Below are 57,472 nucleotides of genomic sequence, written 5' to 3' on the forward strand. Positions count from 1 at the left end.
AGTCAATGATCTCCGGGATGTCGCGCCCGCTGGCATGGCCATAGGCGCGAACCGCTGTGCGGCTTGCACCTCCGAGGAGCTGGTAGAGCGGCATCCCCGCGGCTTTCGCCTTGATGTCCCAGAGTGCGACGTCGACCGCCGCAATGGCGGCCATGGTCACCGGCCCCCGCCGCCAGTAGGCACCGCGGTAGAGGAACTGCCAAGTGTCCTCGATCCGGTGCGCGTCACGGCCGATGAGCAGTGGAACCACGTGGTGCTCGAGGTAGGCGGCAGCGGCCAATTCACGCCCGTTGAGCGTCGCATCACCGAGTCCGGTGATGCCCTCCTCGGTGGTGATCTTCAGGGTCACGAAGTTACGGTCCGGGCTTGAGACGATTACTTCGGCACTAGTGATCTTCACGGCATTCTCCTTCAGCGTGGGTGTTTCAACGAATAGTGGTGCCGGCGGTCCGGTCGGCCAACGGGAGTTCATTGCGGGTCGGGAGGTTTTCCCAGTCACCGCTCGCGGCCACCGCGAAAGCCCCCAGGACGGACCCCCGGTGAAGACGCTCCTCCAGAGCTTTCCCATCGAGGAGTGCTGACAGATAACCGGCGGTGAAGGCGTCCCCTGCTCCGACGGTGTCCACGGCGGTTACGGGTATCGCGTCCTGATGGACCACCGCTCCGCCGGACCAGCCGGTCGCTCCCTCGGCGCCGCGCTTGATGATTACGTCGCGCACTCCCCTTCCGTGCAGGGCGTTCACGGCGTGCTCTTCATCGGTGCCGGCTGCGACAAGGGCAAGTTCGTCGTCGGAGGCGATGACGACGTCGGCGAATCCGGCAAGCTGCGTCAGCACGGGTGATGCAGCGGCGGCGTCCCACAGTTTCGAGCGGTAGTTGACATCGAAGGACACCAGAATTCCGCGCTTTCGTGCTTCCGAGGCTGCCCACAGCGTGGCTTCAGCCGCCGCCGGTGACAGGGCGGGCGTGATTCCGGTGAGGTGGAGAATCCGTGGTGCGGCATCAAGTGACGCTTCCAGCTCGCCGATAGCGAGTACAGATCCCGCAGACGATGCCCGGTAGTAGAGCGCCCTCGACACTCCTGCAAAACGGGCTTCGAGCAGCATCAGCCCGGTGGGCCGCCGGGCGTCGATCACCACGGCATCGGTGGCAACGCCTTCGGCACGCAGGGTGCGCAGGGCGAACGCGCCCACTTCGTCATCGCCCAGGCGTCCCGTCCAACGGACGGAGTGACCGAGCCGCGCGAGGCCGATCGCCACATTCGTCTCGGCTCCGCCGAGGGACATCGACATGCTGCCGCCCAGCCGTACCAGACCGGTGGAACGGATGGATCCCATCGTTTCCCCGAAGGTCAGCACCTCAACCGGGGTGAGGCGCGGGGGCATTGCCGTCATTGCTGGAGTCCGGCTGCCGAGAGGAACTGGCGGGCGCGCGAGCGAAGAGCCGCGAGGTCCCCGCCGGAGGCTGCGTCACCGATGAGCGGGGAACCGACGCCGACGCCGAGTGCACCGCGGGAAAGGTAGTCCACGGCGGCCCCCTGGTCGACGCCACCCACCGGCACGAAGGGAACATCCGGGAAGGGATCACGAAGGGCCGAGAGGTATCTCGGTCCGCCGAGGGACGCGGGGAAGAGTTTGATGGCTGCTGCTCCCTGATCCATGGCCGAGTACACCTCGGTCGGGGTGAACGAACCGGCGAGGACGGGCAGATCCAGCCGCACGGCTTCGGCTACCGACGGCGCGAGGGCAGGGGTCACGATGAACTGGGCTCCGGCTGCGGCGACCCTCGCGACGTCGTCCCGGGTAAGGACCGTTCCCGCGCCGATGAAGGCGGCTGCACCCACTTCGGCCTGGATGGCAGTGATGACGCCGGCGGCCTCCACCGTATTGAGCGAGACCTCCAGGTGTGTGAAGCCCTCCTCCACCAGGGCGACGGCGGTACGCACCGCCGCCTGGGCCTCGCTCCCCCGGATGATGGCGAGCAGTTTGGCGTTGCCCAGTCCACCAAGAAATTCCTCGGGTGTCATGCGGGTGTCCTTTCAGGAGGGCGGCGATCGCCGGATCGTGTTCGGGTGCAGTGCGTCACCACTCGGCGTAGGAGCCGTCGTCGTGCCGCCAGATCGGTGACCGCCACGCATGCCCGGCCTTGTCCACCCGGCGGACCGCGGCTTCGTCGATCTCGATACCGAGGCCCGGTGCGGTGAGCCGTTCCACGGAACCGTTGATGAACTTGAGCGGCGTCTTGTCCAGCACGTAGTCAAGGACTTCGGCGCCCTGGTTGTAGTGGATGCCGATGCTCTGCTCCTGGATCAGGAAGTTCGGAGTGGCGAACCCGACCTGCAGGCATGCCGCGAGCGCGAGCGGCCCCAGCGGACAGTGCGGTGCAAGCTGGACGTCATAGATTTCCGCGAGGGAAGCGATTTTCCGCACCTCGGTGATGCCGCCGGCGTGGGAGAGGTCCGGTTGGGCCACGGCGATGCCGGCCTGCAGCACCGGCAGGAACTCCTGCCGGTTGTAGAGGCGCTCACCGGTGGCCACGGGGATGGAGGTCGATCGCGTGAGTCCGCCGATGAGGTGCGAGTTCTCGGGTACGGTCGGTTCCTCGAGGAACAGGGGCCGCAATGGCTCGAGCAACGGCGCTACCCTGCGGGTGTTTGCGAGGGTGAAGCGTCCGTGGAAGTCCACGGCGACGTCGCGGTGCGGGCCGAGGACCTCCCGCGCGGCGGCGACCCGCTCCACTACTTCGTCGATCTCCGCGACGCTCCCCAGCGGACTCATCCGTCCACTGGCGTTCATCTTGACCGCAGTCAGGCCAACCGCCATCTGGGCCTCGACTGCGTCAGCGATCGCGGCGGGCTCATCACCGCCGATCCAGCCGTACATGCGGATGCGGTCGCGGACGTGGCCGCCGAGCAGCTGGTGCACAGGGACGCCGAGCGACTTGCCATGGATGTCCCACAGCGCCTGGTCCAGGCCGGCGACCGCGCTCGCGAGAATGGCGCCACCGCGGTAGAAGGACCCCTTGGTCATGACCTGCCACAGGTCCTCGATGCGCAGCGGGTCGGCACCGATCAGCAGTTCGGACAGCTGCTCGACGGCGGTGCGCACGGTCTCGGACCGACCCTCCACGACCGGCTCTCCCCAGCCCACGATGCCGCTGTCGGTTTCCACCCGCACGAAGAGCCAGCGTGGCGGAACGAGGAAGGTTTCAATCCTGCTGATGCGCATGGACCCTGCTTTCAGTCAATTGGTGCGCGATCCGGTCCACGAGCACCATGGGCGGATGGGCGATGTCTACTGTGATGCCCGCTTCGTCCTCCTGCAGCGCCTCGAGGGCCTCGTACTGCGAGATGAGGAGCGACGGCGGCATGTACTCGTGCTCGCGGGCGGAGATGCGCGCGGCGACGAGATCGATCGGGCCGTAGGGGTGAACAACGACGACGTCGGGCGCGTAGCTCCGCAACAGATCACGGTAAGCGCGTTTCAGCGCCGAGCACGCAACGACGATCCCCGTACCCGCATCACCCCTCAAGGTCTCACCAACGGTCTGGAGCCAGGGCAGCCGGTCCGTGTCCGTCAGGGGAGTTCCGGCGGCCATGAGGTTGATGTTGTTCTCGGAATGCAGGGTGTCGCCGTCCACGAATGGAAGGCCGAGCCGCTCGGCCAGGAGCTCCCCGAGGGTGCTCTTACCAGAGCCCTGCACCCCCATGACCACGATCACGGGGTTCGGCTGATCGGCCATGGTTCAGCCCTTCGTCGCGCCGGCGGTCAGCCCGGAAACGATGTACTTCTGAGTGAACAGGGCGATCACCATGATGGGAATGGTCACTACGACGGAGGCGGCCATGAGGCCTCCCCAGTCAATGCTCGCGTAGGCAACGAAGTTGAATATGGCCACGGGCAGCGTCTTGGTGTCGGCGCCCGACAGCACGAGGGCGAACATGAAGTTGTTCCACGAGAAGATGAACGCCAGGATGCTCGCCGTCGCGATACCGCCCACCGACAACGGCAGCGTGACCTTCAGGAAAGCGCCGATGTGGGTCAGTCCGTCCACGCGCGCAGCCTCCTCGAGTTCGAGGGGCATCGAATCGTAGTAGGACATCATGATGTACACGATCAGCGGGAGCGCCACGAACATGTGGGAAAGAATCAGTACGCCGTACCCGCCCACGAGGGACAGGTTGGAGAACACGTAGTACCACGGCACCAGAAGGCTGACTCCCGGGATGATGCGTGCCATGAGCACTACGAGCGCGGAACGGCGCATCGCGAACCGGCTCATCGAGTACGCCGCGGGTACGCCGATGATGAGCGAGAGCACTGTGGAGGCGAAAGCCACCCAGAAGCTGTTGAGTACGAAGGAGAAGTAGTTGTTGCGGCCGAGCACTGTCTCGTAGTTCGCCGTCGTCGGTGTGAAGATCAGCGTCTTGCTGGCGTCGTAGATATCCACGTTGGTCTTCAGCGACGCAAGCAGCATCCAGGCCAGCGGAGCCAGGAAGGCCGCCACCACTGCCGTCAGCGCGACGACGCGGAACACCTTGTAGGCACGGGAGCGGAGCGGCTTTCTCCGCCGTGGCGTCACCGCGACCGGGGTGTCGGTGCCGGATCCGGGCCGGAGCATTTTCGGAGTAACAACGCTCATTACTGCACGTCCTTCCGGCGGCGGGTCAGAACCCACATGGCGGCGATGATGATCAGGAAGAAGAGGATCAGGACGGTCGAGGACAACCCGTAATCGTTGTAGTCGAAGCTGAGCCCGTACGCATAGATGTTCAGCGTTTCGACCTCGTTGAAGGATCCTCCTCCCCGCCCCTTGGTGGCGTAGAGGAGGTCGAAGGTTTTCAGTGCATCGATACTGCGCAGGAGGATGGCGACGATGATGGTCGGCATCAGCAGCGGAACCGTGATGAAGCGGAAGCGCTGCCAGGCGTTGGCGCCGTCGATCCGCGCAGCCTCATCAGGCTCTTCGGACAACGAGGTAAGGCCTGCGAGCAGGATGATGACCACCATGGGAGTCCACTGCCAGATGTCGATGAAGATGACGGTGGGCAGAGCGGTGTGCTGTCCCGAAAGCCACGGCTGGGCGGGAATTCCCAGAAGGCCGAGCATCTGGTTCGCGAAGCCGATGTTCGGATCGAAAATCAGCCGCCACATCATGCCGACTGCCACCGGGGTTGCCACCAGGGGAAGAAGAATGGCCACGCGGACCCATTTCTCACCCTTGAACGGGCGCCAGAGCAGGAGGGCGATGCACATGCCGAGCACCATCTGCACGAGGAGCGCCACACCCGTGAAGATGAAGGTCCTCGCTACCGCCGGCCAGAAACGTTCGCCGTCCGAGAGAACCTCGAGATAGTTCGCGAAACCGATGAACTCGGATTCGGCGCGCACCGACCCGGAGGAGTCGGTGAGGCTGAGATACATCGTCCAGCCGAGCGGGAAGATGATGAGGATGGCAACGAAGATCATGGCCGGTGCGGCGAAGAGCCACTTCCGGTGAACGTTGGCCCAGTCGGAGTAGGCCTTCCACGCGTTTTGCTGTTGCGGTTTTCTTTTGGGCGGCATGGAGGTGACGGCCATGATCCACATCCTTGGGGGTGGTGTTTCTAGGAATCCGGAGCGACAGGAAACTGTCGGGGAGCGCCGGCCAGCGCCGTCGTGCCCGTTCTGGTGTCAGGGCGACGACGGCGCTGGTGCGTGGCGCGGGTTACTTGCGTTCGTCGTCGAGGAACTGCTGGAACGCCTCGTCCGCGGCATTCGCTGCCGCTTCGACGTCTCCGCCGGTGATGCCGACGACGATGGGATCGCCGACCACTTCGCGGGCTTCGCCGACGTTGATGACGAGCGGGCGGTCATGTCCCACACCGTTTTCCGCGCTGACCTCGATAGCTGCTGCGAGGTCCTCGGGGTAGGTTTCGGTACCGGCGGGATCGGACCAGACCGAGTTCCGGGGACCTGGAACTCCAGCCTGCTGGACCTCCAGAACCATGTCCTTGCTGGTGGCCCATTCGATGAACTTCCAGGCGTTGTCCTGATTAGCGGAGGCTTCGTTGATCCCGAGGCCCCATGAGGGAACGTTGTAGGGCTTTGAACCGGCAGGGCCCGCAGGCATCGGTGCGAAGCCTACGGTTTCGGCAACCTGCGAGTTGGCGGGGTCAGTGGCGTTCTGGTAGAGGCTGTCGGCCTCGGTGTAGAACGCGGCGCCACCCTGGGTGAAGATTGCCATCGCTTCGGGCCAGCTCATGTCGGTGCTGACGTTCGCCGGTCCGTACTGGTTGATCATGCGCCCGTAGTACTCGTAGGCTTCCAATGCTTCGGGCGAGGCGACGGCGGAGTTGCCCTCGTCATCGATGAAGTCACCGCCGAATCCGTAGAGGAAGCTGGAGAACTGCGTTACGGCCGGTGACTTTCCGGTGCGCGCCACGAAGCCTGCGACGTCGGGGTTTGCTTCCTTGATCTGCTTGGCTGCGGCTTCGAGTTCCTCGAGGGTCTCGGGCACCTCGAGTCCTGCCTGCTCGAGAAGGTCGGTGCGGTAGTAGAGCACTTCCCGCTCGGTGATGGTGGGGACGCCCACTACCTTGTCCTCGAAGGTGGTGGAGTCGACGGGACCGTCCTGGAAATCGTCCCATGCCCATTCGGGATTGGAGCTGACCCGCTCGGTGAGGTCAGCGAGGTAGCCGTTCTGGGCGAAGAGCTTGCCCTCCTGCAGCGGCCGGTACATCATGACGTCGATCTCATCGGTGCCCGCATTGAGCTGCACGTTGTACTGGGCGGACAACTGGTCTTCACCCAGCTGGGTGACCTCGACGGTCAGGCCGGTTTCTTCCTCGAATTCGGGGATGGCCGCAATGATCTCCTCGGTCCAGACGTGGTTCGCAAGGGTGACCCGCACTGTCTCGGATGCCGCTTCGTCACCCCCGCCGCCGCTGCTGCACGCCGCCAAGGATCCGCCTGCAAGAATCGCCGTGACCGCTGTTATTCCGGCGGCCCGCAAAGTTTTGCGTTGCACTGTTTCTCCAGCTCTCTTCATTGAGTAGCGTCCGCTGTTGACGGCGCCAGGAGTAGATGCGCGTTTACATCTGCTATAAACGCAATGGTAGTGACTTAAATCATACTTATGCAACCAGGGGTCTTCATTGGTATGCGCTTGATACGCTTCCGACATGCATACGGCCGAACAACGCCACATCTCAACGGCCACGCCCGGCCTGGTCTTTTCCGGGTTGCACGCCTCGATCGTGGACAAGATGGGTCTGGCGGTCAGCGCCGGGGACATGGCCAGCGGATCCATCGTGCGGATCGAAGAGCTCGAGGAGCGCTTCGGGGTGTCCCGCTCCGTCATCCGTGAGGCCCTCCGGGTCCTGGCATCCATGGGGATGGTCGAATCACGCCGCCGCGTAGGCGTTCAGGTGCTGCCCGCCACGGAGTGGAATCTGTACGATCCCCAGGTGATCCGGTGGCGCCTGGCATCACCCGGCCGGGTTTCCCAGTTGAGGTCACTGACCGAGCTGCGCACCGCCGTCGAACCCCAGGCGGCGCGGCTGGCTGCGCTGCGCGCGCCCCTTGCCGATGCCAGCGAGCTGATGGGTCTCGCCGGGAAGCTGTGGGCGGCTGGGCAGAATGGGGATACCGAGTTGTTCCTGAAGCTCGACATCCAGTTCCACCGTCTGGTTCTTTCGAGTTCCGGGAATGAGATGTTCGGCAAGTTGAACTCGCTGGTAGCCGAGGTGCTGACCGGCCGCACGCACTATGGGCTCATGCCTGAGCACCCGCATGAAGAGGCGCTGCAGATGCACGTCGACGTCGCGAGCGCCATCCAGCGTGGAAACCCTGTCGATGCCCAATCGGCCATGCTCGCCATCATGAATCGCGCAATGGATGAGATGAGCACGCTGTGGGATGAGGAAGCACACAAGTAGCTTCATCGGCTCTCCCGGCCGAGGCCATTGACCGGGCGATCGCGTAATACCGCGACCCCGAGGCAACGCCAGTCCAGCTGTACCGCAACCCGCCGATTTCACCCAGTGGCACGCGGCGCCGTAGCGGTGGCCATCCAGCGCACCATTTCGGGAACGCTGGGTTGACCCGACCTCTGGTGGCTCCCGGCGGGTGGCCGTCGGACGCGGCAAGACCGCCTACGTCACCGGAAAAGAGTCCCGGCAAAAGGATCAAGAACGACGCCGGAGACGTAAAATTAGCACTATCATCCAGCGTCATCGGATGGCGCTGACAGGACAAGGAGAACTGCCATGGATACTGATCCGGAGGGACCTCGAATCGTCGTCGGCGTTGACGGTTCCGAGCCCTCCATCCTTGCGCTGCGGCTGGCGGCACGGCTCGCGCCGGCCCTCGAAGCACGAGTGCACGCCATAGCCTGTTGGGATTTTCCGCCCCTCTTCGCCGGCTACCTTCCGCCGGATTTCTACACGTTCGAGGGCAAGGCGACCCAGATCCTCCACGATGCCATCGAGACAGCCTTCGGAACCGAGCAACCGCCAGGGATGACCACCGCCCTGATGCGCGGTCCCGCCCCTGCCACGCTCGTCAAGGAGGGAGCAACAGCCCAGATGCTGATCGTCGGTCGGCGCGGCCACGGCGGTATCCGTGGCATGCACCTCGGCTCCGTCAGTACAGCCTGCGTGGCCCACGCGAACTGCCCTGTTCTCGTAGTGCACGAGGACATGAAGCCCAAGCCTCCACGGCCCAAGAGACAGGCTGAAATGTTCGTCCACTAATTCACCTCGGCGTAACGTCCCCGCAATGACGGCTGGCAATACTGGCTTCATGAGCCGGAAGACCGATCAGCCATCCACTGCGGAGCTCCGCTGCGACTCGTGCGGGCTGCTTCCTGAACCAGGCAGGACTCGGCTCACACTGGCCAACGTGGCCGTGATGCTTCCCATCGAACTGGTGGTTCACGCCCTCGTGGTCAATACGGAACTGCCCTATCTCCTGAAAGTAGCCGTCCTTGCCGTGACGGCTACAGCACTTGTCATCTGGGTTGCCGAGCCATCGGCCATGCGGCTGCTACGCTCCTGGCTCCATGCTCCCGCCCTCCGCCAGCACAACCGACTCACCGCGGCACCCGCGCTCTGGCGGGCAAGGGTGGTGGTGGCCGACCGCCCCGGCGCCCTCGAGCAGATCACTCACCAGCTGACCCGGCTGAGGGTCAACATCCTCACAGTGCACGTGCACCCGGTGGCCGGTGGAAGCCTCGACGAACTGGTGCTCTCCGCGCCGGGAGAACTTACCGAACAGGACCTTCTCGATACACTCACAGCAGCCGGTGGTAGCACGGTAGGAATATGGTCCACCACCCCGCTGTCCCTGGCTGACGGCCAGACGCGTGCACTGAACTTCGCCACGCGCATCGCGCAGAACCCTGAATGGCTTCCCCACGCCATCGCCGAACTGCTCGGAGCCGACGTCGTTCCACCCCACCAGCAAGCTGCTGCACCTGCTGGTCCCGCGGTCCTGAAGGTGCCCACTGCATGGCAGGGCCCCCTGCTGTTCCGCCGCGAAGGTCAGCCGTTCACACCCGCGGAATCTGCAAGGGCACACCGTCTGGCCGAACTCGCCGAGATCCTCGAGCAGGGCCGGCAGGTTTCCGCCTCACCGCAACAGTCCAGCTGACCGGCACCCGCCGGCCGGGCCGTACTCCCTATATTTCCTGTATTCCCTGCACTTCGCGAAAGGCTTTACCATGCGAGTTGGTCTCATCCGAGCACTGTCCACCACCGATCAACGGCTCCTCCACACGCACGGCCGACTGCTGCACACCACCTTCGGCTTCGACGTAACCACGCGCTGCGTCCCGGACCAGCCCTACGGAGTCCACGATGCCGCATCGCTGGAAGCGGCAACTCCCAAGGTGGTGGAATTGGCCTGCGAGCTGGCGGGAGAAGTCGACGCCCTCATCATCAGCTGCGCAGCCGACCCCGGGCTCGATGAGACCCGCGCCGTCGTCGGCATTCCAGTGATCGGGGCGGGGTCGGCGGCTGCGGCGGCGGCCCTCGCTTTTGGTGGTCGCGTTGGTGTGCTCGGTTTGAAGAATCAGGTGCCCAGCCCGATTTCCAGCGCCCTGGGGGAACGGATGGTCCTCATCGACGGGCCCGACGGCGTGGAAACTCCCAACGGCTTCCTCCTGCCCACCGGTATCTTCGACACCCTGGCCGGAGCGCAGATGCTCGCCGAAGCCGGGGCCGGCGTCATTCTCCAGGCCAGCACCGGCCTCAGCAGCATCGGCATGGCAGAAGTCCTTCGGCACAAGCTCGGTCTTCCGGTGATCGACGCAGTGACTGCCGCCGGGTCCATGCTGACGGCTGCGGTATCGATGCGGAGGTCGCAGCTCGCCTAGGGAGCTCGCCGTCAGCCCAGGCCAGGTGCCCGCTTCGCCCAGCCCGTGGCCTGCTCGAACGCATAGGCGACCTGCAGCAGCTCGACGTCCTTCCCGGAGGCCATGGACAGCTGCAGGCCCACGGGCAGGCCGCCCTCGCTGAAGCCTGCCGGAACCGACACCGCCGGCAGCCCGGTTGCCGAGATCAGGCACGCGGAGCGCATCCAGTCGAGGTACGTCTCGAACTCCACACCATTGACCGATGTCGGATACCGCTCCGCCGCGTCGAACGGCAACACCTGGGTGGCCGGGCTCGCAAAGACGTCGTACTTCCCGAAGAACTCGCGCACGCCCGTGTCCAGCCTGGTGCGGGCCAGTGCTGCGTCCACGAGATCCTGCCCGGTCAGCTCCCAGCCCTTCACCACGTTCCACCTGACCTCGGGCTTGATGACGTCACCGTGCTCGATCACCAGATCCCCATAGTTCAATGCGAAGTCGAACGCCCGCGTGGTTCCGAACACCTCGTCGGCGTCGCGCAGGTCCGGGGCAGCTTCCTCGACGATCGCGCCGAGGTCCGCGAACACGGTGAGCTGACTCTCGAGGACACGCAGAACCTCCCGATCCACCGGCACACCGAGACCGAAATCCGCAGACCAGCCGATCCGCAGGCCCGTCAAGTCCCGCTGCAGCGGCGCTCCGAACGAGCCCTGCACCGGATAGCCGTAGGGCACTGCTGCATCGGGCCCGGCGATCGCCGCCATTCCGAGGGCAAGATCCTCGACGTCGCGCGCCATCAGGCCTGCCCGCCCGAGCCACGCCCACGCATTGCGGGCGGGTGCCATCGGCACCACCCCGAGCGACGGCCGGTAGCCCACGACATTGCAGAACGACGCCGGGATACGCAGTGACCCGCCCATGTCACTGCCGTCGCCGAGCGGCTGGATGCGCGCCGCGATCGACGCCGCCACTCCCCCGCTGCTGCCGCCGGCGCTGCGCGAGAGGTCGTACGGGTTGACCGTCGTGCCGAACACTTCGTTGAAGGTGTGCGAACCTGCAGCGAACTCCGGCACGTTCGACTTCCCTGTCGTCACCACTCCGGCTGCCTTGAGCCGGCCGATCAGAAGGTCGTCGAAGGTTGGCACGAAATCCCGAAAAATTACCGATCCCGAGGTGGTCCGCAGGCCCTTCGTGTTGTTCGTGTCCTTATGCGTCATGGGGAGTCCGTGCAGCGGGGGCAGGTCCGCGCCCGACGCCGTCCGCTCGTCCGCCGCGGCTGCAAGCGCGGCAGCTCCCTTCCGGTCCTGTGTCACGACGGCGTTGATCGCACCGTTCACCTCGTCGATCCTCGCGAAGTGGGCCTCGAGAGCCTCCCGAGCGGACACCTCCCGCCGCCGGATGGCACCGGTGAGTGCGGTCGCGGACATGGTGCTGGGATCCGTGTCAGTAGCGCTCCCCGGAAGTGCTTCACTCATGAGGCGGTCCCGACCTTGGACAGCAACGCCGTCATCGCGGCCCGCACTCCGGTGGTCAGTGTCGGCTCGATCTGCGGTGCGAAGAAGGGTGAGTGGTTCCCGGGAGGCGGGGTGTCGCCGTCGAGCTTGTCCTGCGGGTGGCCGCCGAAGAACCAGTACACGCTCGGCACGCCGATGGCCTCGGCCAGGAGCCCGAAATCCTCGCTCCCCATCACCGGCGGTGACTCGATCACGGCTTCCTCACCCAGCACGCCACCCAGCACGGCCATCAGGTCCGCAGTGGAGGAGGGGTCGTTGTAGCACTGAGGGAAACTCGAGATCTCGCTGATGTCCGGCGACGGCGCCCCGGAGGCGTCGGCTTCTGCCGCGATGATCCGCCGCAGCGAGCCGAGGACCCGCTCACGCACCTCCGGATCGAACGTGCGCACGTTCACGGAGAACTCCGCCGACGCCGGGATGATGTTCTCCTTCAAACCGCTGTGGAACGTTCCGATCGTCACGACCGCGGACTTCATCGGATGCACCTCGCGCGCCACGATCGTCTGGATCCGCACCACCATGTGTGCGCCGAGCACGATGGGGTCGATCGACTGCTCGGGCTGCGAGCCGTGCGCCTGCTTCCCATGCACGGTCACCTTCCAGGAATCCGCCATCGCCATGGCGGTGCCCTTGCTGATGTTCACCGTTCCGGCGAGCCCCGGCCACACATGCTGTCCGTAGATGATCGACGGTTTGGGCGCCTTGTCCCACAATCCGTCCTCGACCATCGCCTTCGCCCCGGCCCCGGTCTCCTCTCCCGGCTGGAAGATGAACACGACGGTTCCTGCCCACGCGTCCCGGTTCTCGGTCAGCAGCTGCACCGCAGTGAGAGCCACCGTGATGTGGGTGTCGTGTCCGCAGCCGTGCATCACCGGCACCTCCGTGCCGTCGGCCAGCGCGCCCGTCGTCGTACTCGCGTAATCCAGCCCGGTGTCCTCCTGCATCGGCAACCCGTCCGTGTCGGCGCGGTAGCCGATGATCGGTCCGTCGCCGTTGCGCAGGATCCCGACGACGCCCGTCCCGCCGCACAGGAAGGCGTCCACGCCCAGGTGGGTGAGCTTCTCGAGGATGAACGCGGCAGTGTGGGTCTCCTGCATGGACAGCTCGGGGTGCGCGTGGAGGTGCTTGTAGAGCTCGTGCATCGAGGTCTCGGAGGTGTCGGAGAGGTCAAAGACAGCGGTGTCGATGGTCATGGGTTTCCTTTCGGGAGGGAGATAAGGGGTCTAGTTGACGAGCGTAGTCGGCGCCGCGACTTCCTTGCGGGAGCGCAGGAACCAGGCGAGCGTCGCGGTCAGCAGTACCACGATGCCGGTCGCAGGCTTTGCGAGCGCAGGCACGGCGGGCACCAGGACGAAGAGGACTACGATGGCGACGGCGAAGGCGATCACCGTCACGCGCACCTGCCTCATGGTGGCGATGAGCTGCACGAGCACCGCACCGATGATGCTGGGGAAGATGTAAAGGCGGGCGACGTTGACGACGTCCGCCGGGATGATGCTGACGAGGTAGGTGCCGAGCACCCCGACGAAAAGCAGCATCGAGAAAACGTGCACCATCGCCGCGCCGCAGATGGCCATCAGCGCTGCGAATTCCCCGCGCTTGGTGCCGGCCTTTGCGCCGATGGTCGCCTGTGCCACGAGTGCCGAGGGCAGCAGCTTGTTGGCGATGTTGCCGATCATGAACGCCTGATACATCGCGGCCGGGCCGAGCACCGGGAAGTAGGTGATGGGCTCCACGAACCACAGCACGAAGAAGGCTGCGGCCACGGCGAGGTACGCGGTCCAGATCATGTTCCCGGTGATGCCGAGATCCGTGGAGAGCACGAGGTAGAGGGGTGCGGCGAGGGAGAGCAGGAGGGCCGCGGTCATGGTGATCTGGCCCCAGCGGGTGGTGGTGCGGTCGAACTCGGCGAGGGAGCCGGAGGGAGCCGTGGCAGTGCGTGAAGTCACGATCGTTCCTTTCGATTGGGGGTTGCTGCCTAGGCGGCCGGTGCCATTCCGGAGGTATGGGCAATGTAGGCGACGGCCAGTCCGACCAGGATCGAGATGCCGAGTCCCCACTCCCGCAGCCAGGAAGCCGACGTGGCCTTTGCGAGCACCAGGCAGGCGAACATGGTCGCCGCGGAGACGAGGACGGAGATGATGTGGACGGGTGTCTTCCCGAACTCGGCGATGCCGAGACTCGCGAACGCCCCGATGAGCGCTGCCGCCGGGACGATCATCATGAGCGCCGGATTCACCTTGCGGAGCTTCGAGTCACCCTTCGTGAGGATGGGGGTGAGGATCAGCGTGGCGAGCATCCATCCCGCGCCGGAGAGGCTCATGGCCATGAAGGCGACCACGAAGACCGCCTGCGTGTAGTCCGGCCCGCCGAGCGTGGCGCCCATGGTGCCGGCCGCGAGGGATGCCGATGCCGACTCGGTCGCCGCCGATCCCACCAGACCGATACGCACCAGCACCGCCGGGGTGCCGAACAGGGTCAGGAGCGCGATGCTGACGAGGACGACGGCGAGGGACGGTCCGATCGCCGCCACGGCACCGGCGCGGAAGGAGGTCTTCAGCTCCGCGGCCGAAATGTCGGCGGCCGGTCCTGCTTTCTGCGCCGCCTTCATATAGATGAGGGACTGCACGATGATCGCGCCGAAGACGCCGATGGCCAGGACCCAGAGGACCGGCAGATTGGCGATACCGAGAATGTTCGTCGAGGCTCCCTCGGGCGTGAGTGCTGTTTTCATGGCTGCTCCAGGTAGGGGGGATGGTTCATGATGTCGTCGTCGTTCGCGACGGCTCGGCGCTGTCGAGGGCCTTCAGCGCGGAAACGAGCGCGGTGACGCCGGTGGCGATGTCGCTGGTGTCGCTCCATTCCTCGGGGCAGTGGCTCTTGCCGGCCTTCGAGGGAATGAAGATCATGCCCATGGGCGCCAGCGTTGCCATGTGGACGGCGTCGTGCGTGGCGCCGCTGGGGATGGGCATCCAGGGAATGCCCAGGGTGTCCGCCGCCGAGGCGACGACATCCTGGACACCGGAACTTGCGTGAACTACCTCGTTGTCTGTGGACCAGTCGAAGCCGACGTCCACCCCGTATTCAGCGGCCCTGGCGAGGATCTCACCGGTCAACCGGCCCTTGACTCCGCCGAGCCAAGCGGTGTCGACGCTTCGAACCTCGCTCATCATGCGCACCAGGGACGGCACCACGTTCGGCGACCGCGAATCGGACTCGACGCGGGTGGTGGTGGCCACTCCGTGGTTCGGTGCGCCGCACCCCTCGCGGCGGACCGCGAGGACGGCTTCGGCGGCGGCGATCATGGCGTCCTGCCGGTCCGTCATCGACGTCGTTCCCGCATGGTCCGCACGCCCGGAGAAGGTGGCGATGAAGCGCTCGATGCCGGTAATGGCCGTGACGATTCCGAGCGGCAGTTGCCGTTGCTCAAGGGTGGGCCCCTGTTCGATGTGCAGTTCGAGGAAAGCGTGGAGCGGCTTCTTCGCCCACTGGACGTCGGTCAGCGAGGCGGGATCGAGGCCGAAGTCCGTGTAGGCCTCGCCGAGGCGTACGCCGCGGTAGTCCTGCCGGTCGAGGTCCGCTGCCGTCAGTTCCCCTGCGGCGGCGCGGCTTCCGAGGCAGCTCAGCCCGAAGACGTTGGATTCCTCACCGAGGAAATCGACGACGAGGAGGTCCCGGGAAAGACGCGTGCCCGCTTCCCGCAGCTGGCGAGCGGCCTCGACGGCGCCCACTACGCCCACGATGCCGTCGAACCGTCCACCGCCGTCGACGGTGTCGGTGTGTGATCCGGTGACGAGGGCGGGCGCGTTCGGATTGGTTCCCTCGAGCCGTCCGATGATGTTGCCGGCCGGGTCGATGGAGACCTCGAGGCCTGCCTCCCGCATCCGTGCCGCTGTCCACTGGCGTGATTCGAGGTAGGGCCGGCTGAACACCTCGCGGGTCCAGCCGTTCCGATCCGGGTCCCGGTACGCTGCCAGTTCGGCGATGCCGGAGTCGAGGCGCTCGATGGCGCCGGTGTCGTCACTCAGGGTCGTCATGCATTCCTCGTTGTCTGTGCAATCGTTTGCAGATGCTCGCCGAACAGGGAGAGGCCGGTGGAATATGGTCTATATCACACTAGGATCAGGGCGTTACGTCAAGGTTTCAGGGGAATTAAATTCCCGAGGCCGATCCCTCCCTGCAATCCTTTGCACCGTATCGGGTCGGACGCCCTAGACTGCCTCTACGTCCACTGAAGGAGTCCCGACATCACACAGCAGTCTCCCCCCGCGGCGAACCAGCGGGTCACCCTTGCGACGGTGGCGCGGCATGCGCAGGTGCACGTTTCAACCGCCTCGCGTGCACTGAGCGACGACGCCGCGGGAGTGAGCACGGAAACCGTTCAGCGTGTGCGTGAACTCGCGGCGATGCTCGGTTACCGGCGCGACGTCGGTGCGGCAGGTCTCCGGACGGGAAGCTCGCGGCTCATCGGCGTCCTGGTCCCCCGCCTGACCGACATCGTGCTGGCCACCATCTACGAAAGCATCGACGTCGCAGCCGGCGCCGCCGGGTACAGCACGGTGGTGGCGAACACACTCGACGACACCGACCATCGCCGCTCGCACCTCGACGCAATGCTCTCCAGACGCATTGACGGCGTCATCATCGGTGATTCGCGCATCGGTGACACGGCCGCCTACGAGCTGCAAAAACTCGGCGTCCCCTACGTGCTGGTGATGCGGAAGCTCGAAGGCCATCTCTCCGTCACCACCGACGATTTCCTCGGTGGCCGGCTGGCCGCCGAGCACTTGCTGGGACTGGGGCACCGGAGGGTCGGCGTCATCGCGGGAGATGTGCTGGCCAGCACCGGTATCGAACGGACGCAGGGTTTCCGGCAGGCGTACGAGGCAGCCGGATACCCGATCGACGACCGGTACGTGGTGAGCTCCGGTTTCGACACCCGAGGGGGCCTGGCCGCGGGCGTCCAGTTGCTGAACCTGGCGGAGCCGCCCACCGCCATTTTCGCGGTGAACGATTTCATCGCTCTGGGGGCGATGGGGGCCGTCCGTGACGCCGGCAAGAGGCTTCGGGAGGACGTTGCCCTGGTGGGGTACAACGACATCGACATCGCAGCGACCCTTCCCGTCCCGCTGACCTCGGTGCGGTCGGCACTGGGTGACATGGGCAGACTCAGTGTCGAGGCGCTGCTGCTGCGGATGAAAGGGGAGGCTGCGGATCCCGTCCTGCTCCCGCCGGTGCTGGTGCCGCGGGCGACGACGGTCGGCGTCGTCGGCTGATCGCTTCGCCCGGCGGGTATTCCGCTCAGGCCGGGTTCGGCCGGAAGCGACGGATGCTGTAAACGATGAACGCCGCGGCGAGGAGCCCGGAGAGGATCAGGCTCGAGCCGACACTCCAGCCTCCGGGCAGCCACCAGCGTTCGCCCAGCGGCCACCAGTTCGGCATCGGCGGTTGCAGACCCCAGAGGATTCCGAGCGCGAGAAGAATGGCTGCGCCGCCGAAACTGAGGGCGATGTTCCGTTTCGACTTCACACCCTGCGCGGCCGCGGCGAATGCCTTCGTCTTGACGGGCTGCAGCCACTTCCGAGCCCACTCGTACTGCTGCGCGAGGAGGGTCAGCCCGGCAACGAGCGCCAGGAGTCCCGGGCCAGGAAGGACCAGGGCGGCGATCCCGATCAGGACCAGGGTCCAGCCCAACACGAGTCCGACCACACGGCCGACCCCGTGTGGCTTGGTTCGTCCGCCGAATGTAGCCATGAGAATTTGCCTTCCTGTTCGCATCTCCCCCGATCATCCTGCCCGCTGGCCGTGGCTCCCACAACGGAAATCTTCGACCGCTAAAGCTGAAGGCGGGCACAGAAATTTCGCATCCTCGCAGAGATATTGACCCGCATGGTGAGTATGTGCCCATAATGTAAGTAAGTGACGCGCAACACCTTCACCCTGATCCTCAGCCTGTTCCTCCAGAAAGGGCACCAGTGACCATCCCCGAGAACATTGCACCGCTGGAGGGCATCCGCGTCCTTGAACTGGGCAACTACATTGCGGCGCCGACGGCCGGCCGGCTGCTCGCCGACTTCGGTGCTGAAGTCATCAAGATCGAGCGGCCCCACACGGGGGACGAACTGCGGAACTGGCGGCTACACGCCGGCACCACGTCGATGCTGTACCGGACCATCAACCGGAACAAGAAGTCGATGGTGGTGGACCTGCGCACCGAGGAGGGCCGCCAGATCGTCCTCGAACTGGTGAGACAAAGCGACATCGTGCTCGAGAACTTCCGCCCGGGCACCCTCGAGAAATGGGGACTTGGACCTGCGGAACTGGACGCCGCGAACCCCGGCATCATCGTGACCCGGATTTCTGCATTCGGACAGACCGGCCCTCTGTCCGCGCGCCCCGGTTTCGCCGCCGTCGCCGAGGCCTACGGAGGTTTCCGCGAACTCGTGGGCGACCCTGACCGCCCCCCCGTGCGTGTCGGAGTTTCGATCGGCGATTCCATCGCCGGGCTGTATGCAGCTTTCGGGGCCGTCATGATGCTCTTTGCGCGGGAACGGGACCAAGGCGTGCATCGGTCACCGCTGGATCACCGCATCATCGACGTCGCACTGAACGAGGCCATGCTGTCGGTAATGGAATCACTGGTTCCCGACTACAGTGCCTACGGCGTTCGCCGCGAACGCACCGGCGGTCGAATGGAAGGTATTGCACCTTCCAACGCCTACGTCTGCAGTGACGGTGCGAGTATTGTCGTCGCCGGCAACGGAGACAGCATCTTCCGTCGCTACATGACCGTCATCAACCGGCAGGACCTGGCGGAGGACCCCACTCTTCAGTCCAATGCCGAACGGTGGGCCAGGCGGGACATGCTGGACGAGGCGATCGGGGAATGGGCAGCACAGCACACGGCAACCAAGGCACTGGCACTCCTTGAAGAGGCCGGAGTTCCCTCGGGGCCGATCTACACTGCCTCGGACATCATCGGCGACGACCAGTACCGGGCGCGCAACATGATTCAGCGCTTCGACGTGTCAACCGGTGCGGAGACCCTTCCCGACGTCGCCTTCCCCGGCATCACACCCGTGATCGGATCCGCATCGCTTCCAATCCGGAATTTGGGTCCCGACCTCGGAGCGGACACGCACCGGATTCTGGTGGACCTCCTGGGCCGGACACCGGACGAGGCAACCAACATCATCACCCGCACCGGAATCGAAACAGTAGGAGCACCGAAATGAAACCCGACACGAATACCGACGTGCTGGCAGCGGAACGTGGAACGGTGGTCCTGCGGGATGTCACCCTGCGTGACGGGCTCCAGCTGACAGGCGGCCTGCTGTCCACCGAGCGGAAGGTGCAGGTTGTCCGCGAGCTCCTCGCTGCGGGGGTGACCGCCATCGAGATCGGCTCCATGGCGCGCCCCGACCTCGTGCCCTCCATGGCCAACACGATCGAGCTCATCGAAGCCCTGACTCCCGAAGAACTGGATCACTGCTTCGTCTGGGTGGCGACACCCCGGAATGTCGCCCGCGCAACCGCTGCCGGAGCCCGGCACCTGCAGTACTGCCTCAGTGTCACCGATGCCCACAACCAGGCGAACATCGGGCGCACCACGGAAGCGAGCATGGAGGCACTGCCCGAGGCAGTGCGGCTTGCGCGGGCTGCGGGAGCATCGATCCAGCTCTGCCTTGCCACCTCGTTCACCTGTCCCTTCGAAGGCACGGTCGATCCGGAGCGGGTTCTGCGGCTCGTGCTCGATCCCCGCGCGGAAGGCACCTCCGGGGTGGTCATCTGCGACACCCTCGGGCAGGCATCCCCCGGCGAGGTGCGGGCGCTGGTGGCTCGTGTTCGGGACAGCTCCCGCTTCGCTGAAATAGTCTTCCACGGCCATGACACCTGGGGGATGGGTGTGGCCAACGCTTTGGCCGCAGTGTCTTCCGGCGCAAGCATGATCGACGGAGCGCTGGGCGGACTCGGCGGCTGCCCCTTCGCACCGGGCGCCTCCGGAAACACCGCGACGGAGGACCTGCTGTTCGCCCTGAGACCGGAATGGCTCCGGGAGGACAACTTCGGGGCTCTCGTCCGCCTCGGAGAAGCGGTTACGGAGGAAGTCGGGGAAGCTGGTCGCTCGAAGGCGGCCCAGGGCGCCCGTTCACGGGCCGCCGCTTTCAGCTGGGTCATCCCTGGGACGGAGTAGAAGCTGTGCCGGACGGCGTGCGGCGGCCCACGGCATCATCCGGATGCCTGCCACCAAGCATCCGCGTCACCTGCTCAGCTGCCGCCAGGAGGTCTTCCACCCATCGTTCGCACACCTCGAGTGGCATACGGAGGGTCGGCCCCATGATGGTGACCGCACCCAGAAGGTCTGCCTGGGAATCGAAGACCGGTGCAGAAAGACCGCTCGCTCCCGTTTGCCGCTCTCCGGTGGTGATGGCATAGCCGTCCCGCCGGGTCTGCTCCACGGCCGCGCTGAGGGAGCTGCGATCAGTGATGGTGGTTTCAGTCAATTGATCCAGTGAATCGGAGAGAACGTCACGGAGCAGCTCACCGTTCCAGGCCAGCAGCACTCGTCCTGCCGATCCGGCGTGCAGGGGAAGAAGCCGACCCACTTTCATTTCGCGCCGGAGCATGTGGCGGGTCTCGGCCATCGCAACGCACACCCGGTAATTCATGGATGCCTCGAAGAAGCACACGGTCTCGCCGAGCTTGTCACGGAGATCCTGCAGCACCGGTTTGACGACCTCCAAACGGTCGAGGTTCTGTGTTGCGGGCGCCGCCCAGAAAGCCATCTTCAGTCCGACCCGGTAATGGTCCCCTCCTTTGTCCAGGAAGCCGTTGGCGACGAGATTGCCCACGAGCCGCTGGACCGTAGACGTCGGCAGCCCGGTCGCTTCGCGGATGTCCGTCAATGTCAGCTCGGGTTTGCGCAGCGAGAACGCGTCGAGGATGTCACTGATTTTCTTCAGGACCAGCAGGGGTGCAGCTGCTGGCGTGCCGGACGAGACCATGTTCCCATCCTAGGCAGACCGCTCGGCACTTCCCGACATACCAGTAGTTCGTCGAGCTAGGCCGGGTCGGCTCTCAGCTCGGCCTCGTGGTCTGCCGTCAGCAGTACAGCTAGACGGTGGCCACCAGCGTTTCGCCACCGGGCAGCGGCTGGCAGCGCGGACACCACCAGGTTCGACGGCGGCCCGGGTCCCCGGGAACTTCGGCCCGGACACGGATGGTGGTGCCGCAGCGCAGGCACGGCCTGCCGGCCCGGCCCGCCACCCAGTGCTGTTCACCCTTGCGTCGAATGCCGGTGGTGACCTGGTGCGCTCCCGGTTGGGTCGCCGAAAACCGCAGGCACCGGGCGCCCAATGCCACCAGGGCGGGCACCTCGACGGCGCCGATGGGCGTATCCGGATGGACTCCCCGCAGGAAACACAGCTCGTTCGCCCAGAGGTTGCCGAATCCCGCGACGTTCCGCTGCTCAAGCAGCGCCGCCGCGACCCGGGCGCCGGGGTCCCGCAAGAGCCTTCCGATCGCCTCATCGGCCGACCAGTCCTCCCGCAGCGGATCCGGGCCGAGGTGCCCGACGACTCCGTGCTCCGCCGACGTCGGCACAAGGTTGACGACGGGCAGGTTCAGTCCGTACGCCGTCGGACCCTGGACAGTCTCCAGCAGAACGCGTGCCTCAGGGAGAACAGCGCGAGGCACCCGCTTACCGGGCGCGGTGACGGTCCAGGAGCCCTGCATCCGCAGGTGGGTATGCAGCGTGAGCCCACTGTCGAAGCGCGTCAGCAGGTGCTTGCCGTGGGTTGCGTGCCCGACGACGGTCATGCCGTCGAGGGAGTCGGTGGCATGGGATGGAACCCGGAGGTCACCCCTCTGGAGCCTGCGGCCGTCCAGCGCAGCACGGAGCCGGACGGCGAGACGGTAGACGCTGTCGCCCTCGGGCACGGTATCCCCCTGTACTCACGATCGAAACCGCCTCCGCTGGGACGTGCCACGGAGACGTTACTGCAGGATAACTTCCACCACTGACCGAAGTTCCAAGGAACGGGCATGCGTGACAGGGACCGGGGATGTTTCCCGGATGGTCGATACGGTTGCACCATGACGAGTGGAGGAACCGGTTCGAGAAGTGATCCCTGGTGGGAATCCGCGGTCATCTACCAGGTCTACCCGCGGTCCTTCGCCGACGGCGACGGCGACGGCGTCGGAGACCTCGCGGGGATTCTCGCCCGCCTGCCGTACATCGCATCGCTCGGCGTGGACGGAATCTGGCTGACGCCGTTCCAGCCCTCACCCCAGGTGGACCAGGGTTATGACGTCAGCGATTACTGTGGCGTCGATCCCCTCTTCGGCACCATGGAACAGTTCGACGAGCTGCTGGGCCACGCCCATTCGCTGAGCCTGCACATCCTGCTCGACGTCGTTCCCAACCACTGCTCGTCCGAGCACCCGCTGTTCCAGCAGGCGGTCGCAGCCGCGCCCAACTCACCCGAGCGGGCTCTGTTCCACTTCGAGGACGGGCACGACGACGGCACTCCCCCGAACAACTGGCAGAGCGTTTTCGGTGGACCGGCGTGGAGCCGGGTGAACCCCGGCTCGGCCACCGACCAGCAGTGGTATCTGCACCTGTTCTCCCCCGCGCAGCCCGACTGGAACTGGCGGAACCCCCTCGTGGGCGACTACTTCGAGGACGTGCTGCGGTTCTGGCTCGACAAGGGTGTGGACGGGCTGCGTATCGACGTCGCCCACGCGCTGTTCAAGGCCGACGGCCTGCCCGATGCGCCCACAGCCGGCGCCGTCGTCGACGGATTGCGGTCCAATCCGCAGGTATCGGATCAGGAGGAGGTTCACGCGGTGTACCGGCGATGGCGGACGCTCACGGATGCCTACACCCCGGAACGCGTCCTCGTGGGCGAAGTCAACCTCGATCCCCGTCGCGCCGCACGGTACACGCGTAGCGACGAGATGCACCAGGCGTTCGCCTACGCTTTCCTCCGCCTCGGCTGGGACGCTACCGCCTGGGCGTCCGTCGGAACCGAACTTGAAACGGCGCGGCTGGAACATGGAGCCTCCCCCACCTGGGCACTCGAGAACCACGACATCGTCCGCTCGGCAACGCGCTTCGGTGGAGGTGCCCGCGGAACCGCACGGGCCCGCGCCGGCCTGCTCGCCATCCTCGGACTGCCCGGCGGTGCTTATATCTACCAGGGCCAGGAGCTCGGCCTGACCGAGGTCGACGTGCCGCTCGCAGCACGTGCAGACCCGATGTGGGCGCGCGGCGGAGTGTCCCGCGACGGCGCTCGGGTGCCGCTGCCGTGGACGGCGTCGGCGGAGTCCTCCCATGGCTTCTCACTGACGGCACCGGCATCCGAGCCGTGGCTGCCCCTTCCTGCGTCGTGGGGGTCCTCCGCCGTCGAGCTACACCGGGACAATCCGGACTCGACGCTCCGGCTGGTCGTCGCCGCGCTCGAGGTGCGGCGGCAGTTGGCCACCAAGGGCATTTTCGCCCCCGACGACGGCGGCACGTGGCGCGTGGCGGACGGCAACCTCCTCATCTGCGAGCGCGGGCCGGAGTTCTTCGTCGCCGTCGCCATGGGTGATGCCCCCGTGCAGTTGCCCGCGGGTTCGGTGCTGATCAGCGCTGCTCCCCAGGCCGTGGAGGGATGGCTGGAGCCGGACAATGCGGCATGGGTACTGCGGAGCTGACCATGAGCGTCCACATCGGCACCTCCGGCTGGAGCTACGACCACTGGAACGACGTCGTCTACCCCGCCGGAACGCCGTCGGCTAAACGGCTCGGCTACTACGTGCAGCGCTACGGCACCGTGGAACTCAATGCGAGCTTCTACCGCTGGCCCCGCGACACCACCTTCGCCGGCTGGCGTAGGAGGCTTCCGGATGGATTCCTCCTCTCGGTCAAGGCGCCCCGCGGGCTGACCCACGGAAAGAAGCTGTACCAACCCGACGTCTGGGTGGAGCGCATCATCCGCTGCTGGCACGAGCTCGGCGACAAGCGCGCCATCCTGCTGGTCCAGCTCCCTCCGGGCCTTTCTCGCGACGACGCACGGCTCGACTACTTCCTCCACCTCCTGCCCGACTGGATCCGGGTCGCCGTCGAATTCCGCCATGACAGCTGGGACGACGACGCCGTGTACGCCCTGCTGGAGCGCCACGGTGCGGCGTATTGCGTGATGAGCGGCGCGAACCTGCCATGCGTCCTGCGCTCCACCGCGCCATTCGTCTACCTGCGGATGCACGGCCCCGACTCCGAGTACCTCTACGGCGGCTCCTACTCCGATACGGATCTGCACTGGTGGGCGAACCGGATCCGCGAGTGGCAGGGCGCGGGCAAGGACGTCTACGTGTACTTCAACAACGACGGCGGCGGCAACGCGGTGCGGAACGCCGACTCCCTGAAGGGCATCCTCAGCGCGGGGTAACATGCGCTTCGCTGACCCATCAGCCACTACGCTCAGGAAGGAATGAGTCGCGGACTTCCGGCAGAACAGGCGTCGGCTGCGGCTCATCGGATGGGGAGTGTCTGTGGGTGGAGTTCTCCAGGGCTTCCTCGTCATCGCGTGGGTGATCGGCGTCGGCTACGTTCTCGGCAAGCTCGAGGTTCTCGGCCGGGGCGCCCAGGAAGTATTGTCGCGCCTGGTCTTCTTCGCCGGCACTCCCGCCCTGCTGTTCGTCACCCTCATCTCAGCGGACCTGGCGGACGTCGTCTCACCCACGCTGGCGGTTACCGCCATCTCCACCACACTGGTTGCCCTCCTCTACGCCGCCATCGCCCACTGGGTGCTGAAGCGCAGCACCGGAGATACGGTGATCGGCGCACTGGCGTCGTCATATGTGAATGTCGGCAACCTCGGCATTCCCATCACCGTGTTCGTGTTCGGGAACGCGGCTCTCGTGGCCCCCGTGATGCTGTTCCAGGTGGTGGCGATTGCGCCGATTGCGTACGCGATCCTGGACGTCAACGCCAACATCTCCGAGTCCGTGGGAAAGCGTCTCCTGCGGCCGCTGCGGAATCCCATCACGATCAGCAGCTTCCTGGGCATGGGGGTCTCCTGGGCCGGAATCACCGTGCCCTCGATGCTCCTCGAACCGATCGAACTCGTCGCCGGCGTTGCCGTGCCGAGTGCACTGATCGCGTTCGGGCTTTCCCTTGCGGCGGGATTGCGGACGGTCCAGCCGGTATCCGCCGTCGACCTGGCTCTGGTGACGTTCCTCAAACTCGGAGTTCACCCCGCGCTGGCGTTCCTCTTCGGCCACTTCGTCTTCGGCATGGACGGCATTCCCCTGCTGGCGGTCACGCTCTTCGGGGCGCTGCCGACCGCGCAGAACGTGCTGATCGCCGCGATCCGGTACGACTGCGGGCGGGGCATCGCGCGGCAGTCGGCCCTCGTGACGACGGCGCTGTCGATCCTGCCGATGATCGCGATCGTGGCGCTGGTGGACGTGCCCGGGCTGTAGGACTTTTCATTGGCCCGCAGGGGTTGCGGAAATCCTGACGCAATCCTGCTGGTCCGGACGCTGCGAATACGGGAATTTGCCGCTGGTGAGCCGGTAGATTTCAGACAGCACTGGCGCCATCGGGGGAACTGAATTGAAAGCTCAACACACGTCATGACGGCTGGGGAAGATTTTTCGCCACCCTTGCAGGAGCATTCCGGGCTTCCCCGGGGACCGCTGAGCGAGCGCATGCCTGGTCAAGCCGTCATCGAGGAACTCCTTGCCTCACACCAGCTCGACCCTCCCCGCGGCCGGCTGGGACGGTTGTTCGGCGTTCGCCCGCTCGGCGTGGGAACCACTCCCTGGTACTGGGGCGCCCTCGGCGAGCTGGAGGTCGGTCGGATCCTCGGGTCGCTCGGTCCGGAATGGACCGTGCTGCACGCGGTGCCTGTCGGCAACAGGTTGTCCGACATTGACCATGTCGTGATCGGGCCCTCAGGTATCTTCACGCTCAACACCAAACGGCACGCGGGCCAGTCCGTCTGGACGGCGAAGGGAACCTTCCTCGTGGCCGGCAAACGACAACCGTACATCCGCAACTCCGTCTACGAGGCGGATCGCGCCGCGAAGTTGCTCTCAGCTGCGGTAGGCCGCGATCTGCGGGCCAGCGCCGGCATCGTGATCGTGGGCGCGAAGAGTGTGACGGTGAAGGAAAAACACCAGACGGTTGCGGTCCTGACACCGCGGCAGCTCGTGCGCTGGCTGACGCGTCGTCCTCCGGTTCTCACGCTGCAGCAGGTTGCCATTATTTCCGCAGCCGCCGTGCGGCCCGAAACCTGGAAGCGGAACCCACCGGTACTTCAGCTACCAGGCCTCGTGGCTAGTGAGTTCGAGGCACTCCATCAAGTCATCGACCAGGCGCGACGACGCCGGATCGGCTGGATGTTCGCTATGTTCGCGGCGCTCCTGGGACTGCTTTCCGGGGTGCTCCCGACCCTCTCGGCGGGCATCCTCCTGTTCCTGTCGTCGTAGGTTCCCGACCACCGATTCACCGATCCAGACCCGAAGGACTAACTTCGCTTGCTGTACTTCCCATCCAAAAACACTGCGGCGCACGTGCCCGCCCTGGTTGACGTGACCCGGCTGCGCCAACTGCTGGACAACGATATCTGGGCGTTCAGCAATTGCCGCGTCGATGCTGTCGGATCGCCGGTCGCCGAGGTCGACTGGCTCTTCTACAACGCGGTGAAAGGGACCTTCATCCTGTGCGAATGGAAAAGGTACCCCTCCCCCGTCGCTCAGGTGGCCGACACGGGCGCACCATGGACCCTGAAGAACGGGGCCAGTGTTCCCAATCCCGTCGAGCAGGTGGCCCGGCAGCTCGAGGCGGTCCGCCGCGTCCTCCGGGGATCGATTCGCGATACGTTCTTTCCCGACGTCGACCTGCTGGCACTGAACCCCTTCCAGTGCGTCTACTGCCCGCAGATCGGCGCGACCACACTCCACGAGCGCCTTCGGTTCGGCAAGGTGTTCGGAACCCTCGACGACCTCGCGCTGACGGTTTCCAACCGATGGAGTCCGGCGCCGCTCCTTGTGCCCGACGACGGCCGGCTCCCCCTCGCGGAGATGCTCGCGGAGTTGTTCCGCTGCACGGTGTCCCAGGGCATGAGGAAGAAGCTCGGAGTAGTCGCGCCGTCGACGGAAGTGAGCGCGGACCAGCGAATGAGGGACATCCACCTCGAGATCGCGGCGCTTCACACAGAGTTGGCCGGTCTGCTGCACGCGCCGTCCCGTAGGCAACAGCTCCCAGTCCCACCGATCCTTGCCGAACCGGTGGAAAAGCGTGCTCCTGACGAAGCGAGAAAGCCTAGCGCTGTGGGCGCTGGCGTGCCGAGCACACCAATGACGCAGAAGATGCAGGTCACGGCGGCCAAGGTCACCACCCACCAACGGATGAAGCAGCATGTGGAAAGGTTTCTGCCCGGCCCTGATCCGAAGCAGGTAACCAAGGTGCGAGCACTCAAGTCGGCATGGCTGGCGGCGTTGACCGATGCCGAGCTGCATCAGGGCGAGGGCGTGAACGCCGCACTGTTCGGCTCATTGGTGCGGCCCCATTTCGGCGGTGGCACCTCCTTCAAGAAGCTCCTCGGCACAAGCATGCCCGCCTGGTGCCTTGCCCAGGCCCACGAGGCGGGATTGAAAGCCAGCATGCACCCGCGAATTCCCGGACAGATCAGGCTGGCGACGCCTCCGCGGGAGAGCTGACATCGAAGAGCCTCGTGCCCCTGATTCAGTCCAGAGGCGGGAGGACGCCCCGCTGGGACCGGTACTCGAGCAGCGAGAAACCTGCCTTCACCAGCGAGACATCGGCTACCGATCCCGGAACGCCGCGTGCATCATGCCTTTGAAGTGGGGGAAGCCGGTCGTAACATTGTCGATCAACCCTTGAGTGTGATCTGGCTTACTGCTAGCCTCGTCTCCACTATATGAGGAATAACCCACGATGTGGTTCGGGAGATTAGCAATGACGCATCCTGTACAAGCAGAGCCATCACCGTACGCGGTTGACCTGAGCGGCTGCACCAAGGAGTTCGCCACACCCGGCGGGGGATCCTACTTCGCGGTTCGCGACATCGACCTGAAGGTCGAACCCGGTCGCTTCGTGTCGATCGTCGGGCCGACCGGCTCGGGAAAGTCCACCATCCTCAACATGGCAGCGGGGCTCCTCTCCCCCACCTCGGGCACCGTGAAGAGCTTCGGCACACCGATCGACGGCGTCAACCGGCGTGCTTCCTACATGTTCCAGCAGGACGCACTGCTTCCGTGGAAGTCCGTGATCGACAACGTGAGCCTCGGCCTGACGATGGCCGGGGTGTCGAAAGCGGACGCTTACTCCGAATCCCGCCGCTGGCTCGAGAAGGTCGGCATGAAGAACTTCGCGGACCGTTACCCGCATCAGCTGAGTGGAGGCATGCGGAAGCGCACCGCCGTCGCGCAGGCCTGGATCGTCAACCCGGACATCCTGCTCATGGATGAACCCTTCTCCGCCCTCGACGTCCAGACCCGGCAGATCATGGAGAACGAACTCCTGCAGTTGTGGGGCGAATCCGGGAAGGCGGTCGTGTTCATCACCCACGACCTGGATGAGGCCATTGCGCTCTCGGACGAGGTGATCATCCTCGGAGCAGGGCCCGGCAGCACCGTCGTCGGCAGTTATGAGATCACCATTCCGCGACCCCGCGACCTCCTGGACATCCGCGATGACCCGATGTTCGTGGACCTGCACCGCGAGATCTGGGGCCGGCTGAAGGTCGAGGTCTCCAGAACCTATGCATCGGCCCAGGACGAAGAAAGCGACGTCGCATGACTTTGGCACCAGCCCAGCAGAACGCCGACCCTGCCGCACAACGTCGGGCCACCAAGAAGCGGACCGAAGCGTCGAACCTCTCCATCCGGATGGGGCAACTCGCGATGACAGTGGCCGTGCTCGGATCCTGGGAACTGCTGGCCCGCGTAGGCATTATCGACGAGTTCTTCTTCCCCCTGCCGTCCGACATCCTCCTCACCGTGTGGGAATGGGTGTCGACGGGCTATGTGTTCCCGCACCTCTGGATCACCATGCAGGAGGCCATCCTCGCCTTCTTCACCGGCGCCGCGGTCGGCCTCATCCTCGGGTTCCTGCTCGCGCGCGTCCGAATTCTGGAGCGCCTGTTCGATCCGTTCCTGAAGATCTTCAACGCTCTTCCGCGCGTGGTGCTCGCTCCCATCTTCCTGCTGTGGTTCGGCCTCGGAATCTGGTCGAAGGTCGCTTTCGGGTTCACGCTCGTGTTCTTCATCGTCTTCTTCAACACGCTCGAAGGGGTCAAGAGCGTCGACCGCGTCCTCGTGGACAACGCGAAGATGCTCGGAGCGACCGAAAGGCAACTTCTGCGCCACGTATTCATTCCGAGCGCACTGACCTGGATCTTCTCGAGCCTGCACATCAGCGTGGGCTTCGCGATCACGGGTGCCGTCGTGGGTGAGTACCTCGGCGCGTCCGCCGGCGTCGGGTACGCCATCGCCCAGGCCCAGGGAGTCTTCGACACCGAGGGCGTCTTCGCGGGCATGTTCATCCTCATGATCGTGGTGCTGATCATCGACATCCTCGTCAACCGGGTGGAACGGCACCTCCTTCGGTGGCGCCCCAATCAGTCCGGCTAGATCCACCCGTCGCATCCCGCTCCTCCACCATTTCCACCTGAAAGGGAATTCCATGAACATCATCGACAGCCGGCGACGCCGCCGCACCAGAGGGGTGCAGGCTTCTGCACTGCTTGCCGGGTTGGCCCTGGCCATTACTTCCTGCGGCGCTCCCGAGGCGGCCCCGCCGGGCCAGGAGGGCAGCGGGGGCGGCGGCGGTGGCGAAGGTGAGACTGTCACCATCGGCGTCGGCGGCCAGACCCTCCTGACCTACCTCCCCACCACGCTGGCCAACGAGCTCGGCTACTACGAGGAGGAAGGTCTGGACGTCGACCTCCAGGACCTGCAGGGCGGGTCCAAGGCGCTGACGGCGATGATCGGCGGCAGCACCGACGTCACCAGCGGGTACTACGAGCACACTATCCAGATGCAGGCGAAGAACCAGCCCGTCAAGGCCTTCGTCAACATGAACCTGTCCTCCGGTCTCGCCCTCGTGGTCTCCGAGAAGAACAAGGACACCATCAAGACCGTCGCCGACCTCGAGGGCAAGAACGTGGGCGTCACCTCACCGGGATCCTCCACCGACATGTTCGTCAAGTACCTGCTGTCGCAGAACGGCATGGAGATCGACGCCGCCGCCGTCTCGGCCATCGGGGCCGGTTCGTCCGCCGTCGCCGCCGTCGAGCAGGGCCAGGTCGATGCCGCCGTCATGCTCGAGCCGGACATCACCGTGCTGGGCAAGCGCCTCGGGACGGAACCCACCATCATCGAGGATGTCCGCACGCTGGAAGGGCTGAAGGAGGTCTTCGACGCCGAAGCGTGGCCGTCGTCGAGCCTCTATGCCACTGCCGACTGGCTCGAACAGAATCCGGAAACGGCCGAGAAGCTGGCCACCGCGATCACGAGGACGCTCGACTACATCGCCGAGCACTCCGGCGAGGAAATCGCTGCGGAAATGCCCGAGACCTTCGCGGGCGGGGACCCTGCCCAGTACGCGGCCGTGATCGAGGAACTGAAGAAGACGCTCAGCACGGACGGTGCCTTCACGGAAGTCGGCGCCGAGGCCGTGCTGAAGACGCAGCGGATCGCCAACCCTGAGGTCGGCGAGGCTGACATCGATCTCGCGGAGACGTACACCAACGAGTTCGTCGACTAGGATCCTGCCCCATCGCACTGCGGCCAGTCTTTCCCCGGGACTGGCCGCAGTGCCGTGAACACCAGCAAAACAGCGGAAGAGGCACAGCACAGTGGCCAACCTGACCCATAAACTCCTGGCCGAGCATCTGGCCTCCGGCCGGCTCACCCCGGGCAGCGACATCACCGTCCGCGTGGACCAGGTGCTCATCGAGGATGCCACCGGCACCATGGCGGCGATGCAGTTCGAGATGCTCGGTGTGGAGTCGATCGCCGTGCCGCTCGCTGTGATGTACGTGGACCACAACGTCCTGCAGATCGATGACAAGAACATGCAGGACCACCACTACCTGCGGACCTTCTCGGCCCGCTACGGACTTCGCTACTCCCCCGCGGGCCACGGCATTTCCCATTACATCCATCTTGAACACTTCGCCCGCCCGGGTGGCGTACTCGTCGGCGCGGACTCCCATACCTCCACCGCGGGCGCGCTCGGCATGTTCGCACTGGGGGCCGGTGGGTTGGAGGTAGCCGTGGCCATGGCCGGCTACGGCTTCGACTTCGTCTGCCCGGCCGTCGTCGGGGTCGAGCTCACCGGACGGCTCGGCGGCGTTGCCGAGGCCAAGGACGTGGTGCTGGAGCTGCTGCGCCGCCACGGCGTCCGCGGCGGCCGGGGCAAGGTCTTCGAGTTCTTCGGTGAAGGGGTGGCCTCGCTCGCCATTTCCGCCCGGGCCACCATCTGCAACATGATCGTCGAGACCGGGGCATCGACGGCCGTCTTCCCGTCCGATGAGCAGACCCTTCGCTGGCTGCAGGCTCAGGACCGTGAGGCGGACTACCGCCCGCTTGCCGCCGACAGCGGGGCCGAATACGACGACATCGAGCACCTCGACCTGTCGACCCTGGTACCACTGGTGGCGCTCCCGCACTCGCCCGGCAACGTGCAGCCGGTTGCCGACCTGCCGCGCACCGAGGTGGTGCAGGTGTGCGTGGGGTCCTCCGTCAACAGTTCCTATGAGGATCTGGCCACCGTCGCCGCCATCCTCAAGGGTCACTCGGTGCATCCGGCGGTCCAGCTGACCGTCACGCCGGGGTCGCGGCAGATCCTGCAGACCATCATTGCGTCCGGTGTGTACGAGGACCTGATGCAGGCCGGCGCGCGGATGCTCGAGCCGGTGTGCGGGCCCTGTGTCGGGATCGGCCAGGCCCCCACACAGGGCGCTCCTTCACTGAGGACGTTCAACCGCAATTTCCCGGGCCGCAGCGGAACGGCAGAGGACAGCGTGTACCTGTGCTCGCCGTCGACCGCCGCTGCCAGCGCCCTCGAGGGGGCGATCGTCGATGCCTCCGGCGTTTCTGTCGGACCGCTGCGGCCCGCCGCGCCGCCCCATCCCGGCATCCACGACCTGCACATCGCCGGCGTCCTGCCCGAGGAGAAGCGCCGGGGCATCGAGATCGAACGCGGGCCCAACCTGGTTCCGCCGCCGCTGCCTGACCCGTTGCCTGTCGGACTTGATGCCCGCGTCCTGATCGTCACGGGGGACGACATCTCCACCGGTGACATGGCGCCCGACGGCGCCATCGCCATGTCGGTCTGGTCCAACATCGCTGTCTGTGCAAAGTTCATGTTCCGACGGCTGGATCCGGAGTTCCACGCCCGTGCCACCGAGTGGGGCGGCGGCATTATCGTCGGCGGCGAGAACTACGGGCAGGGCTCCTCCCGCGAACACGCCGCGCTGATCCCCCTCTACCTCGGCATCCGTGTCGTCGCCGCGCGCAGCTACGCCCGGATCCACCGCCGAAACCTCATCGCCGCCGGTATTGTCCCCCTGGTGCTACCGCGCGAGGCTGACTGCTTCGTCGGTCAACGATGGGTGATCCCGGGGCTGCGATCGGCACTGGCTGACGGAGATACCTCAGTGACGGCCGACGTCGACGGCGGGGCTCAGCTGACGCTCGGCCTGGACTTTTCGCCGGGCGAGCGGGAGATCCTCGGTGCCGGCGGTCTTTTGGCGCACGTCCGCACAGGCGGCCGCCCGCTCCTTGGGCACGACGACTTTTCGAATGGTGAGGTCTCCGCCCCGCAGTCTCGACCGGAGCCGTGAAGCCGGCATCGGCCGGAGAGAATCGGCGGTCCAGAACCCGTCCGGGGCAGCGCGCCACCGCGATGGCGGCACTGACCACCGTGGTCGCGGTACTCCCGGTCTTCCTGGTCGGCGGACTTGCCGTGCAGCTCGAAGCGGACCTTGGCATGACGGCGTCGGCCCTCGGTGCGGCGGTGGCCGCGTTCTGGGCGGTTTCCGCACTCCTGTCCGCACCGGCGGGTTATGTTGCGAGCGGGTTGGGAATGCGCAGGGGGATGCCGCTTGCCGTCGGCCTCGGGCTGACGTCGCTCCTCGGAATCGCTGTGCTCACTCCGCACTGGCCGTGGCTGATCCTCTGGCTCAGTATCGCCGGTGCGGCGAACGCGCTGATCCATCCGCTCTCGAACGGCCTGATCGTGGACCAGGTGGGAATCCGGAACCGTGCCTTCGCTTTCGGGCTCAAGCAGGCAGCCATTCCGGCGGCCACCCTGACCGCCGGACTGTCCGTGCCGATCTTCGCCCTCACGGTCGGCTGGCAGTGGACGTTCGCTGCGGCGGCGCTTTTCGCGGCGCTCTTCGTCCCCGTCCTGCTCCGTCTGCTGCCCCGCCGCACGCCGAAGAGTGCGACGCCAACCGTCAAGCCGTCCCGGGCCGCTCTCCCCCGCAGGCTCCGGCCCTTCCTGCTGGCCACCGCGGTGGCCGGTGGGCTTGGATCAGCACAGGCGAATGTCGTCGGAGCTTTCACCGTGGTCTCCGCCGTCGAGGCCGGGTTCGATCCGGCCGTGGCCGGCCTGCTGCTCGGTGCGGCGAGCGTTGCGGGAATCCTTGCGCGGCCGCTCGTGGGTATCGCCGCAGATCGCGGCATCGGCGGCTCGATGGCGACCGTGGCCCTCATGATGGCGGCCGGTTGCGGAGGCCTCATCGGCATGGCAACCGGCCACCCGGTGGCCTATGCCGGAGGGTGCGTGGTGGCCTTCGGCTTCGGTTGGGGATGGAACGGACTGGTGCACTACGTGGTGTCGAAGACCGCGCACCCGTTCACTGCGCAGGCCACCGGGATCACGCAGAGTGGAACCTACATCGGCGGCACGCTGGGCCCGCTGCTGTTCGGCATTATCTTCTCCCGCTTCAACCCGGCGGTCGGCTGGGGTCTGGCTGCAGTCCTGGCGGCGTCGGGTGCCGGGGCGGCGCTGATCGCCTTCCGAATGGAGAAGGCACTGCATGCGGACGACGGCGTATCGCCCTTCGGGGAAGCATCTCCCGCCGCGGTGCCGGACGGGTCTTGAGCCTGTCAACCTGGAGCGCGTCTGCGGGCTCCAGCTAGATCGAGAGCTGGTGAAGGGCAGCGACAAGCTCCGGAATGCTTCCGAGCGGGATTTCTCCGAGTGGCACATTCGGCCGCTTCGACCAACCTGATTCGCGCAGGACCAGCGATGTGCGTTCGAACTCGGGAATTCTGGTCAAAGTTTCAAGGAAAACGTTCATCCGCCCCAGCCCGGCCTCCACGCCGTGCAACGCTGTCGGCACCTTGGTGAGACTCACCTCGAGGGAGGTCGACCGTCCGCCGTAGTGGTAAAGATAAATAGATCCAGCGACCGTTCCATTCACGAAAATGCGAAGACCACCCGCCGGAATCCCCTTGGTCCGCACCGGTGATCCAACGAACGGGATATTCGCCTTTGATGCTTCGGCGATGAGGAGGTCGAATCTACTCAGGTTGGTTGCATCGTTGATGCTGATCCAGTCACGGCACTGTTCAAGGGTCCAGCTTTCACGGGCCCTGGTGTTCGCTGCGACTTTCGCCTCTGCGAGCTCTTGCCCGTAAATCCGCGGCATCAGGATTTCGACATCATTGCTGAAAAGTCTGGTGTACTCGACAGCAATGACTGAGGTTTCGGGCCCCGACATTGCGTTCAGGTACTCGACCATCCGCTTCAGGTCCGCGTTGATCTCGTCGACTGCGAGCACTATCTTGAACCGGCCTGATTGCAGATTCTCGGCAATGACGTCCTGAATCCCTAAGGCACCGGGAAAACTGTCCTTCAGCGCCATGCCCGTCCGCGTCTGCCATTGGCGATCGAAGATGTCGATCTCCATGTGCCACAGGGCCGATGCGTAATCGAACATCTGGCCCACGATCTCCCTGCGTATCTGACGGTTCGACGCGAGCTTGCACTCCACCAGGGTCACGTCACCTTCGGGACCCACGACGACGAGATCCGCAGGACCAGCACCTGATTGGAATTCGCGGCAGGCGATTGCGCCATCGGTGACACTCGGGATGAGTTGGGGGTGCTCAGCGAGAATCTGCTGTAGATCGGCCTCCCGTCCGTAACCCTTTTCGGAGGGCTCGAACCATTTTCCGCCGGGCGATCGAACAAGGAATCCGGTCACAGCAAATCACCACCACTCGTGGCTGCACTCGGCGTTCTGGCATGCCCACTGCGGAACGCCGTACTCGACCCGCCCGGTCCTCGGGTACACCCGCTGCTCCGAAGTGATGTAGCATCCGGCGAAGATCGTTTGAGGTGACTTTTCTTGCGCATCGGAGGTCATCATGCCATAGGCAATCGGCCACGAATTGCTCCCGCAAATGGGGCAGTCGCGGAGTCGCTGGCGCGTCGTCCCTCGCTCTTTGGTGCTCATTCGCCCACCCTATGCCGTCGCTCCGACAACGGACAGGAAACCTCCGCTGAGCGTTTTTTGTCACTTCGCTCGCCGCCAACCCATTGTCGGCACGCGAGCCTCACGTGGAAGGAGTGGAACGGCAGGCCCGGTGAAGGCGCCCCGACGACGTCCGTCGATTGAATCCTTGCGGCGCCGGTGCTGCGACATAGCGGGGGCCGCCTTCCGAGCGAGCCCCGCCGAACATGTCCGTCCTCCTTGCTACATTCGAACCAGCGCCCGGGATCCGCCCAGCGCCAACGTTGCTCCTGGGGGCACGATGTTCCTGCTCGACCCGCTCACGCCCGGAACGCCGAAGGACCTGATCTTCTCCGCGACGGATCTGGTCGCTGCCAGCGAGTGCGAATACCGCACCCTGCGGATCCTCGATGAGAAGCTGGGCCGCTTCCCCAAGGCCACGTTCAACGACGACGAGATGCAGCTGCGTGCGGGCGCGCTCGGCGACATCCATGAGAACAAGGTCCTCGGGGATCTGATCACGCAGTACGGGCCGTGGGATGCGGACCGGGCGACCGGCGTCTACCAGGTGGACCGCGGAACCCTGGACCGCGAAGGTCTGGCCACCAAGCACGAGGAGACCGCCCGGGCCCTCGCCGCGGGCGCCGACGTCGTCTTCCAGGCGACGTTCTTCGATGGTGAGTTCCTCGGTTACGCGGATTTCCTCGTCAAGCAATCGCCCGGCGAGGAAGCAGCCGGGCGGTACGCCGTCTGGGACACCAAACTGGCCCGGCACGCCAAGGTAGGAGCCCTGCTGCAGCTGGCCGCCTACGGCGACCAACTCGTGCAACTTGGATTCGATCCCGCTCCCCACGTCACCCTCGTCCTGGGTAACCTCGAGCGCAGCGTCCATTCCCTGACCGACCTCCTGCCGGTCTACCGCGAGCGACGAGACCGGTTCCGCGCACTGACCGCCGAACACCGCGCCGAGGATGCACCGGTCCAGTGGCAACAGGCGGGGATCACTTCCTGCGGCCGTTGTGACTACTGCGCCGGACAGGTGGTGGACCATCGTGACCTGTTGATGGTCGCGGGAATGACCGGTGCGCAGCGGAAGAAGTTGCTGAAGGATGGCATCACCACGATCGATGCACTCGCCCAGCTGCCCGACGGCAGAGCCAAAGGCCCCCTCGTACGGTTGAGGGACCAGGCCCGGATGCAGACGGACTCCGGGGAAACGGACGGCTCCCGCACGTTCCTCAAGAACGACATCGAGCACACCCTCAGCTACAAGGTGCTCGCTGATCACACGCTGGCGACCATTCCCGGTTCAAGCCCCGGAGACATCTTCTTCGACTTCGAAGGGGACCCTCTCTGGCAGGACCCGGCCACCCGAACCTGGGGGCTCGAATACCTTTTCGGAGTGATCGAAGCACCGGAGCAGGGGTCAGTGCCCGCCTTCCGGCCGTTCTGGGCCCACTCCCGCGCTGCCGAGCGGCAGGTCTTCCTCGAATTCCTGGAGTACGTCGAGAAGCGCCGGGCCGCCCACCCCGACATGCACGTCTATCACTACGCGCCCTACGAGAAGACAGCGCTCCGAAACCTCTCGCTCCGCCACGCCGCCGGTGAGGACATCGTCGACCATTGGCTCCGCACCGGACTCCTCGTGGACCTCTACGCCACGGTGCGGCACTCCCTCCGCGTTTCCGCAGCGTCCTATTCCCTCAAGGAGCTGGAGCCCCTCTACATGGGGGATCATCCCCGCTCCGGGGACGTCACCGACGCCGGCGCCTCCGTCGTCGCCTACGCCAAGTACTGCGCGGCACGGGACGACGGTGACTCCGCAGAGGCCGCGTCCATCCTCGCTTCCATCGCCGACTACAACGAGTACGACTGTCTCTCCACGCTGCGTCTGCGCGACTGGCTCCTGCAGCTGGGCAGCGCCAAGGGAACGACGGCGTCGGGAACCGAGCGCCGACCGCCCGATGAGGGTGGGGATGACGGTCCGGAGGCGAAGGCACCGGATGAACCAACCCCGGAAGAAGTCCGTCTCCGGGAGTTCCTCGCCCAACTCCCCGCGGATCGAGCGCTGACTCCGGAGGAACAGGCGATCGCGATGGTGGCCGCCGCCACCGGCTATCACCGCCGTGAGCGGAAGCAGTTCTGGTGGGAGCACTTCGACCGGCTCGGTTCGGACGGAGACAGCTGGGCCGAGAAACGGGACGTCTTCCTCGTCGAATCCGGAACGGTGGTGAAGGAATGGGCCAAAGCTACGCCCACGGGAAAGTTGGAGTCCCGGGTCGTGACGTTGCGCGGCACCATGGGTGAAGGCTCCGACTTCCGCCCGGGCTCCAGATGGTTCCGCATGTTCAGCGCTCCTGTGCCCGAAGGGATGGAGGATCTGGCCGGTGATCCCCTGTCACGCGGTGGCTGCTTCGAAACGGTCGTCGAGTTGGTCGAAGCCGACCCGGAACTGCCCGGCAGGACCCTGATCACGATCACGGAGAAGTCCACGGGAAGAATCCCGCCCTACGCCCAGTTGCCCTTCGCCCTGACGCCGGACAAGCCGCTCCGCACCGTGAGCATCGAAGCGGCCCTTGCTGAACTCGCGAGCACCGTCGGCGCGAGCGTGCCGTCCCTGCCCTCCCATCCCGGCCTCGACATCCTCTGCAAGTCCAGCCCGCGGTTGGCAACCCTGGACGCGCTCCCCGCCGTCGTGCACGACGACGCCGGTCAGCCCGACTACATCTCGGCCATCACCGAGGCCGTCCTGAATCTCGACCGCTCCTACCTCGCGATCCAGGGGCCACCCGGAACGGGGAAGACCTATGTCGGCTCGCACGTCATCGCCCGGCTCGTCGCCAGAGGGTGGAAGGTCGGGGTGGTGGGGCAGTCACATGCCGTCGTCGAGAATCTCCTCCGAACCGCCATCGCATCAGGTGTTGATCCGCAGTGCGTCGCCAAGAAACTGGCGACGCCGCACGACGTTCCATGGGTTCATACCTCGGACACCGGCATCGGCACCCTGCTCGCGGGCGACGACGGATGCCTCATCGGCGGCACCGCGTGGGTGCTGACCGGCAAGCACGTCCCGCCGGACTCGCTAGATCTCCTGGTGATCGACGAAGCCGGCCAGTACTCGCTCGCCCACACGCTCGCCGTCTCCCGGGCCGCGAAACGCCTCCTGCTGCTGGGCGACCCCCAGCAGTTGCCGCAGGTGACCCAGGGCTCGCACCCCGAGCCGGTGGACGAATCGGCGCTGGGCTGGTTATCTGCCGGCCATGCCACCCTCCCTGCGGAACTGGGTTACTTTCTGGCCGACTCCTGGCGCATGCATCCGGAACTCTGCGATGTCGTGTCCCGCCTGAGCTACGACGGCAAGCTCGAATCCGCGCCCGTAGCTGCTGACCGGCAACTGGCCGGAGTGCCGGCGGGAGTCGACGTCGTCCTCGTCGATCACACCGGGAACGCGGTTGCGTCCGAGGAGGAAGCCGCGGAGGTCGTCGAGCAGGCGCAGAAACACCTTGGATTGACCTGGCACCCCGGCGGAGGCAAGCCCGCCCGTCCCCTCGTCCAGACCGACCTCTTGGTGGTCGCTGCCTACAACGCCCAGGTGCAGAAAATCCGCAACGCGCTCGAGGAGGCTGACCTTTCTGACGTCCGGGTCGGGACGGTGGACAAGTTCCAGGGACAGGAGGCGCCGGTGGTGCTCGTCTCCATGGCCTGCTCGGCGGTGTCGGAAGCGCCACGCGGCATGGACTTTCTTCTGAACCGCAACCGCATCAACGTCGCCATCTCGCGCGGTCAGTGGCGCGCCGTCGTCATTCGTTCGCGGGAACTGACCAACTACATGCCGACCCGCCCCTCGAGCCTGGAGGAGCTGGGCGCGTTCATCGGGCTGGGTACCGTCCAGGCCTGAATCGCCCGTAAACCACCTCACTCCGCAGGAACGCGGCGCCAGCATCGAAGGGGAATCATATGTACTGCATCCCGGAGGAACCGGACTTTGGAGACGGTCACGCGGCGGAACGCGCCGTTTGGGAAAAGCTCCGCGCATGCCTGCCCGACGACGTCATACTGGCCCATTCGGTGCAGGTCCGGAATGGCAGCGCTGAGCACGAGATCGACCTGCTCGTTCTCTGGCCAGGTGTCGGTCTCGCCGCCATTGAAGTGAAGGGCGGGCAGGTGGGGATCGAGCGTGGGCAGTGGTACCAGTCCGATCGGAGCGGCCGGCACAACATCCAGAGTCCGGTTGCCCAGTCGCAGGGTTCGCTGCACGCGTTCAAGTCCTGGATCGGGAACCAGATCGGCACAGCCCTGACCAGTCGCTTCGCCTACCTGGTCTGCCTGCCGTACACAACGGTGCCGGCCGACTGGACGCTCTCCGGCTGTCCGCGTTCCCTCATCCTCGATTCGGGTGATTTGCAGTCGCCCGCCGAGAAGATCCGTTCCGCCATCGAGACCGAGGGCGGCGGTGCATCCTCACTGGCGCCGGCGTATCTGCACCGCATCACCGCCCGGCTCGAGGGCCACCTCGAACCCGCGACGAATCCCGACCTGAACCCGCGCGAGCTCGAAGATGCGCAGAATCACCTGACGGAACGCCAGAAGGTGCTGCTGACCTCGACCCGCGCACTCCCCCGCATCCGGTTCACCGGCGGAGCGGGCAGCGGAAAGACCTGGCTGGCCGTGGAGAAGGCGCGCCAACTGACCAGGCAGGGCCTGCGCGTCGGGCTCTTCTGCTACAACAAGGGCCTCGGCCAGCACCTGCAGAATCAGGTGGGCACCTGGCGTTCCGCCAAACCCGCCTTCACCGGTGAATTCCATGAGTACGTCCGTTCCCTCGGGGTTCCCGACGGCAGCGGACAGACCTACTTCGACGAGGAAATGCCGCGGCTGCTCCAGCAGAAGGCGGCCGGTCTGGAATACGGGCAGAAGTTCGACGCCGTGATCGTGGACGAAGCACAGGACTTCGCCCCGCTGTGGTGGGAGGCGCTGCTCGCCTGCCTGAAGGATCCCTCCGCCGGACAGGTGTATGCCTTCATGGACGACCGGCAGGACGTGTATCGCCGCTGGGGTGGAGCAACCGCTGACCTCGTTCACGGTCCCACGGCTGACCTGGTGCCCATCCATATCGACGACAACCTCCGCAACACCCGTCGAATTGCCGACACCTTCAAGGTCTTCGCCGGTGAACACTTCACGCCGCGCGGTGGAACAGGGCTGCCGGTTCGCCGCGTCGAATGCGCCACCGAGGACGCAGCCGATGTCGCCGGCGACTGCATGGACGCCCTGATCGTGGAGGGGTGGGAGAGCAACCAGATCGCGTTGCTCACTACCCGGCACCGGCATCCGGTGCACCAGGACTACTTCGATCGGGATGCCACCCAGGAATACTGGCGCGACTTCCATGCCAACGAAGCCGAGTTCTACGGTCATGTGCTGGGCTTCAAGGGCCTTGAACGGTCCGTGGTCGTCCTCTGCGTCGACGGGTTCAAGGAGCAGGACCGCGCTGCCGAGCAGCTGTACGTCGGGCTGTCACGCGCACGCTGTCTGCTCGTCGTCGTCGGGGACTCGGCGCTCCTGAGCGATGCGGGCGGCCCGGAGTTCGCGCAGGCTTTCGCGGGAGCCGAACACTGGGAGCCGTCGACTCCGTCCTTACCCTGATTGGCGCCGTCGTGCACTGTCCCTTACCATCGGTTGCGCGCCTAACCGATGGTAAGGGACAGGTTGTTGGCCGCTTATCCTATGGCCACCTCAGCGGGTGAATCCCAAGATTCCTCCCAGCTAGCAGGAGTACCGTTGATACCAGCGCTGGGCAGGATTCCTCCGGAAGGCAAGAACCATGAACAAGAAGTGGCTGCGATGGCTTCCCGCCGGCATTGTTCCGGCGGTCATCCTCACCGCGACGATCGCCGGTCCCACCACCGCGGGCGCCAGCCCGCAGCTTCCGGACAAGACCGCCCAGGAACTGCTGGAACTGGTCGCCGAGAGCTCCGACAGTGCCTATTCCGGCACCCTTGAGCAGTCCTCCGAACTCGGCCTTCCCGAGCTCCAGGGAATGACGTCCCCGCACAGCGGTGGCGGCACCGATGGCACTTCGGCCGCCCTGGAACTGCTCACCGGTTCACATACCGCCCAGGTCCACATCGACGGCACGGACAAGGCCCGCCTCCAGGTGATGGATCAGCTGGCGCAGCGTGACGTCATCGTGAACGACGACGAGGTCTGGCTCTACGACTCGCGGGCCAAGGAAGCGACGCACGCCGTCCTTCCCGAGCATGAGGAATCGCCTGCGCACTCGATCCCCAGCTCAGCACACACCCCCGCAGCCCTCGCCGAGAAGTTCCTCGCCATCATCGACTCCTCCACGGAGGTCACGGTGGGAGACAATGCGCGCGTCGCCGGCCGGGACGCCTACGAGCTGGTCCTAACTCCCAGAGCCGAGGACACCCTCGTCGGAGCCGTGTCGCTGACCGTAGATGCCGAGACCGGTTTGCCCCTCGGCTTCACTATCGCTGCGGAAGGCCAGGAGGTCCCGGCTTTCTCGGTCGAGTTCTCCAGCATCGACTTCAATGAGCCGGCGGACAGCCTGTTCGAGTTCACTCCCCCGCCCGAAGCCACGGTGACCGAAGTGCCCATCGAGGAACACGACGACACATTCGCCGCGCCGCAACACGGTGACGCACCGATGCACAGTGACGCCGGGTACGCGGATCGCAAGCCGATCGTTCTCGGTGAGGGCTGGAGCACGATCGTCGTTCTCCCCGCAGGATCTGCGTCAGGCCTGTTGGACGGAGACATGGATGCGGGCGACGACGCCGGTTCGGTGGACAGCTCACGCGGTGGAGACTCAGCCGAAGCCCAGGCCCTCCTCGAACAGGCGCTGACGCAGGTCGACGGCGGCCGCGTCCTGGAGACAGCCCTGGTGTCCGTGCTGATCACCGACGACGGACGCGTCCTCGCAGGTGCCGTCAGCGCCGACCAGCTGATCGCAGCCGCGCAGCAGTGACCGAGCCGATAGCGACCCAGGCTCGAATCACCCGATCGACGGCGCATGTGGGCCGCCGTCGTCCGCAGTCCGCCAGGTGAGCTTTGCTGCCGGCGAACTCGCGATCGAGACCCGCGGGCTTACCAAGACGTTCGGCCGCCAGCGTGCGGTCGACGACGTCGGCCTGAGGGTCCCGAGTGGCTCGGTCTTCGGCTTTCTAGGGCCGAACGGTTCGGGCAAGACGACGACCATCCGCATGCTGCTCGGGCTCGCCTCGGCATCGAGCGGCGAGATCCAACTGCTCGGCGGTGCGATGCCGACGTCCTCCCGCGACGTCCTCCCCCGCGTCGGCGCCCTCGTCGAAGGGCCCGCCATCTACCCCTTCCTGTCTGGACGCGCGAACCTGCAGCGGTTCGACTCCGCCGACCGCCACACCTCCCCCGCCACCCGCAACCGGCGCGTGGACGCCGCCCTCGACCGCGTGGGACTCAGCCACGCAGCCCGCAAACCCGCCCACGCCTACTCACTCGGCATGAAGCAGCGCCTCGGCATCGCCAACGCACTCCTCACCCCGCGCGACTTGCTCATCCTCGACGAACCGAGCAACGGCCTCGACCCGCAGGGAACGCGCGAGGTGCGCAGCCTGATCCGCTCGCTGGCCGACGGCGGCACCACCGTCTTCGTTTCCAGCCACCTCCTCGCCGAGGTGGAGCAGATGTGCACCGAGATCGCGGTCATGAGCGCCGGACGCCTCGTGGCCCAGGGCACGCTCGACGAGCTGCGTGCCCAGGGCACCGCCCGCGTGCGCGTCCTCACCCCTGATCCCGGCGCCGCCCGCCGCGTCCTTACCGGGCTGGGGCTCACGCCCGAGGACGGCGGACAGGACGACGTCGTCACCGCCGACCTCACCCGTCCCGACCTTCAGGCGGAAACGGTCAACGCGGCGCTCGTCCACGCCGAAGTCCGCGTCCGTGGATTTTCGATCAGCGGTGCCTCCCTTGAGGAACGCTTCGTGGCCCTGACCGGAGAGGGGTTCGACGTTGCCGGCTGAATCGGTGCACCACGCGCCGGCCGAGGCGCCGGCCGCTATGCCTGTCGCGGAACGAGCGGACGACGGCGCCAATGCGGCCCGTCCCTTCGCCGGGTGGGCACTGCTCGCCTCCGAGATCGGAGTACTCTTCCGACGTCGTCGTACCTGGGCGATGCTGGTGGCTCTCGCCGCGATCCCCGTGCTCATCGCTGTGGTCATCCGCCTGTCCTCCGACGGACCGAGCCCTGGCCGCGGGCCCGCCTTCCTCGACAGCATCACGCAGAACGGCTTGTTCGTCTCGCTCACGGCGCTAACGGTGTCCATTCCGCTGTTCCTGCCGCTGACCGTCGGCGTCGTTGCCGGGGACACCATTGCCGGTGAGGCGAATCTCGGCACCCTCCGCTACCTACTGGTGGCGCCCGCCGGACGCATCCGGCTGCTGCTCGTGAAGTACGCGGGCGCGGCACTGTTCTGTCTGGTCGCCGCGCTCGTCATCGTCACCGTGGGTGCACTGATCGGTGCGGCACTGTTCCCGATCGGGCCGGTGACGCTGCTGTCCGGGGACACCATCGGAATCGGCGGCTACTTCGGTAGGCTGCTGCTGCTTGCCGGCTACGTGACGATGTCGCTGATGGGACTCAGCGCGATCGGGCTCTTCATTTCGACGCTTACCACGGTTCCGGTGGGGGCAATGGCGGCGACGGCGGCGCTTGCGGCAGTCTCGCAGATCCTCGGTGCGCTGCCCCAACTGGAGTGGCTGCACCCCTGGCTGTTCACGCACTATTGGCTCGGGTTCGGGGACTTCCTGCGGCAGCCGATCGCGTGGGGTTCGTTCGGGGACAACGCGCTGCTGCAGTTCGGCTACATCGCGGTGTTCGGGTCGCTGGCGTACGGCCGGTTCAGCACGAAGGACATCCTGAGCTGATGCACCGGGCCTACTTCCCGCGGCGGTAGCGATGCGATCCCGCTGTCGACGAGGACCGGACTGCCGGCCACAGGAGATCGAGGGAGTGGAGCGCCTGAGCGCGCGCCATCGCGACAACCGCCTGTGCGCAGACCTCCGCGTCATTGCCGGCGTCGTGGTGCTTGAATGCACCCAGTCCGAGTGCTCTGGCCACGAAGGGCAGCTTGTTCACTTCGAGGTTGAGCAGACGACGCGCGAGATTCAGGGAGCAGTGGAAAGTCAGGTCCGGCACCTGAAGTCCGGATTCTGAGCACGCGCCGCGGAGAACGGAGCGGTCGAAGGAAGCGTTATGGGCAACGAGGACGTCGGTTTCCACGAAGTCGAGGATGCGGCGCAGGCTTGCTTCCCAGTTGGCGGCACCCGTGACGTCGCTCGCCCGGATGCCGTGCACCGCGATGTTCCTGGAATCGAAGTGGCTTACGGCGACGGGCGGCCGAATGAGCCAAGACTGTGTCTCGACCACGCTCCCGCCCTGCACCTTCGCCAGACCGACCGCGCAGGCCGACCCGCGTTTGCTGTTCGCGGTCTCGAAATCGATCGCGGTGAAGTTGAGACCCTGCACTGTTCCCCCTGAGCTGACCGGCGTCGCCCGGCGGAGCAACCCTCCGGAGCTTACCTCCCGAAGGACGCCTTTCTCGGAATGTTCAACTCCCCGTCGGACAACGGCCACGATGCCGTGACCCTGCCCCAGCATCGTGGGAACCGGCCACCGCTGTCGCATGAGGAGCGTTTGTGAAACCGCTGATCCAAGCCATCGCCGTCCTGTTGTCCCCCTATCTGCTTCGGGGTACTACCAAGCCCTCCGTCGTCGACTTCCCGCAGACCATCGATGGCGGAGCCTGGGCCGCCGGACACATCCAGGGCATCGCCGTCGATCCGAGGAAGGAAGTTGTCTACTACTCCTTCACCTCGATGCTCGTGAAGACCGATCTCGACGGCAACGTCCTCGGCACCGTCACCGGGATCACCGGACACCTCGGCGATCTCGCCTTCAACGAGGAGGACGGTCGCGTTTACGGATCGCTCGAATACAAGGCAGCTAATTCTTTCTACATCGCCATTTTCGACGGTGATCGGATCAACGGGATGGACATGAATGCCGAGAAGGACGGCATCGTCACCACTGTCTATCTTGAGGAGGTGGCCCGGGACTTCACGGCCGATACCCCGAACCACAGGTACGGCAGCAGCGGGATCGACGGCGTCTCCTTCGGCCCCGCCTTCGGCAGGCAGAACGGCAGGCAGATGCTGTCCGTCGCTTACGGCATCTACTCCGACACTGAACGCAGCGACAACGACCATCAGGTGATCCTGCAGTACGACGCGACGCGCTGGAGCAGTTACGAGCAGCCACTTACCCAATCCGCGCCCCACACGAGCGGACCGGCCAGCGACGACGGCAAGTACTTCGTCTACACGGGCAACACCACCTACGGCGTGCAGAACCTAAAGTATGACCCGCACACGGGCAACTGGCTCCTCGGCGTCTACAAGGGCAAAAAACAACAATTTCCCAACTACTCGCTGTTCGCCATCGACGGATCAGCCACTCCCCGACGCGGCGTCATCTCGGGCCAGCAGACCACGGAGGAAGGCCTGCTCCTACCACTCCTCCAACAGGGCCTCAAGCACGAGGCGACCGGCATCCGCGGCTGGAACTTCACCGCCGACGTCGGACTCGAGTCCCTCGGCAATGGCTACTTCTACATCGCCACGCAGGGTCGCGTCCTGCAGGAGGGCGGAACGCGGCAGACCGCAGTCCTCGACCTGTTCCGTTGGAGCGGAGCTGCGTCCTCACCCTTCGAACTCGTGAGCCGCTGACGGTTTCTTGCCGATTACGGCACCAACACGATGACGTCCGCTCGTGGGCGGTTTGCCGTCCTTCCTTCTTTCCCGGTGGAGCCGCTACTCAACCGACTCCGTCGCTATGCCTTCCTCCTGGCGACGTAACTACTCACAGCCCCTGCCGTCGCCGTCGCGATCAAGATGTGTTCCATATCCTGGCTGGCCGATGATGACGGGCGCAGCACCGGCGGCCCGGGCCGCTGTGCAGTTTGCGTAGTAGGCAGCAGGGGCAGGTGGAGCCGGCACGGGAGCGACAGGCGCCGGTGCCGGAGCTGGCGCAGGTGCGGGGGCTGGCGCAGGTGCGGGGGCTGGCGCAGGTGCGGGGGCTGGCGCAGGTGCCGGAGCTGGAGCCGGAGCTGGCGCAGGTGCGGGGGCTGGCGCAGGTGCCGGAGCTGGAGCCGGCTCTTCCGTTGGTGCTGCCACGGGCGCACTCTGATTGGTCGGGGCCAGGTAGCCGTCGCAATCAGACAGAACCCGGACCATCGCATCGCGCTCGGCCTGAGTCACCCACAGGGTGTAGGTCGCTTTGACAGAGATTTGCCGGGCGACGTATTCGCAGCGGAAGGACGTGTTCGGCGGGAGCCAGGTGGCGGCGTCGCCGTCGCCCTTCTGTCCGTTGATTGGTCCATCGGTGGACTGCAGGTTGAGTGGGTCGTTCGCGAAGGCAAGCCGCTGGTCGAAAGTAAGTTGCTGTGCACCCTTCTGCCAGGCGTCGGAGAGGGCCACGATGTGGTCGATCTGGACTTCGATGCTGGTCTCTTGCCCCCGAAGGAAGGGGATCGTCGTTCCCGTGTACGGGTCATCCAGCACGCCTGCCTGAACCTTGCAGGGAACGGAGTTCGCATGGACAATCTCCGTGAGATCCCTATTCAGCATGTCGTTCCGGGTATCGCAGCCGTTGTGGTCGACGTCGGCCCAGGCCTGGCCGAACTGGTCGCGGTCGTAACCCGTCTTCGGGGCGCGGCCCTTGATAGGCAGCGTTTCGAGGAGGGCGAGTGCGGTGGTGTCGTAGGCGGGCTGGCTTTGCGGTGCGGCCGGATCGCCCGCAATATCAACGACTTCATCGACGTCGGCGGGAGCGGCATCCGGGGTGGCCGATGGCGTCGCAGTCCTGGTCGGCGAGGCGGAAGGAGACGCGCTCGGCTTCGGTGTTGCAGTGGGCGACGGCGAAGCACTCTTCGAAGGCTCGACGGTTGCCCGCGTCTCCTGTTCGGCCAAAGCAGCCGGCACTGTGTCGTCCGTGGGCGGAGCGATCAAGCCGCCGACAATGAGGGCCACAACGCTGGCCCCGACGGTGACGAGCCCCATCTTCCGGCCGGCGAGCCGTGCCCACGACGGACGGTTCGTCAGCACGGTGTAGAGACCTGTCAGGAGCGCGAACAGCGCCGCCATGACGATCGCGCCGCTGATTCCACTGGTGATCAGACCAATGACGATGAGGAACAATCCGAAGCCGCCCACAATCGGCGTGGAAAGCTTCGCCTTCGGCCGCCCCGTCGAGGACTCGGAGTTTCGGACAGGCGGATATTGCGAAGAATTCATCAAGGCCCCAGCACTAGTGATTGTGACCGAAGCATATAACGCACCGAGTAACACCGCGCACTGCTGCGTTCAAGGCCCGACGTCGTATGTGAACAATCACCCTGCGCCCACACCACCGACCGCGCCGCTACCTCGATAAAACTTCGCTTGGTTCTCCCTGCTGCAGAACTGAGGCCAGGAGCGACGGCTCCACTGATCCCCCCGAGACGACGGCGGCAACAGTGCCGTCGACTGGAACAAGATCATGCATCCAGGCCGCTGCCGCAACGGCCCCGGACGGTTCAGCCACAAGTCGCCCGGACAAGGCCAGATGCCGCATCGCCGCATAGATCTGCTTCTCCGATACGGTGACGATGTCATCGACATACCGCTGGACGTGCTCCCACGGATGCACGCCCAGAGCAGGAGTTCGCAGCCCATCAGCAACCGTGCGGTACGTCAGCTCAGGTTCCCAGGAAACCCGGCGTCCTTCGCTGAGGCTTTGAGCTGCGTCGGCCGCGAGTTCAGGCTCGACGCCGATGACCCGCGTCGTCGGGCTCAAAGCCTTCACCGCCGTCGAGATTCCGGAGATCAGTCCGCCTCCAGAGACGGGAACCAGGACGACGTCGACGCCGGGCAGCTGCTCCAACAGCTCCAGGCCAACCGTTCCCTGTCCGGCAATGATCCGAAGGTCGTCGTACGGGGGTACATGGACGTAGCCGCGGTCGGCGGCCAACTCCGCGGCCCGAATGTCCCGCTGCGCTGCGGGCACGAGTTCCACCTCCGCACCGAGGGCGCGCACGGCGGCGATCTTCGCCGGCGGTGTCACGTCAGGCATCACGATGACGGCGTGCAGGTCCAGCCGGTGTGCCAGCCAGGCGACGGCACGGGCGTGGTTGCCCGAGGACTGCGCGACGACGCCGTTCTCCCGTGCCTGGTCGAGCACCTGGGCGATGGTGTTGTAGGCACCGCGGAGCTTGAAGGCACCGGTGGGCTGCAGCGATTCAGCCTTGCAGTGCAGCACCTCGTCGGGCCGCTGCGGGTGTGGCAGCGCAATGAGCGGTGTGCGCAGAACCAGGTCCTGGATGCGCCCTGCGGCGACGGTGATGTCCTCAAGGGTGACCAGCTGCGGATTGTGTTCTGAAACGCCTCGTCGAGTCTCCATACTGCGATCCTAGAGGGCGTATCCCCAAGAAGTTGCGTCTTCCGGAGCCGCGGCGCCACAGCGCCACGGCAAGCGGCAGAGAACGCCGCCACGACCGACGATCGCTACCGCACCTCGCCCGAGTATGTCGTCGTCGAGTCCGTTCTGGCATCGGCTGTAGTACTAGTAGTGGTGCCTAGCCGCGATGATTACGATTTGTTCGTCTTCGACCGCGTAAACGAGTCGGTGTTCCTCGGTGATGCGTCGTGACCAGTAGCCGGCCAATTGGTGCTTGAGTGCCTCCGGCTTGCCGATTCCTTCGAAAGGTGTCCGGAGGCACTCGTTGATGAGTACATTGATCCGCTTCACCAGGGCTTTGTCGTTCTTGATCCAGTACTGGTAGTCATCCCAGCCGTTGAGCGTGGAGGCAATGTTCATTCCGCCAAAGGCCGCTCAATTGCCGTCCCGGCTCTGTGCTGCGCAATGCTTTCAAGCAAGTGTGCGGCGTTGGCGGGTGTCCGTAGCAGGTATGCCGTTTCCTCGAGAGCTTCGAAATCGGCGAGGGACATCAGCACCGCACTGCCTTTCTTCGAGATTATCTCCACGGGCACATGATCGTTGTTGACCTGCTCGATGAGCGGGAACAGTCGCGCACGTGCCTCGGATGCTGTGATAGCCATGACCAGCCCTCCATAGTTGTACTACATATGGTACTGCTATCAGGCCCACGGCCGAGTTTCTACCCTCATCGATTGACCTACCATCCCAAACCCTCATCTCGTCAGCAATCCTGCTGGCGCCCCGTGCAAAGACGGCCAGACGACTCACCCGAACTCTTGGCCGAAGCCGCGTACAGTGCCGCTGGAACCCGTGGTCCGAACGGAGAACGCCCTAGGAGTGCCAATTAATCGCACTCGTCACCTGGTTTCCCAGCCGCTGGACAGCAGCATCAGTACTGGAGTCCCCACAAGAGAATGACGCCATCTGGGTTCTCACCGAGGAGGCCAGGGTGTCCCACGAAATCCAGCGCACGACATCGTCGACCCTGGACATCAGATCTTCCTTCGAAACCCCGATGCCGCCCGCCCGCTCAAGGACAGCTGGAAGATGCAGCTCTATCGCATCGTGGAGGGACATCTTGCCGAGCCCCTTGACCGACACGGGCGGCTGGACGCCGAGAAGGAACAACAGCGGCGTGCACTCACCAGCATTATTTATGAGCACCACATACTCCTGGGCGAGCTGTTCGGGTTGGAAGGCGCTGGTCTTGATGCGCTTCGCCTCGACGAAAGTGAAGACGTTCGGCGACAGGATGACCGCGTCAGGCTGCACGATGAACTTATTCGCCGCCCCTCCAGCCGGATTCACAGACATATCGCCGGGCAGCAAGGACATTTCGACTGACTCAACGTGCTCGACCAACTTCCCCCGGGCCTCGACAGCGCCCGAGCAGGACTTCACGACATGCGCAAAGAAGTGAACTCGTGGCAGGAGGTCCAGTCCGATCAGCACTTCCGCCGTGAGGACGTTCTCCATTCCTCGGCCACCGCGCCGGTACTTGACTGCTTTCTCCCACGAGATCTCTTCCAGGAGCCGCGCGATCATCGATGGTGGCAGGGCGTCATGTTCCATGACTCGATCCTCCCCCCAACACACCACAAAGTATGACGGCGGGCCCGCCACCCAAAGGTGCCGGGCCCGCCGTCGCGCATCGAACGTCTAGAACGTCCGGATGGGAATCTCCGCAGGATCCATCAGCAGCGACTCGATCTCCTCATCGAGCTTCACCAGGGTGATCGATGCCCCGGCCATGTCCAGCGATGTGCAGTACTCCCCCACATAACTGCGGCCCACGGTGATGCCCTGCTCAGCGAGACGCTTGTGCGCCTGCCCGTACAGCAGGTACAGCTCACTGATCGGGGTCCCACCGAGCCCGTTGACCATGAGCGCCACCCGGTCGCCGTCACCGAACGGCAGGTCCTTCACCACCGGAGCGAGCAGCTCCTCGACAATCTCGTTCGCCGGCATCATCTTCGCCCTGCGCCGCCCCGGCTCACCGTGGATACCGACACCCATCTCGATCTCATCCGCCCCCAGCTCGAACAGCGGGCTCCCCTTCGCCGGAGGTGTGCAGGCGGTGAGCGCCACGCCCATGGTGCGGGTCACCGAGTTCACCTTCTCGCCGATGCGGATGACCTCGTCGAGGTCCGCCCCGCGCTCGGCCGCAGCCGCGACGGCCTTGATGACGAAGAAGTTGCCCGCCACCCCGCGCCGTCCGATGGTGTAGGTGGAGTCCTCCACGGACACGTCGTCGTTGATGAACAGCGTCTTGACCTCGATGCCGTCGGCCGAGGACATCTCCTGCGCCATCTCGAACACCATCTTGTCGCCCGTGTAGTTGTTCACCAGCAACAGCACGCCCTTCGGCGAGGCCATGAGCTTCGTCGTTTCGTACACGTAGTCGAACGGAGGCGCGGCGAAGACGTCGCCCGGGCAGGCGGCATCGAGCATGCCCTTGCCCACGATCATCACGTGCGCCGGCTCGTGCCCGGACCCGGAGCCCTGCACGATGGACACCTTGTTCTGGTCGGGACCATCGGCACGCATGATCAGGTTGTACTCGGGCACGTACTTCAGGGTGTCCGGGTTCGCGAGCGCCAGGCCCTCGAGCATCTCCGGGACGAACTGCTGCGGATCATTGACGAACTTCTTCATGGAGGCTCCACGTCGTTGTGAGTTGGGATGGGTAGGTAAGCGATCAGGGCCAGTCGGCCACGATACGTTCGATGATGATGGCTACCGCCACCGCACCGGCATCCGGCGAACCGATGCTGCGTTCCCCGCTGTAGCTGGCGCGGCCGCGCTTCGCCTCGAGCACTGATGTGCCATCCGCGCACTCGCGGGTCTTCGCGGCGAAGGCTGCACGGCATTCCTCCGGCGAAGCACCGGCTGCGAGCTGCCGTTCGAGCTCATCGGTGGCGGGGATGAGGGCGTCGAGCAGGGTCTTGTCGCCGAGGTCGGCGTTGCCGCGCGCCTTAATGCCGTCGGTTGCTGCTCGCAGCATGGTGACGACGGCGGTCCCATCGATGGTGTCCACGGTCTTCGCGGCGGCCGAGGCTCGAAGGAACGCCGTTCCCCACAGGGGCCCCGACGTCCCGCCGATCCTGCTGGAGATGGCGAGTGCTATCTGCTGGAGGAAGGTGGCGACATCGTCGCGCTTCAGGGAATCCCAATCCGCCAGCACCTTCTCGAAGCCGCGGGCCAGGGAGTAACCGAGGTCGCCGTCGCCCACCACGGCGTCGAGGTCCCCGAACTCTTTCTCCTTCTCCACAGCCGTGGATGCGAGGGAATGCACAACGAATTCGACGTCGGCGAGGTCGGTGGCGGTCATGGCGTCTCCGTATCGGTGGTTGGCGCGGAGCCCGCAGCGCCGGGTCCGGGATGAGTCAGCAGGTCCTGCAGCGTGGCGAGGGTGACGACGCCGGGAACGTCCGTGCCGTGCGGATTTTCGAGGACCTCGGCCTGCTCGCCGTTCGGGTCGCCGAGGGAGCTGACCACGAGGGATGCGCCCGTGAAGTCCTCCTCGCGGGTGAAGCCACTGACAGTCACCACGATGCGAATTCCGGCGGCGACGGCGGCGCGCAGCCCGTTGCCGCTGTCCTCGACGACGATCGCGTCCTCCGGCGACACCCCGAGGTCCTTCAACGCCAGCAGGTAGATGTCCGGGGCAGGCTTCTTGGCGGGCACCACATCACCGGCGAACACGGAGAACTGCGACGCCAACGCGTCCCCGACAGCGTGCGTGAGCACAGCGCGGACGGCCGGTTCTGCGGAGGTCGACGCGACGGCGAGGGTCCAGCCGGCGTCGGAGGCTTCCCGCACAATTCGGGCGATACCAGGCCGGGCCGGCATCACGCCGCTCTCCACCAGCCCCTTGTAGACCTCGGTCTTCCGCTTGTGCCAGGAGAGAATCGCGGCGTCGATCGCGTCGTCATCCTTCAGGCCCAGCTGCAACGCGAGCGCCGGAGTGAGGATACTGCGCATGCGCTCCTTGCCGCCGCCGATCTTCACCTTCACGGCATACTCCTCCACGCTCCACTGCACGGGAACGTCGAAGTCGGCGAAGGTCTGGTTGAACGCGGGCAGATGGCCGTACTGTTCGGTGTCGGCGAGCACGCCGTCGCAGTCGAAGATGAGTGCGGGCATGCTCAGCGGCCGCCCTTGCCGGCGCTGCCGAACTGCGTGCAGAGGTCGGTGACCATGGCGAGGATGTCGCCGCGCGTGTGCTTGAACAGCGACGGCGGATCCCACTTGTTGTTCTGCTCCGCCTGCTTCAGGAACGCCAGGCTGGACTGCATGTAGGTTTCCTTGAGCGCCGTCGAAATGTTGACCTTCGCGCAGCCCCGGGCGATGAGGTCCGCGAACTGCTCGTTGCTCAGGCCGCTACCGCCGTGCAGCGCGATCGGCACGTTGCGGGCCTCGACGATCTGGGTGACGCGTTCGACGTCGAGCACGGGTGCCGCCTTGTAGCTGCCGTGGGCATTGCCGATCGAGGGGGCGAAGACGTCGATGCCGGTCGCGTCGATAAAGGCGAGCGCCGTTTCGAGGCTCTGCTGCTTGGAAACCTCATCGGACCCGTGGTCATCCTCGACGCCGGTGATCGCCTCGATCTCACCCTCCACCTGCGCGCCGTAGCCTCGGGCTTCGGCAACGACGTCGATGGTCTGCCGCTGGTTCTCCTCGACGGGCAGGTTGGAGGCGTCGAACAGTACCGAGTTCCAGCCGGCCTTGAGGCATTCGGTGACCACGGCGCGGTCGGGGCAGTGGTCCAGGTGCAGCGTGACGGGCACCTCGATGCCGCGCGTCATCGACTGCCACATATCGAACAGCACGCGGGACCCGATGCTGCGCACCGTCTTCACCGAGGTCTGCAGGATCACCGGGGAGTTCGCCTCGACGGCTCCAGCAAGCACGGCCTCCATGGTCAGGTCATTGAAGATGTTGATCGCGGGCACGCCGTAGCGCGCCTGGAATGCCGGATCAACAATGTCCTTCAGGGGTACAACACCCACAACAAATCCTCCTGGCTAGGCTCCTCCCCACGGTAGGCGGGCGGCAAGCGGGCCGGTATGGGGGTTACCCCTCCCCTCGGCGTGGGGGTAATCACCACCTCGCCAGCGGCGGGCATCGGTGGTTGAGTTGGGCGCGGCTGTTCACCGCCCCACTCCCCCACTTCAACGACGAAGGACACCATGGCTACTGGATCAGTACTTGAAACCATTACCGCCGAGGAAGCGCGCCGCGTCATCGACGCCGCCGCCGCAAAGGCCACCGAGATCGGCCAGCCGATGGACATCGCCGTCGTCGACGCCGGCGGGAACCTCAAGGCGCATGTCCGCATGGACGGCGCCAACATCGGCAGTATCACCATCGCGATCAACAAGGCCTACACGTCCATTGCGTTCCAGTGCGAGACCGGCGATCTGCAGGGAGTCACCCGGCAGGACGGGCCCATCTACGGCCTGAGTGATGCCCACGGCGGCCGGCTCGCAGTGTTCCCCGGCGGCATTCCGCTGGTGCGCGACGGCAGCATCATGGGCGCCATCGGCGTCTCCACCGGCACCATCGAGCAGGACCAGGAGGTCGCCACGGCGGGCGCTGCCGCCTACTGACGCTACCTACTAGCCGGAGTGCTGCAGGCCCACCAGCATAGTGCGATTCCGGGCACCGGTCTTCCGCAGCATCGCGCCCACATGCTTCTCGACGGTCTTCACCGAGATCGCGAGCCGGGTGGCGATCTGCTTGTCGGCCAGGCCTTCGATCAGCAGGTCGCGGACCTCGAGTTCGCGGGCCGTGAGGCGGACGGTCGAGCTTTCCTTGGTGGCGGCGTTGCCGGTCGCCTCGGTGAACCGGGTGAAGACGGCGCCGTCGAGCAGCGCATCGCCGCGGGCCGCGGCCACCACCACGCGGGCCACTTCGGCGGGCGTCGACTCGAGCGAGAGGAACCCGCGCACGCCCGACGCCGCAGCCAGCCGCAGCTGCTCAAGCGTGGGCTGGTCGACGACGGTCACCACGGGTCGGTCGACGGAGTCATCCTCCGGTCCCTCTTGCTGCGCGGCGGTGTACTGCTCGAGGAGCGGCCAGTCGAGCACGATCATGTCCGGCTGCAGCAGCGATATCGATTCCACGAGATCGTCGAGGCTACCCGGCTCCCCCATGACCTGCACGGACGGTTCGGAGGTCTCGAGCAGGCGGACCAGGCCTGCACGCACCAGCGGCTGGGTGCAGGCGACGAGCACCTTCCACCGCTCGCGGGACACTTCCCCGTTGGCGGAGTAGGGCACTTCCGCGCGGACGCTGGTTCCCCACCCCTGCGTCGAGTCGACGGAGAGGTCGCCGCGCAGGTAGTGGGCGCGGGCAGCCATCCCGTGGAGTCCCAGGCAGGCGGACGACGACGGCGACCCTTCCGTTCCGCGCGTCGCGGCGGCGTCGAATCCGCGACCGTTATCCTCGATGACGGCAGCAATTCCGGTGGCGTTGTAGAACATGCCCACCCGGCAGGTGGTGGCGTGGGCGTGCACGACGACGTTGCCCACTGCTTCCTGCACGATCATGAACACCTGATGGGCCACTTCGGGCGCGAGATCCTGGGGTTCTCCGACCACCAAGAGCGTGGCGTCGAGGGGGTAGACGGCTTCCACGCGGTCGAGTTCGTTGCGGACTGCTTCCTCGAGGGAGCTGCCGGCGAGGCTGGAGGGGCCGAGCCCGAGGACCGTGCGGCGGGTTTCGAAGAGGGCTTCGTGTGCGAGGACGCGGGCGGAGTCGATGTGCTGGGTGGATGGCGAGCCACCGGGGGTGGCCTTGTCAGCGCGGTCGAGGTGCAGGAGCAGGGAACCGAGGGAGCGGCCGATGGTTTCATGGACGTCCCGCACCGCCCGTTCGCGTTCCCCGGCGACGGCGGCTTCGCGTTCCTTGGTGGCGGCAGCGTTGTGGAGACGGGAGTTCATGATAGCGATGGCGGCGTGGTTGGCGAAGAGTTCCACGAGGGACGCTTCGGCAGCAGTGAAGGCCCGGCCGGGCCCGTTGCTGAAGATGGCGAAGGTGCCGATGATCGCGCCGTCCCAAGAGATGGGAACCCCGATGACGGCACTCCCCCAGCGGAGGTCGCTCGGGTGGATGTGGCCGGTGGGAACGGAGGCGTAGCGATCGAGGATCACGGTGCCGCGTTGCTTTACAATCTCTCCGGTGAGGCCTTCGGTCAGGGGGAAGGTCTGACCTTCGTGGCAGCCGACGCCCTGGTCCACTTCCTTGCGGTAGTAGCCCTCAGTCTCGTGCACGATCGAGATGGAGCCGCTCTCGCAGCCAAGGAGGGCGACGGCGTGGCCGAGGACGCGTTCGAGGAGCGGGACCAACTCGAACTGGCCGGCGAGGTCGCCGGCCAGTTCGGTGATGCGGTCGAGTTCGGATCGTGGGGTGATGTGCGGCTGCTGGGGGCGGTCCGGCGTGGAGAGCTGCTGCATGCGAGGCACCTGTCTGCGACAACCCGGCGCGGCGCTGCGCTCGGGCCTTTAGGATAACGGGTCGAGTACAGAGTGCTTCAGCAGCGCTCTAGGGAAGAGCGCCCGCCGCATATTTGCTCGTCGCTATTACATCGAAATTAGCCAGTTTCTTCACGATAGGAAGAGTGCGAGCTCCTCCAGCACTTCATCCGGCTGCTTGAGCTTGCACTCCCAGACCACGTAGGTTTTCCAGCCCAGTTCTTCTAGCTTCTGGAGCTGTTCATTGTCCCGATCAACGTTTCGCTGTCGCTTCGCTGACCAAAACTCCGCATTCGTTTTCGGGGTGTACTGACCGGCCCGGCAGGTGTGCTGATGCCAGAAGCATCCGTGAACGAAGATCACCTTCCGACGCCCCGGAAAGACAAGGTCGGGTGTGCCCGGCAACCGTTTGTCGTAAAGCACGTACCGATACCCCTCCCGATGCACCATGCGGCGAACCTGCATCTCCGGCTTGGTGTTCGCGGCACGAATCTTGGACATGTTCGCGCTCCGCTGTTCCGGCGTCAGGCGATCTGTCATAGGGACATTGTAGGAATGAACCTGCTGGGTCGCTTCGGTCATGGCAGGTGGAAGAAAATACTTACCGCTATTAGCGGCAACTGACTGCCCTCCGGCTCACGCCCTGCCCGCGATATCCACATACACGTCGACGGCGAACTCCGGGCGCTTCGCCCTGGTATCTTGGAGTGTCACAACATGGAAGGCTGCAGTGTATCCCCTGATCGACCTCTTCGCCGGCCCCGGCGGCCTCAACGAAGGCTTCTCTAGTGTACGTAACTCAGATGGGTCCTACGCGTTTTCAAACTCCGCATCTTTTGAGATGGACGCCTATGCCTGCGAGACACTTCGTCTCCGTGAAACCTACCGGCATCTCAGCCGGGCAGGCAGAAGTTTGGAGGGATACTTCGATTACATCTTGGGACGCAAGACTTGGGCGGAGATCTACAACGGAACCTTTCGGGAAGCCTATATGGAGTCAGGAGACAAAGTTCACCGGGAAGTACTCGGCGAGGACTCAAGAACCCAAATAGATTCGCTGATCCGAGAGAGACTTCTGCGACACAAACCGAATGCACCATGGGTGCTAATTGGGGGGCCCCCATG

At 65.5% G+C, this 57,472-nt stretch carries 54 protein-coding genes (2 of these 54 cut by a window edge); 25 read left to right on the forward strand and 29 right to left on the reverse strand.

What is annotated here, in order from left to right; genetic code table 11:
- The 8 genes from manD to IWX65_RS04715 form a co-directional block, all read right to left on the reverse strand.
- On the reverse strand, positions 1-400 hold the start of the coding sequence (gene manD / locus IWX65_RS04680) for a D-mannonate dehydratase ManD (protein WP_196881265.1). It extends 830 nt beyond the left edge of the window; the window shows 400 of its 1,230 coding nt (coding positions 1-400); it begins with the start codon at positions 398-400; its stop codon lies beyond the left edge, outside the window.
- 25 nt (positions 401-425) lie between these two features.
- Positions 426-1,394 (reverse strand): sugar kinase, encoded by a 969-nt coding sequence (locus tag IWX65_RS04685; RefSeq protein WP_334683657.1) that lies wholly within the window; start codon positions 1,392-1,394, stop codon positions 426-428.
- Positions 1,391-2,026 (reverse strand): bifunctional 4-hydroxy-2-oxoglutarate aldolase/2-dehydro-3-deoxy-phosphogluconate aldolase, encoded by a 636-nt coding sequence (locus IWX65_RS04690; protein ID WP_196881266.1) that lies wholly within the window; start codon positions 2,024-2,026, stop codon positions 1,391-1,393. The genes IWX65_RS04685 and IWX65_RS04690 overlap by 4 nt, the downstream gene beginning before the upstream one ends.
- Before the next feature lie 55 nt (positions 2,027-2,081).
- Positions 2,082-3,227 (reverse strand): galactonate dehydratase, encoded by a 1,146-nt coding sequence (gene dgoD / locus IWX65_RS04695; protein ID WP_196821604.1) that lies wholly within the window; start codon positions 3,225-3,227, stop codon positions 2,082-2,084.
- Complete coding sequence (locus IWX65_RS04700; RefSeq protein WP_196881267.1) at positions 3,208-3,741, reverse strand: gluconokinase; 534 nt, start codon at positions 3,739-3,741, stop codon at positions 3,208-3,210. The genes dgoD and IWX65_RS04700 overlap by 20 nt, the downstream gene beginning before the upstream one ends.
- Before the next feature lie 3 nt (positions 3,742-3,744).
- Positions 3,745-4,620 carry a carbohydrate ABC transporter permease gene (locus IWX65_RS04705; RefSeq protein WP_196881375.1) on the reverse strand — a complete coding sequence of 292 codons (876 nt, stop codon included), beginning with the start codon at positions 4,618-4,620 and terminating at the stop codon, positions 3,745-3,747.
- Between the two features lie 20 nt (positions 4,621-4,640).
- The gene (locus tag IWX65_RS04710) at positions 4,641-5,579 is read right to left on the reverse strand and encodes a carbohydrate ABC transporter permease (protein WP_334683659.1); all 939 of its coding nucleotides are present in this window, start codon (positions 5,577-5,579) and stop codon (positions 4,641-4,643) included.
- A gap of 127 nt (positions 5,580-5,706) precedes the next feature.
- The gene (locus IWX65_RS04715) at positions 5,707-7,008 is read right to left on the reverse strand and encodes an ABC transporter substrate-binding protein (protein WP_334683660.1); all 1,302 of its coding nucleotides are present in this window, start codon (positions 7,006-7,008) and stop codon (positions 5,707-5,709) included.
- Positions 7,009-7,162: 154 nt separating this feature from the next.
- On the opposite strand from IWX65_RS04715, the gene IWX65_RS04720 reads away from it, so the two are divergent.
- From IWX65_RS04720 to IWX65_RS04735, 4 genes are all read left to right on the forward strand, one after another.
- The gene (locus IWX65_RS04720; protein WP_196881269.1) at positions 7,163-7,918 is read left to right on the forward strand and encodes a FadR/GntR family transcriptional regulator; all 756 of its coding nucleotides are present in this window, start codon (positions 7,163-7,165) and stop codon (positions 7,916-7,918) included.
- 330 nt (positions 7,919-8,248) lie between these two features.
- Positions 8,249-8,734 (forward strand): universal stress protein, encoded by a 486-nt coding sequence (locus IWX65_RS04725; protein WP_196881270.1) that lies wholly within the window; start codon positions 8,249-8,251, stop codon positions 8,732-8,734.
- A 49-nt stretch (positions 8,735-8,783) separates the two neighbouring features.
- Positions 8,784-9,632: an amino acid-binding protein gene (locus IWX65_RS04730; protein WP_196881271.1), complete on the forward strand. Its 849-nt coding sequence runs from the start codon at positions 8,784-8,786 to the stop codon at positions 9,630-9,632.
- Between the two features lie 70 nt (positions 9,633-9,702).
- Positions 9,703-10,356: an aspartate/glutamate racemase family protein gene (locus IWX65_RS04735; protein WP_196881272.1), complete on the forward strand. Its 654-nt coding sequence runs from the start codon at positions 9,703-9,705 to the stop codon at positions 10,354-10,356.
- Positions 10,357-10,367: 11 nt separating this feature from the next.
- Here the strand turns inward: IWX65_RS04735 and IWX65_RS04740 are convergent, their stop codons facing one another.
- Genes IWX65_RS04740 through IWX65_RS04760 form a run of 5 tightly spaced genes read right to left on the reverse strand, consistent with a single transcriptional unit; the run spans position 10,368 to position 15,883 of the window.
- Entirely contained in the window at positions 10,368-11,807 is a 1,440-nt protein-coding gene (locus IWX65_RS04740; protein ID WP_334683661.1) for an amidase, read from the reverse strand.
- Positions 11,804-13,039 (reverse strand): amidohydrolase, encoded by a 1,236-nt coding sequence (locus IWX65_RS04745; RefSeq protein WP_196881273.1) that lies wholly within the window; start codon positions 13,037-13,039, stop codon positions 11,804-11,806. Before IWX65_RS04745 ends, IWX65_RS04740 begins: the two co-directional genes overlap by 4 nt.
- Before the next feature lie 30 nt (positions 13,040-13,069).
- Positions 13,070-13,798, reverse strand: a complete 729-nt coding sequence (locus IWX65_RS04750; RefSeq protein ID WP_196881378.1) for a hypothetical protein — start codon at positions 13,796-13,798, stop codon at positions 13,070-13,072.
- A gap of 26 nt (positions 13,799-13,824) precedes the next feature.
- Positions 13,825-14,580 (reverse strand): DUF5058 family protein, encoded by a 756-nt coding sequence (locus tag IWX65_RS04755; protein ID WP_196881274.1) that lies wholly within the window; start codon positions 14,578-14,580, stop codon positions 13,825-13,827.
- A gap of 25 nt (positions 14,581-14,605) precedes the next feature.
- The gene (locus IWX65_RS04760; protein ID WP_196881275.1) at positions 14,606-15,883 is read right to left on the reverse strand and encodes a M20 family metallo-hydrolase; all 1,278 of its coding nucleotides are present in this window, start codon (positions 15,881-15,883) and stop codon (positions 14,606-14,608) included.
- A gap of 261 nt (positions 15,884-16,144) precedes the next feature.
- Here IWX65_RS04760 and IWX65_RS04765 point away from each other — a divergent pair, with 261 nt between their 5' ends.
- Positions 16,145-17,122 (forward strand): LacI family DNA-binding transcriptional regulator, encoded by a 978-nt coding sequence (locus IWX65_RS04765; protein ID WP_334683662.1) that lies wholly within the window; start codon positions 16,145-16,147, stop codon positions 17,120-17,122.
- 25 nt (positions 17,123-17,147) lie between these two features.
- Here IWX65_RS04765 and IWX65_RS04770 read toward each other — a convergent pair whose 3' ends face one another.
- Positions 17,148-17,600, reverse strand: a complete 453-nt coding sequence (locus tag IWX65_RS04770; RefSeq protein ID WP_334683663.1) for a PGPGW domain-containing protein — start codon at positions 17,598-17,600, stop codon at positions 17,148-17,150.
- A gap of 221 nt (positions 17,601-17,821) precedes the next feature.
- Between IWX65_RS04770 and IWX65_RS04775 the strand changes: the two genes are divergently transcribed.
- On the forward strand, positions 17,822-19,081 hold the full coding sequence (locus IWX65_RS04775; protein ID WP_196881277.1) for a CaiB/BaiF CoA transferase family protein: 1,260 nt from the start codon (positions 17,822-17,824) through the stop codon (positions 19,079-19,081).
- Positions 19,078-20,040, forward strand: a complete 963-nt coding sequence (locus tag IWX65_RS04780) for a hydroxymethylglutaryl-CoA lyase (protein WP_196881278.1) — start codon at positions 19,078-19,080, stop codon at positions 20,038-20,040. The genes IWX65_RS04775 and IWX65_RS04780 overlap by 4 nt, the downstream gene beginning before the upstream one ends.
- Here the strand turns inward: IWX65_RS04780 and IWX65_RS04785 are convergent.
- A complete protein-coding gene (locus tag IWX65_RS04785) occupies positions 20,021-20,851 on the reverse strand; it encodes an IclR family transcriptional regulator (RefSeq protein WP_196881279.1) in 831 nt (276 codons plus the stop codon). The genes IWX65_RS04780 and IWX65_RS04785 overlap by 20 nt on opposite strands.
- A gap of 109 nt (positions 20,852-20,960) precedes the next feature.
- On the reverse strand, positions 20,961-21,785 hold the full coding sequence (locus IWX65_RS04790; RefSeq protein WP_196881280.1) for a DNA-formamidopyrimidine glycosylase family protein: 825 nt from the start codon (positions 21,783-21,785) through the stop codon (positions 20,961-20,963).
- A gap of 156 nt (positions 21,786-21,941) precedes the next feature.
- Between IWX65_RS04790 and IWX65_RS04795 the strand changes: the two genes are divergently transcribed.
- The 10 genes from IWX65_RS04795 (at position 21,942) to IWX65_RS04840 (ending at position 33,978) form a co-directional block, all read left to right on the forward strand.
- Positions 21,942-23,546, forward strand: coding sequence for an alpha-amylase family glycosyl hydrolase (locus tag IWX65_RS04795; protein ID WP_196881281.1), 1,605 nt, complete (start codon positions 21,942-21,944; stop codon positions 23,544-23,546).
- A 2-nt stretch (positions 23,547-23,548) separates the two neighbouring features.
- Complete coding sequence (locus IWX65_RS04800; RefSeq protein ID WP_196881282.1) at positions 23,549-24,280, forward strand: DUF72 domain-containing protein; 732 nt, start codon at positions 23,549-23,551, stop codon at positions 24,278-24,280.
- A gap of 103 nt (positions 24,281-24,383) precedes the next feature.
- Positions 24,384-25,316, forward strand: coding sequence for an AEC family transporter (locus IWX65_RS04805; protein ID WP_196881283.1), 933 nt, complete (start codon positions 24,384-24,386; stop codon positions 25,314-25,316).
- A 228-nt stretch (positions 25,317-25,544) separates the two neighbouring features.
- Complete coding sequence (locus IWX65_RS04810; protein ID WP_196881284.1) at positions 25,545-26,327, forward strand: nuclease-related domain-containing protein; 783 nt, start codon at positions 25,545-25,547, stop codon at positions 26,325-26,327.
- 84 nt (positions 26,328-26,411) lie between these two features.
- Positions 26,412-27,560 carry a hypothetical protein gene (locus tag IWX65_RS04815; protein ID WP_196881285.1) on the forward strand — a complete coding sequence of 383 codons (1,149 nt, stop codon included), beginning with the start codon at positions 26,412-26,414 and terminating at the stop codon, positions 27,558-27,560.
- A gap of 259 nt (positions 27,561-27,819) precedes the next feature.
- Positions 27,820-28,662 (forward strand): ABC transporter ATP-binding protein, encoded by an 843-nt coding sequence (locus tag IWX65_RS04820; protein ID WP_196881286.1) that lies wholly within the window; start codon positions 27,820-27,822, stop codon positions 28,660-28,662.
- Complete coding sequence (locus tag IWX65_RS04825) at positions 28,659-29,495, forward strand: ABC transporter permease (RefSeq protein WP_196881287.1); 837 nt, start codon at positions 28,659-28,661, stop codon at positions 29,493-29,495. The genes IWX65_RS04820 and IWX65_RS04825 overlap by 4 nt, the downstream gene beginning before the upstream one ends.
- Positions 29,496-29,547: 52 nt before the next feature.
- Complete coding sequence (locus IWX65_RS04830) at positions 29,548-30,630, forward strand: ABC transporter substrate-binding protein (protein ID WP_196881288.1); 1,083 nt, start codon at positions 29,548-29,550, stop codon at positions 30,628-30,630.
- A gap of 91 nt (positions 30,631-30,721) precedes the next feature.
- Positions 30,722-32,713, forward strand: a complete 1,992-nt coding sequence (locus IWX65_RS04835; RefSeq protein ID WP_196881289.1) for an aconitate hydratase — start codon at positions 30,722-30,724, stop codon at positions 32,711-32,713.
- Entirely contained in the window at positions 32,710-33,978 is a 1,269-nt protein-coding gene (locus IWX65_RS04840; RefSeq protein WP_196881290.1) for an MFS transporter, read from the forward strand. The genes IWX65_RS04835 and IWX65_RS04840 overlap by 4 nt, the downstream gene beginning before the upstream one ends.
- Positions 33,979-34,012: 34 nt before the next feature.
- Here IWX65_RS04840 and IWX65_RS04845 read toward each other — a convergent pair whose 3' ends face one another.
- A complete protein-coding gene (locus IWX65_RS04845) occupies positions 34,013-35,086 on the reverse strand; it encodes a hypothetical protein (protein WP_196881291.1) in 1,074 nt (357 codons plus the stop codon).
- 550 nt (positions 35,087-35,636) lie between these two features.
- Here IWX65_RS04845 and IWX65_RS04850 point away from each other — a divergent pair.
- The 5 genes from IWX65_RS04850 to IWX65_RS04870 all read left to right on the forward strand — a co-directional run bounded on the left by IWX65_RS04850 (position 35,637) and on the right by IWX65_RS04870 (position 44,260).
- Positions 35,637-39,233, forward strand: a complete 3,597-nt coding sequence (locus IWX65_RS04850) for a TM0106 family RecB-like putative nuclease (protein ID WP_196881292.1) — start codon at positions 35,637-35,639, stop codon at positions 39,231-39,233.
- Between the two features lie 59 nt (positions 39,234-39,292).
- The gene (locus IWX65_RS04855) at positions 39,293-40,981 is read left to right on the forward strand and encodes a nuclease-related domain-containing DEAD/DEAH box helicase (RefSeq protein WP_196881293.1); all 1,689 of its coding nucleotides are present in this window, start codon (positions 39,293-39,295) and stop codon (positions 40,979-40,981) included.
- Between the two features lie 178 nt (positions 40,982-41,159).
- Entirely contained in the window at positions 41,160-42,326 is a 1,167-nt protein-coding gene (locus IWX65_RS04860) for a LolA family protein (protein ID WP_196881294.1), read from the forward strand.
- 76 nt (positions 42,327-42,402) lie between these two features.
- Complete coding sequence (locus IWX65_RS04865) at positions 42,403-43,356, forward strand: ABC transporter ATP-binding protein (protein WP_196881295.1); 954 nt, start codon at positions 42,403-42,405, stop codon at positions 43,354-43,356.
- Between the two features lie 37 nt (positions 43,357-43,393).
- Complete coding sequence (locus IWX65_RS04870; protein WP_196881296.1) at positions 43,394-44,260, forward strand: ABC transporter permease; 867 nt, start codon at positions 43,394-43,396, stop codon at positions 44,258-44,260.
- A 10-nt stretch (positions 44,261-44,270) separates the two neighbouring features.
- Here IWX65_RS04870 and IWX65_RS04875 read toward each other — a convergent pair whose 3' ends face one another.
- Positions 44,271-45,020: a 3'-5' exonuclease gene (locus IWX65_RS04875; RefSeq protein ID WP_196881297.1), complete on the reverse strand. Its 750-nt coding sequence runs from the start codon at positions 45,018-45,020 to the stop codon at positions 44,271-44,273.
- A gap of 11 nt (positions 45,021-45,031) precedes the next feature.
- Here IWX65_RS04875 and IWX65_RS04880 point away from each other — a divergent pair, with 11 nt between their 5' ends.
- Positions 45,032-46,120, forward strand: coding sequence for a hypothetical protein (locus IWX65_RS04880; protein ID WP_196881298.1), 1,089 nt, complete (start codon positions 45,032-45,034; stop codon positions 46,118-46,120).
- Between the two features lie 129 nt (positions 46,121-46,249).
- Here the strand turns inward: IWX65_RS04880 and IWX65_RS04885 are convergent, their stop codons facing one another.
- The 9 genes from IWX65_RS04885 to IWX65_RS04925 form a co-directional block, all read right to left on the reverse strand.
- Positions 46,250-47,686: a GmrSD restriction endonuclease domain-containing protein gene (locus IWX65_RS04885; RefSeq protein ID WP_196881299.1), complete on the reverse strand. Its 1,437-nt coding sequence runs from the start codon at positions 47,684-47,686 to the stop codon at positions 46,250-46,252.
- A gap of 127 nt (positions 47,687-47,813) precedes the next feature.
- On the reverse strand, positions 47,814-48,830 hold the full coding sequence (locus IWX65_RS04890; protein ID WP_196881300.1) for a threonine ammonia-lyase: 1,017 nt from the start codon (positions 48,828-48,830) through the stop codon (positions 47,814-47,816).
- Positions 48,831-48,992: 162 nt separating this feature from the next.
- Positions 48,993-49,247: a Txe/YoeB family addiction module toxin gene (locus IWX65_RS04895; RefSeq protein ID WP_196881301.1), complete on the reverse strand. Its 255-nt coding sequence runs from the start codon at positions 49,245-49,247 to the stop codon at positions 48,993-48,995.
- Positions 49,244-49,489, reverse strand: coding sequence for a type II toxin-antitoxin system Phd/YefM family antitoxin (locus IWX65_RS04900; protein ID WP_196881302.1), 246 nt, complete (start codon positions 49,487-49,489; stop codon positions 49,244-49,246). Before IWX65_RS04900 ends, IWX65_RS04895 begins: the two co-directional genes overlap by 4 nt.
- Before the next feature lie 211 nt (positions 49,490-49,700).
- Complete coding sequence (locus IWX65_RS04905) at positions 49,701-50,441, reverse strand: hypothetical protein (RefSeq protein WP_196881303.1); 741 nt, start codon at positions 50,439-50,441, stop codon at positions 49,701-49,703.
- 87 nt (positions 50,442-50,528) lie between these two features.
- Positions 50,529-51,524, reverse strand: coding sequence for a dihydroxyacetone kinase subunit DhaK (gene dhaK, locus IWX65_RS04910; RefSeq protein ID WP_196881304.1), 996 nt, complete (start codon positions 51,522-51,524; stop codon positions 50,529-50,531).
- 43 nt (positions 51,525-51,567) lie between these two features.
- Entirely contained in the window at positions 51,568-52,200 is a 633-nt protein-coding gene (gene dhaL, locus IWX65_RS04915; protein WP_196881305.1) for a dihydroxyacetone kinase subunit DhaL, read from the reverse strand.
- Positions 52,197-53,015, reverse strand: a complete 819-nt coding sequence (locus IWX65_RS04920; RefSeq protein WP_196881306.1) for an HAD-IA family hydrolase — start codon at positions 53,013-53,015, stop codon at positions 52,197-52,199. The genes dhaL and IWX65_RS04920 overlap by 4 nt, the downstream gene beginning before the upstream one ends.
- Before the next feature lie 2 nt (positions 53,016-53,017).
- Positions 53,018-53,881: a class II fructose-bisphosphate aldolase gene (locus tag IWX65_RS04925; RefSeq protein ID WP_196881307.1), complete on the reverse strand. Its 864-nt coding sequence runs from the start codon at positions 53,879-53,881 to the stop codon at positions 53,018-53,020.
- A gap of 180 nt (positions 53,882-54,061) precedes the next feature.
- Between IWX65_RS04925 and IWX65_RS04930 the strand changes: the two genes are divergently transcribed.
- Positions 54,062-54,481, forward strand: coding sequence for a GlcG/HbpS family heme-binding protein (locus tag IWX65_RS04930; RefSeq protein WP_196881308.1), 420 nt, complete (start codon positions 54,062-54,064; stop codon positions 54,479-54,481).
- A gap of 9 nt (positions 54,482-54,490) precedes the next feature.
- On the opposite strand, the gene IWX65_RS04935 is transcribed toward IWX65_RS04930, so the two are convergent.
- The gene (locus IWX65_RS04935; protein ID WP_196881309.1) at positions 54,491-56,329 is read right to left on the reverse strand and encodes a hybrid sensor histidine kinase/response regulator transcription factor; all 1,839 of its coding nucleotides are present in this window, start codon (positions 56,327-56,329) and stop codon (positions 54,491-54,493) included.
- A gap of 150 nt (positions 56,330-56,479) precedes the next feature.
- Entirely contained in the window at positions 56,480-56,887 is a 408-nt protein-coding gene (locus IWX65_RS04940; protein WP_196881310.1) for a very short patch repair endonuclease, read from the reverse strand.
- Positions 56,888-57,077: 190 nt separating this feature from the next.
- Between IWX65_RS04940 and IWX65_RS04945 the strand changes: the two genes are divergently transcribed.
- Positions 57,078-57,472 carry the start of a DNA cytosine methyltransferase gene (locus IWX65_RS04945; RefSeq protein WP_334683664.1) on the forward strand. Its footprint extends 1,060 nt past the window's final position, so 395 of the gene's 1,455 nt are visible here — the first part of the coding sequence; its start codon is at positions 57,078-57,080; the stop codon falls past the right edge of the window.

Source organism: Arthrobacter sp. CAN_A214 (assembly GCF_015751955.1).
Lineage (GTDB): Bacteria > Actinomycetota > Actinomycetes > Actinomycetales > Micrococcaceae > Arthrobacter_D.

What these genes read in the sequence shown, in the direction of transcription:
- IWX65_RS04685 (WP_334683657.1), bottom strand. Translation starts at nt 1,394, where the DNA reads ATGACGGCAATGCCCCCGCGCCTCACCCCGGTTGAGGTGCTGACCTTC.
- IWX65_RS04690 (WP_196881266.1), bottom strand. Translation starts at nt 2,026, where the DNA reads ATGACACCCGAGGAATTTCTTGGTGGACTGGGCAACGCCAAACTGCTC.
- dgoD (WP_196821604.1), bottom strand. Translation starts at nt 3,227, where the DNA reads ATGCGCATCAGCAGGATTGAAACCTTCCTCGTTCCGCCACGCTGGCTC.
- IWX65_RS04700 (WP_196881267.1), bottom strand. Translation starts at nt 3,741, where the DNA reads ATGGCCGATCAGCCGAACCCCGTGATCGTGGTCATGGGGGTGCAGGGC.
- IWX65_RS04705 (WP_196881375.1), bottom strand. Translation starts at nt 4,620, where the DNA reads ATGCTCCGGCCCGGATCCGGCACCGACACCCCGGTCGCGGTGACGCCA.
- IWX65_RS04710 (WP_334683659.1), bottom strand. Translation starts at nt 5,579, where the DNA reads ATGGCCGTCACCTCCATGCCGCCCAAAAGAAAACCGCAACAGCAAAAC.
- IWX65_RS04720 (WP_196881269.1), top strand. Translation starts at nt 7,163, where the DNA reads ATGCATACGGCCGAACAACGCCACATCTCAACGGCCACGCCCGGCCTG.
- IWX65_RS04725 (WP_196881270.1), top strand. Translation starts at nt 8,249, where the DNA reads ATGGATACTGATCCGGAGGGACCTCGAATCGTCGTCGGCGTTGACGGT.
- IWX65_RS04730 (WP_196881271.1), top strand. Translation starts at nt 8,784, where the DNA reads ATGAGCCGGAAGACCGATCAGCCATCCACTGCGGAGCTCCGCTGCGAC.
- IWX65_RS04735 (WP_196881272.1), top strand. Translation starts at nt 9,703, where the DNA reads ATGCGAGTTGGTCTCATCCGAGCACTGTCCACCACCGATCAACGGCTC.
- IWX65_RS04740 (WP_334683661.1), bottom strand. Translation starts at nt 11,807, where the DNA reads ATGAGTGAAGCACTTCCGGGGAGCGCTACTGACACGGATCCCAGCACC.
- IWX65_RS04745 (WP_196881273.1), bottom strand. Translation starts at nt 13,039, where the DNA reads ATGACCATCGACACCGCTGTCTTTGACCTCTCCGACACCTCCGAGACC.
- IWX65_RS04755 (WP_196881274.1), bottom strand. Translation starts at nt 14,580, where the DNA reads ATGAAAACAGCACTCACGCCCGAGGGAGCCTCGACGAACATTCTCGGT.
- IWX65_RS04760 (WP_196881275.1), bottom strand. Translation starts at nt 15,883, where the DNA reads ATGACGACCCTGAGTGACGACACCGGCGCCATCGAGCGCCTCGACTCC.
- IWX65_RS04770 (WP_334683663.1), bottom strand. Translation starts at nt 17,600, where the DNA reads ATGGCTACATTCGGCGGACGAACCAAGCCACACGGGGTCGGCCGTGTG.
- IWX65_RS04780 (WP_196881278.1), top strand. Translation starts at nt 19,078, where the DNA reads ATGAAACCCGACACGAATACCGACGTGCTGGCAGCGGAACGTGGAACG.
- IWX65_RS04785 (WP_196881279.1), bottom strand. Translation starts at nt 20,851, where the DNA reads ATGGTCTCGTCCGGCACGCCAGCAGCTGCACCCCTGCTGGTCCTGAAG.
- IWX65_RS04795 (WP_196881281.1), top strand. Translation starts at nt 21,942, where the DNA reads ATGACGAGTGGAGGAACCGGTTCGAGAAGTGATCCCTGGTGGGAATCC.
- IWX65_RS04800 (WP_196881282.1), top strand. Translation starts at nt 23,549, where the DNA reads ATGAGCGTCCACATCGGCACCTCCGGCTGGAGCTACGACCACTGGAAC.
- IWX65_RS04810 (WP_196881284.1), top strand. Translation starts at nt 25,545, where the DNA reads ATGCCTGGTCAAGCCGTCATCGAGGAACTCCTTGCCTCACACCAGCTC.
- IWX65_RS04820 (WP_196881286.1), top strand. Translation starts at nt 27,820, where the DNA reads ATGACGCATCCTGTACAAGCAGAGCCATCACCGTACGCGGTTGACCTG.
- IWX65_RS04825 (WP_196881287.1), top strand. Translation starts at nt 28,659, where the DNA reads ATGACTTTGGCACCAGCCCAGCAGAACGCCGACCCTGCCGCACAACGT.
- IWX65_RS04830 (WP_196881288.1), top strand. Translation starts at nt 29,548, where the DNA reads ATGAACATCATCGACAGCCGGCGACGCCGCCGCACCAGAGGGGTGCAG.
- IWX65_RS04850 (WP_196881292.1), top strand. Translation starts at nt 35,637, where the DNA reads ATGTTCCTGCTCGACCCGCTCACGCCCGGAACGCCGAAGGACCTGATC.
- IWX65_RS04855 (WP_196881293.1), top strand. Translation starts at nt 39,293, where the DNA reads ATGTACTGCATCCCGGAGGAACCGGACTTTGGAGACGGTCACGCGGCG.
- IWX65_RS04860 (WP_196881294.1), top strand. Translation starts at nt 41,160, where the DNA reads ATGAACAAGAAGTGGCTGCGATGGCTTCCCGCCGGCATTGTTCCGGCG.
- IWX65_RS04870 (WP_196881296.1), top strand. Translation starts at nt 43,394, where the DNA reads ATGCCTGTCGCGGAACGAGCGGACGACGGCGCCAATGCGGCCCGTCCC.
- IWX65_RS04875 (WP_196881297.1), bottom strand. Translation starts at nt 45,020, where the DNA reads ATGCGACAGCGGTGGCCGGTTCCCACGATGCTGGGGCAGGGTCACGGC.
- IWX65_RS04885 (WP_196881299.1), bottom strand. Translation starts at nt 47,686, where the DNA reads ATGAATTCTTCGCAATATCCGCCTGTCCGAAACTCCGAGTCCTCGACG.
- IWX65_RS04890 (WP_196881300.1), bottom strand. Translation starts at nt 48,830, where the DNA reads ATGGAGACTCGACGAGGCGTTTCAGAACACAATCCGCAGCTGGTCACC.
- IWX65_RS04895 (WP_196881301.1), bottom strand. Translation starts at nt 49,247, where the DNA reads ATGAACATTGCCTCCACGCTCAACGGCTGGGATGACTACCAGTACTGG.
- IWX65_RS04900 (WP_196881302.1), bottom strand. Translation starts at nt 49,489, where the DNA reads ATGGCTATCACAGCATCCGAGGCACGTGCGCGACTGTTCCCGCTCATC.
- IWX65_RS04905 (WP_196881303.1), bottom strand. Translation starts at nt 50,441, where the DNA reads ATGGAACATGACGCCCTGCCACCATCGATGATCGCGCGGCTCCTGGAA.
- dhaK (WP_196881304.1), bottom strand. Translation starts at nt 51,524, where the DNA reads ATGAAGAAGTTCGTCAATGATCCGCAGCAGTTCGTCCCGGAGATGCTC.
- dhaL (WP_196881305.1), bottom strand. Translation starts at nt 52,200, where the DNA reads ATGACCGCCACCGACCTCGCCGACGTCGAATTCGTTGTGCATTCCCTC.
- IWX65_RS04920 (WP_196881306.1), bottom strand. Translation starts at nt 53,015, where the DNA reads ATGCCCGCACTCATCTTCGACTGCGACGGCGTGCTCGCCGACACCGAA.
- IWX65_RS04930 (WP_196881308.1), top strand. Translation starts at nt 54,062, where the DNA reads ATGGCTACTGGATCAGTACTTGAAACCATTACCGCCGAGGAAGCGCGC.
- IWX65_RS04935 (WP_196881309.1), bottom strand. Translation starts at nt 56,329, where the DNA reads ATGCAGCAGCTCTCCACGCCGGACCGCCCCCAGCAGCCGCACATCACC.
- IWX65_RS04940 (WP_196881310.1), bottom strand. Translation starts at nt 56,887, where the DNA reads ATGACAGATCGCCTGACGCCGGAACAGCGGAGCGCGAACATGTCCAAG.